Genomic DNA, 54668 nt, shown 5'->3' with positions numbered 1-54668 from the left:
TGACCGTCCACCGGGCCGCCAAGATCACGCTGGAGGCCGCCGGGATCACCGCCTACGCGGACGGGGAGCCGCTGGGACCGCTGCCGGTGACCGCCGACTGCGTTCCGGGGGCCCTGCGGCTGCTGTCGTAGCACCGTCCCGGCGGTGGCCGGGCGGTCCGTATAAATGATCGCGACTGTTGTCAGGGGCGGCGGGTAGGCTCGAAGACAAGATGACCGAAGAACTCTCACCGGCGGAGCGGTACGCCGCTGCCCGGATCCGCGCCGCCGAAGAGGCCACCGCCCTGGCCCCCTTCCGCGAGATGTACGAATTCGACCTGGACGCGTACCAGGTGGACGCCTGCAAGGCACTGGAGGCCGGCAAGGGCGTCCTCGTCGCCGCCCCGACCGGCTCGGGCAAGACGATCGTCGGCGAGTTCGCCGTGCACCTCGCTCTCGGCCAGGGCCGCAAGTGCTTCTACACGACGCCCATCAAGGCCCTGTCGAACCAGAAGTACGCCGACCTCGTCAAGCGCTACGGCGCCGACAAGGTGGGCCTGCTGACCGGTGACAACAGCGTCAACTCCGAGGCGCCCGTGGTCGTGATGACCACCGAGGTGCTCCGCAACATGCTGTACGCGGGCTCGCAGTCGCTGCGCGGCCTCGGCTACGTCGTGATGGACGAGGTGCACTACCTCTCCGACCGGTTCCGCGGCGCCGTCTGGGAGGAAGTGATCATCCACCTCCCCGAGTCGGTCACGCTGGTGTCCCTGTCGGCCACGGTGTCCAACGCCGAGGAGTTCGGCGACTGGCTGGACACCGTGCGCGGCGACACCGAGGTGATCGTCTCCGAGGAGCGGCCCGTCCCGCTGTGGCAGCACGTCATGGCCGGCCGCAGGATCTACGACCTCTTCGAGGAGGAGTCCGACCACGGGGGCCGCGGCTCCGCGCGCCGCGAGGTCAATCCCGACCTGCTGCGCATGGCGCGCGAGGAGAACACCCGCACGTACAGTCCGAAGGACCGGCGGCGCGGCAAGATGGTCCGCGAGGCCGACCGCGAGCGCGAGCGGCGCTCCCGCGGCCGGATCTGGACCCCGAGCCGCCCCGAGGTCATCGCCCGCCTCGACGGCGACGGGCTGCTTCCCGCCATCAACTTCATCTTCAGCCGGGCCGGCTGCGAGGCCGCCGTCCAGCAGTGCCTCTTCGCGGGCCTGCGGCTCAACGACGACACCGCCCGCCTGAGGGTGCGTGAGATCGTCGAGGAGCGGACCGCCTCCATCCCCGCCGAGGACCTTCACGTCCTGGGGTACTACGAGTGGCTCGAAGGACTGGAGCGGGGTATCGCCGCGCACCACGCCGGCATGCTGCCCACCTTCAAGGAGGTCGTGGAGGAGCTGTTCGTCCGAGGCCTCGTCAAGGCCGTCTTCGCCACCGAGACGCTGGCGCTGGGCATCAACATGCCCGCGCGCACGGTGATCCTGGAGAAGCTGGTCAAGTGGAACGGCGAGCAGCACGCCGACATCACCCCCGGCGAGTACACGCAGCTCACCGGCCGGGCCGGGCGGCGCGGCATCGACGTCGAGGGCCACGCCGTGGTGCTGTGGCAGCGGGGCATGGACCCGGCGGGGCTCGCCGGGCTCGCCGGTACCCGGACGTATCCGCTGCGCTCCAGCTTCAAGCCGTCGTACAACATGGCCGTGAACCTGGTCCAGCAGTTCGGGCGGCACCGCTCGCGCGAGCTGCTGGAGACCTCGTTCGCGCAGTTCCAGGCCGACCGCTCGGTCGTCGGGATCTCCCGGCAGGTGCAGCGCAACGAGGAGGGCCTGGAGGGCTACCGGGAGGGCATGACCTGCCACCTCGGAAACTTCGAGGAGTACGCCCAGCTGCGCCGCGACCTCAAGGACCGCGAGACGGACCTGGCCAAGCAGGGCGCGGCCCAGCGGCGGGTCCAGGCGGCCAGCTCGCTGGAGAAGCTGAAGCCGGGCGACATCATCCACGTGCCGACCGGCAAGTTCGCCGGGCTCGCGCTGGTCCTGGACCCGGGCGTGCCGGCCGGGCGGGTCAACGGGCACCGGGGGTACGAGTACGCCGAGGGACCGCGGCCTCTGGTGCTGACGGCGGAGCGGCAGGTCAAGCGGCTCGCCGCGATCGACTTCCCGGTCCCGGTCGAGGCCGTCGAGCGGATGCGGATCCCCAAGACGTTCAACGCTCGCTCGCCGCAGTCCCGTCGGGACCTGGCCTCCCAACTGCGGGCCAAGGCCGGGCACATCGCGCCGGAGCGGCGCGGGCGCGGCAGGGCCGCCGCGGCCGACGACCGCGAGATCGCTCGGCTGCGCGCCGAGCTGCGGGCGCACCCCTGCCACGGCTGCGACGAGCGCGAGGACCACGCCCGCTGGGCGGAGCGCTACCACCGGCTCAAGCGGGACACCCAGCAGCTGGAGCGGCGCATCGAGGGCCGGACGAACACGATCGCCCGCACCTTCGACCGGATCCACGCGCTGCTCACCGAGCTGGACTACCTGCGCGAGGACGAGGTCACCGTGCACGGCAGGCGGCTCGCCCGGCTGTACGGGGAGCTGGACCTGCTGGCGTCGGAATGCCTGCGCGAGGGCGTCTGGGAGGGGTTGTCCCCGGCGGAACTGGCCGCCTGCGTCTCGGCGTTGGTGTTCGAGGCACGGCAGTCCGACGACGCGGTGGCGCCGAAGGTGCCGGGCGGCGCGGCGAAGGCCGCGCTGGGAGAGATGGTCCGCATCTGGGGCCGGCTCGACGCGCTGGAGGAGGAGCACCGCATCAACCAGGCGGAGGGCGTGGGCCAGCGCGAGCCGGACCTGGGCTTCGCGTGGGCTGCGTACCAGTGGGCCTCCGACAAGAGCCTGGACGAGGTGCTGCGGGAGGCGGAGATGCCGGCCGGCGACTTCGTGCGCTGGTGCAAGCAGGTCATCGACGTGCTGGGACAGGTCGCGGCGGCGGCCCCCTCGTCCTCCGCGCCGCCGTCCTCGCAGGGCGGCAGCACGGTGGCGCGCAATGCCCGCAAGGCCGTGGACGTGCTCCTTCGGGGCGTGGTGGCCTACAGCTCGGTCGGCTAGACGGGTTCGGGGCTGTCGGGGCCTCGCCAGCCGGCGGGGTCCTGCCAGGCCCGAAGGCCCAGACCGCTCTCGAAGCGGCGCGGGGTGCCGGTGACCGGGTCGGTGAACGACACCGTACGGGCCAGGAGTTGGAGCGGCCTGCGGTAGTCGTCCGGGGCCGGGTCGGTGACCTCCGGGTACAGCGGGTCGCCGAGGATCGGCAGGCCGAGGCCGTTCATGTGCACCCGCAGCTGGTGGGTGCGCCCGGTGTGCGGGGTCAGCCGGTAGCGGCCCAGCTCCCCCTTGGTGGCGAGGAGTTCGACCAGGGTCTCGGCGTTCGGCTCCGCGCCCGGGATCTCGGCCGCCGCCATGACCCCGCGGGTCTTCTCGATGTGGCTGCGGACCGTGCGGGGGAGCGTGAGCGCCGGGTCGTGGCGGGCGAGGGCCTCGTACTGCTTGACGACCCGCCGCTCCTGGAACAGCAGCTGGTACGCGCCGCGGTCCTCGGGGCGGATGCTGAACATCACCAGTCCGGCGGTCAGCCGGTCCAGCCGGTGCGCCGGGCTGAGCTCGGGCAGGTCGAGCTCGGTGCGCAGCCGGGCCAGGGCGGTCTGCGTGATGTGGCTGCCGCGCGGGGTGGTCGCCAGGAAGTGCGGCTTGTCCACGACCAGCAGGTGGGCGTCCCGGTGGACGACGCGGATCGGGAACGGCACCACGGGCTCCGGCTCCATGTCCCGGTGGAACCACAGGTAGGCGCCCGGCTCGTACGGGTCCTGGGGACGCAGCACCCGCCCGCCGGGGCCGAGCACCCGCCCGGCGCGCAGCAGGCGCACGATGGACTCGGCGCCGCGGGTGCCGGCGTACCGCTCGGCGAGGTAGCCGCCGAGGTCGGGCCAGCGCCCGTCGGGGTCGGCGGGCAGCCGCAGCCGGACCGGGTCGATGCCGGCGACCTGGGGGAGGGGCGAGGGGGGTGCCTGGGTTCTGCGTCTCATCGGGTCCAGGCTATGCGGCTACTGCTTGGTGAAGGTGCCCAGGTGGTTGGCGTCCAGGTACTCGATGCGGACCGTGCCGTCCTTGAAGACCACTCCGGTGCGGCCGACGGCGTTCTCGCCGGCGGTCACGTAGCTGAAGGTGTCCCCGTCGTAGTGGGTGAGCGGGAAGCGCATCGGCTTGGGGCCGAGGGAGAGGGTGAGACCGCCCTTGCCGCCCGTGTCCGCCGTCACGGTCAGCTTTCCGTAGTACGGGCTCACGTAGGTGCCGGTGTACGCGCTGTCGGCGCGGGCCGGCTTCGCGCCGGCGGGCGGGTGCGCGTAGTCGGTGGCGGAGGGGCCGGGGCCGAGCTGCTGGGCGTACAGCTCGGCGAAGAGGGGCAGCCAGTCGGTGGTCGGCGCGCCGTGCTCGGCGGTGTCGAAGAAGTCCATCGCGATGGCGTCGGCCATGCCGACCGGGGCGCCGTTGGTGAGGACGACGATGCCGAGCTTCTCCAGCGGGAGCAGCGTGACGTTGGTGTTGGCGCCGAGTTCGAAGCCGCCGGAGTGGCTCAGGCGCAGCCGGCCCGCGGCGTCGTACGAGACGTTCCAGCCGAGCCCGTAGAAGCCGGTGTGGTCCAGGGGCGGGGTCGGTGCCTGCGACACGATGTGCGGCAGGCGGGTGGCCGCCAGGGTGTCGGCGGGAATGATCCGCTTCCCGTCGAGGGTGCCGCCGGCGAGCTGGAGGCGCAGCCAGCGGGCCATGTCGGTGACGGTGGAGCTCACGCCGCCGGCCGGTGCCTGGGCGTCGGGGTCGCGCACGAAGCGGGGCGACCAGGTTCCGTTCGGGTTCTTGACGTGGGTGGCCGCGTGGTCGGGGGCGTTGATGAAGGCCGAGAACTCGGTGCTGGTGTGCGTCATCCCGGCGGGCTTGAACAGGGTGTCCTGGCTGAGCTTCTCCCAGGTGGTGCCCTTCTGCCGGGCGACGGCCTCGGCGGCGGCGGTGAGGCCGAAGTTGGTGTAGTTGTAGCTCGCGCGGAAGGGGGTGAGCGGCTCCAGGCGGAGGTGGTCGAGGATGTACGCCTGGTCGTAGCCGAGGTCTTCGAGGAGGTCCCCGGCGTGGTCGGGGAGGCCGCTGCGGTGCGAGAAGAGGTCGGCGGTGGTGACGTGGCCGGTGACCCAGGGGTCCTTCAGTGCGAAGCCGGGGAGTTCGGTGCGGCCGTTCCAGTCGGCGGGGTCCTTGAGGGCGCCGGCCACCACCGTGGAGGAAATCGGTTTGGAGACGGACGCGACCTGGAAGACGGTGTCGGGGCCGATGGCGCCGGGGGCGTCGGTGCGGCGGACGCCGAAGCCCTTGAGGTAGACGACCTTGTCGTCGTGGACGACGGCGACGGCGGCCCCGGGGACCCCGGTGCCGCGCATGGTGTCGGTGACGAACCCGGGCAGGCGCGCGAGCGCCTTGTCCACTTCCGCGTCGGTGATCTGCGGCTTGGGCGCGGGCGGCGGGCTGGGCGCGGCGTGCGCGCCGGCCACCGCCGTTGCCGTCAGGACGGTGGCGGCTCCGGCTGCGCCGAACATGCGGAGCGTGCGCATGCCCATATTGTCGCGCCGAACGGGTGATTCCGCGCCGCGGGGCGGGGCCGGGCCCCGGCCGGGTCAGGCCGCGGACTCCTGTTCGGCCATGACCCGGGCGTTCCAGTCGCGCTTGATGGCCCGCCATCCCTCGTCCGTCTCGCCGAGGCGCCAGTAGCCGGAGATCGACAGGCGTTCCTTGGGGATGCCCCGCTCCAGGCGCAGGTGGCGGCGGAGGTCCTTCACGAAGCCCGCCTCGCCGTGGACGAAGGCGTGGACGTCGCGGGAGGGGAACTCCAGGGCCTTGACCGCCTCCACGAGCATCTCGCCGACGGGGCCGGAGCCGCGGTGCAGCCAGACCGGGACGATGCCGTCCGGGGTGGCGATCTTCTGCTCGTCGTCCGGGCCCTCGACCTCCACGAGGGCGCGCACCCGCGCGCCCGCCGGCATGCGCTCCATCGCTGCGGCGATCGCCGGCAGCGCGCTCTCGTCGCCCACCAGCAGGTGCCAGTCGGCCGCCGGGTCCGGGGCGTACGCGCCGCCGGGGCCGAGGAAGCGGACGAGTTCGCCCGGCTGGACGCGGGCCGCCCAGGGGCCTGCCAGCCCCTCGTCGCCGTGGACGACGAAGTCCAGCGTCAGTTCCAGGTGCGCCGGGTCCCACGCGCGGATCGTGTACGCCCGCTGGCGCGGCCAGGCCTCCCGCGCGTACTCGGCACGGATCCGGTCCAGGTCCCACGGCGAGGGGTAGGTGACGCCTTCGGGGGCGAAGAGGAGCTTGATGTAGTGGTCCGTGAACTCGCCCGCACTGAACCGGACCAGTCCGGCCCCGCCCAGTACCACGCGCACCATGTGCGGCGTCAGCCGCTCTGTGCGCACGACGACTGCGGTGCCGATCTTGCGGGCGCGTCCTTCTGCCACGGCGTCTCCCCTTGCTCCCCTGACACTTAGGATTACCTAAGTTAGCATCTCAAGGGCGCAGTGCGCTGCCCAGGCGCGACACCGCTCCGCCCAGACCCCACCGGCGCGCCAGCGCGTCGACGAGTTCCGGCTGCGCGGGCACCGCGGGCAGCGCCGGGTCGAACTCCGGAAGCGGGACGTCCGAGGCCACCCGGACCACCTTCGGAGCCACCGCCAGGTACGGCCGGGACTCGTCCAGCCGCTTGCGCTGCGTGGGCGTCAGCTTGGACTTCGGGTCGTCGATCGCCGCGATGATCCCGGCCAGCGAGCCGTACGCGTCCAGCAGCTTCGCCGCCGTCTTCTCGCCGATCCCCGGGACCCCCGGCAGCCCGTCGCTCGGGTCGCCGCGCAGCAGCGCCAGGTCCGCGTACCCCGCCCCGTCCACCCCGTACTTCCCGCGCAGCCACGCCTCGTCCGTCACCTGGAGCGTGCCGACCCCCTTCAGCGGGTACAGCACGCGCCGCTGCCGGGCGTCGTCGACCAGCTGGTACAGGTCCCGGTCGCCGGTGACGATGTCCACCGGCCCCGTGGCGCGCGCCGTGAGCGTGCCGATCACGTCGTCCGCCTCGTACCCGGCGACACCCACCCGGGCGATCCCGAACGCGTCCAGCGCCGCCTCGATGATCGGCACCTGCGGGGACAGGGTGTCGGGGATCTCCTCCACGTCCGGACCGGTCTCGGTCTCCTCGGCGACCCGGTGCGCCTTGTACGAGGGGATCAGCTCCACCCGCCAGGCCGGACGCCAGTCGGCGTCCATGCACGCCACCAGGTCGTCGGGCCGGTGGTCCTGGACGAGGCGCCCGATGAAGTCGAGCAGCCCGCGCACCGCGTTCACGGGGGTGCCGTCCGGGGCCTTCACGGAGTCCGGCACGCCGAAGTACGCGCGGAAGTAGAGGGAGGCGGTGTCCAGCAGCATCAGGCGTCGAGTCGTCGTCACGGTGACGATGATGCCCCACCCCGCCCACAGTCGACGGTTGCGCCCGGGGGCACGGAAGGTGGCCGCAAGAGAGCTCGAAAACGGCACGGGAGTTTCACCCGGGGCGTACCCTGGTCGGCTCTTGCACGCGAAACCGGAGGCGGTTGCTGCGTAAGGTGCTTACAGCACACCGATGTGAGACGGACGCCGACGTACGCCGACGGACCAGACAAGGGGAGGGCAGCCCCGCCATGGACGACAGGGACGGCTCGGACGACAAGGAACGGGACAAGGACGCCAAGGAACCGCTCCGGGTGGGCGTGGCCGTGCGCAAGCGCCGCCGGGCACTGCACCTCACCCTCGCCGCCGTATCGGCGCGCAGCGGTCTGTCGGTGCCTTTCCTCAGCCAGATAGAGAACGAGCGGGCCCGGCCCAGCATGCGGTCCCTTGAGCGGGTCGCGGACGCACTCGAGACCACGGCCGTCGAGCTGCTGGCCGCCTCCGACACCGCGCGCACGGTCGATCTCGTACGGGCCGGGGACGACTCCGGGCTCACCCCCGTTCCGGGCGTGCGCCCCCTCGTGCGCGGACACCACCAGCTGCACGCGCTGGAGTTCACCGGGGACCAGGACGCCGGCCGCGAGTACCAGCACCGCAACGACGAGCTGATGTACGTGGTCTCGGGCGCCTGCCAGGTGGAGGCCGAGGGGCGGGCGTACCGGCTGGAGAGCGGGGACGCACTGTTCCTGTCCGGCGGCGTACGGCACCGCTGGCGGGCCGTCTCCGAGGACACCCGGCTCCTGGTCGTGGCGGTGGGCGAGCACATCCACGCGACCTCCGAGCCCCCCTCGCCCGGGCAGTGAGCCGCAGCCGGACGCGGGTCGTCTCGCTCGTGCCCTCACTGACCGAGGCGGTGGCGGTCAGCGCTCCCGGGCTGCTCGTCGGGGTGACCGACTGGTGCACGCATCCGGCGGACCTGGCCGAGCGGGGCGCGGCGCGCATCGGCGGGACGAAGAACCCCGACGTGGAGCGGATCACGGCGCTGCGCCCGGACCTGGTGATCGCCAACGAGGAGGAGAACCGGGCCCCGGACCTGGCGGAGCTGCGGGCGGCCGGGGTGGAGGTGCTGGTCACCGAGGTCCGGGAGCTGCCGCAGGCGCTGACCGAGCTGGACCGGGTGCTGGTGGGGGCTCTGGGGCTGGCGAGGCCGCAGTGGCTGGACGAGGCCGAGGAGGCCTGGGCGGCCGTGGAGCCCCTCGGCCCCCTGAGGGCGTTCGTGCCGATCTGGCGGCGGCCCTGGATGGTGCTCGGCCGGGACACCTTCGCGGGCGATCTGCTGGCCCGGCTCGGCGTGCACAACGTCTACGCCGGGGACGCCGAGCGGTATCCGCGGGTGCCGGTGGAGGAGCTGGCCGCCGCCGACTGCGATCTGGTGGTGCTCCCCGACGAGCCGTACCGCTTCACGCGCGAGGACGGTCCGGAAGCCTTCCCGGACCGTCCTTCCGCGCTGGTCAGCGGCCGCCACCTCACCTGGTACGGGCCCTCGCTGGCCGAGGCCCCGGCGGTCCTGTCGGCGGCGATCAGGAAGTCTTCGGCAGCAGCCGGCCGCTGAACAGCCCGCGCAGGGTGTGGGCAGCGGCCAGCAGCCAGGCGGTGACCAGCCCGAGGAAGAGGGCGGCGGCCAGCCAGGCGAAGGCGTCCAGACCGGTGTGACGGGCCAGGCCCGCGGCTCCGGTGACGCAGGTGCCGACGGGAAAGGTCAGTGCCCACCAGGTCATCGCGAAGCCCATGCCGCCCCGGGCGGCCCGCACCAGCATCGCGGCCGCGAGGGCCAGCCACAGCAGGGCGAAGCCCATCACGGGCACTCCGTAGACGACCGCGAAGGCGCCGAGGGCGTGGGCGTAGGAAGCGTCGACGGCGCCGGGCGCCACGTCGGCCAGCTGGTTGACGGCGGTGGTGGACTGCCCGAGGGGGCCCAGCACCAGGAACAGGGCCGGGGTCAGGGCCAGGGGCAGGGGGCCGCTCAGGATCAGCCGCCCGAAGATCAGGGGCAGGATCAGCAGGGTGGCCAGCAGGCTGACGCCGAACATGGCGTAGCAGGCCAGCAGCAGCGCCTCGCGGGGCTGCCCGGCGGGCAGGTGGGGCACCAGCAGGGGGCCCACGGCGGCGGAGACCATCGGGGCGACCAGGGGCAGCAGCCACACGGGGGTGGCCTGGGAGGCCACGACCTTGTGCCGGACCACCATCAGGTAGGGCACCACCACCGCCATGACCAGGCCTATCGCGGTGCCGGCGGTGAAGAGGACGCTGTCCACGGCCACGGCCGCTCCGGTCCCGATCAGGTCCCTGCCGACGACCAGGGTGCCGCCGCCGACGGCCAGCAGGGCCATCGCGAGGCAGCCGTAGAAGGGGGCCACGGCGGGGTCGAGGAGGTGGGCGCGGGCCTGGTCGCGGTGGTGCAGCCAGTGCCCGGCGCGGGCGGCCAGCAGGACGGCGAGGGCCACGGCGGACAGCGCCCAGACGATCTGGCAGGCCACCCGCTGACCGGGCACCTGGTACGGGAGGGTGGCGCCGGCGTTGGCGATGATCGCCGTGCCCATGACGCAGGCGTACCAGTTGGGGCCGAGGTGACGCAGCGCGGGGGCCTTGTGGGTCCGGGGTGCGAGGGGGATCACGGTGCGGGGTCGCACGAGGGTGGTGGCCATGGGTCCAGCCTGTCGGCGGCCCCGGCCGGACGGCAGAGGCCATGTTCCTATGAGGCCATAAACTGACTTTATGGGTAACGAGGAGTGGGTTCCGCTGGCACACCGGGTACCGGACCTGGGGGCGCTGGAGCTGCTGCTCGCGGTCGCCCGGGTCGGCAGCCTGAGCGCCGCCGCCAAGCACATGGGGATCACCCAGCCCGCCGCGAGCAGCCGGATCCGGGCGATGGAGGCCCGGCTCGGGGTGGCGCTGGTGGACCGCTCGCCACGGGGGTCGACCCTGACGGCGGAAGGGGCCCTGGTGACGGACTGGGCCCGCCAGGTGGTGGAGGCGGCCGAGGCCTTCGACGCGGGGGCGCAGGCGCTGCGCGGGCGGCGCGACTCGCGGCTGCGCGTGGCCGCCAGCATGACCATCGCGGAGTACCTGCTGCCGGGATGGCTGATCGCGCTGCGCGCGGACCGGCCGGACACGGCGGTGTCGCTGCACGCGGGGAATTCCGCCGACGTGGCCCAGCGGGTCCTCGCGCACCAGGCGGACCTCGGTTTCGTGGAGGGCCTGAGGGTGCCGGACGGCTTGGACTCGGCGGTCATCGCGCAGGACCGCCTGGTGGTGGCGGTGGCCCCGACGCACCCCTGGGCGCGGCGCTCGAAGGGCATCGATGCGGCGGAGCTGGCGGGGAGCCCGCTGATCCTGCGGGAGCGGGGCTCGGGCACCCGCCAGGTCCTGGACGCCGCCCTCGCGGCGGCCGGTGGCCTGGCGGCGCCGCTGCTGGAGCTCGCGTCCACCACCGCGGTGAAGTCGGCGGCGGTCAGCGGCGCCGGCCCGTGCGTCCTGTCGGAGCTGGCGCTGGGGGACGAACTGGCGGCCCGCCGCCTCGTGGAGGTCCCGGTGCCGGACGCCGGCCTCGGCCGGGCCCTGCGGGCGGTCTGGCCGGCGGGCGCCCGCCCGGCGGGCCCGGCGCGGGACCTGCTGTCGCTGACCCGGCGCCGGGCGTAGGCCGTTCGGGCGAGGAGGGATCGATTCGCCGCGGGGCGGACGGTGACCCGGGGCGGCTCCCGCCGGAAGGGTGGTGCCTGCACGTTGTTGCTCTGCCGAAGGGAAACCCGATGCGTCTCCGCAATGCCGCCGTCGCCGCTTTCGGCGCGTTCACCCTGCTCCTGGCCGTCCCGACGTCAGCCTCGGCCGCGACGGGGCAGTTCGAATACAGTGTCGTCGGCCTCGACGGCCAGCCGCTGAAGACGTCCCTGGAGAACCCGGTCGGCGAGGAGTGCATCACGCTGCCCGAGGTGGCCGACCCGAACGCCAGCGAACCGGCGTTCTCGCCCCGCAACCGGACCGACGCGGTGGCGACGGTGTTCACCGAACCCGGCTGCGAGGGCGACTACTTCACGCTGCGGGCGCACACCGGCCACGGCTCGGCGCGGCTGAAGCTCCGGTCGGTCGTCTTCGCTAGCTGACCTGCGACAGGAACGCCTGCCAGGCCGAGGACGGGACGGCGAACGCCGGCCCGTCCTCACCCAACTTGGAGTCCCGGACGTGGAAGATTGTGCCGTCACCGTAGCTGCACGTGTCGAGGGCGACTTCGACGCAGGCTGAGCCATCACCATCGCTGTAGCTGGACTTGAACCACGCCAGATGGTTGGTCATAGCTCCTCCGCGACCTTCTTGATGAACTCGGCTGATTCAGCTGCGCCGAGCGCGTTCATTCGGATCATGCCATGAGCTTGGGCCAACTCGCCCACCCGCTCCGGTACCGAGTACATGGCGCTCGTCTTCTGGCCTTCACACCACGCCCATTGCTGGTGGTCCGGGGTTTCGATCAGAATGAGCGGCCCACTGAGCGCCACGCCTGGTACCCGACCCCTGGGCAGGACTTGGAGACCGATGTTGCGGCGGGTGGACAGCTCCAACATGTGGTGAAGTTGCTCGCGCATCACTTCCGGCCCGCCGGTGCCGGTATGCAGCGCTCCCTCGTGGACGATGAAGCTGTACAAGGTCCCCACCCGGCGGATCATGGTTGCCTGGCGTTCGAGGCGGCCCCGAAGTCGTTCTGCGATGGTCTCATCATCCGGTGGCGGGTAGCTCTCCTGCATGAGCTCCCTCATGTACGCCTCGGTCTGCAAGAGGCCCGGGATGAACAGTGGTTCGTACCAACTGATCCCGTAGGCCTCGGCCTCCGCGTCCATGAACTCCTCGGACCGCTTCGGGAACGGCTCCGGCTTCATGTACTCCGCGGCAGCGGTCAGCTTTCCTCCGGCTCCGAACATCGCGTCCGCGATCCGCAGCAGGTGCAGGGTCGGGCGGCGGCGGCCCTGTTCCATCGACTTCACGTACTCGGGGGCGTAGCCGGCCTCTTCGCCGAGCTCCTCGCGGGTCTTGCCCGCCTCCGTGCGCCATAGCTTGATCTGGTTGCCGCCGTACCGCCACGCCTCGCTCATCGTGCCCCGCCCCCTGCCCGTACCGCTGTCCGCCCGGCCCTTACCCCCCGGCGGGCCCGGCACACCGCGGGTCACTCCGACGAGTGCGTTCCTGGCCGGTACCGGACGGGTACAACCGGCGCTGCCCACCGGGCCGTTCCTCGCCGCCGGGGCGAGCCCGGCGGGAGGGTGCGGATCATGGAAGACCAGACCATGGAGTGCCACTTCGTCCGCAGCCCGCGCAGCGTCCGTCTCGCGCGGGCGCTGTTCGCCGTGCAGGCCCGGGAGTGGAAACTGCCCGACGACGCCGCGGAGACGGCGCTGCTCCTGCTCAGCGAGCTGATGACCAACGCCTGCCGGCACGCCCGGGTACCGGCCGGCCGCGAGGTGTGGATGCGGGCCGAGTGGGCGGGCGACCGGCTGCGGGTGGAGGTGCTCGACGCGAGCCGGGATCTGCCGGCGCCGCGCGATGCCGGTCCCGACGACGAGGCCGGGCGGGGGCTGGCCATCGTGGCGGCGCTGGCCGCGGACTGGGGTGCGTACCCGCGGGGCTGCGGCGTGGGGAAGGTGGTGTGGTTCGAGCTGCGGACCGGGGCTCGGCGGCCGCGCCCGGTCGGGTCCTCGGCGTCCTAGGGTCGGCCGTAGCCGGTGCGCGGCAGGCGGGGGGCCTCGCCGAGTGCGACGAGGTCCCGGTCGGCGGCGCGGGAGAGCCGGCCGGCGTGGTCGCGCACGGGCCGGCCGGCCGCGAGCTCGTCACCGATCGCGGCGACCTCCAGCTCCTCGGGGTCGCAGCGGGCCGAGTCGCACCCGGCCGGCTGCCCCGTGCCCGTGCCCGTGCCCGTGTCCGACACGGCCCGCGCCCCGGGTGGTGCCGCCCTCCTCGGTCGGGGAGACCCCGATCGAGGAGGGCGGCACCCCGTCATTCGGCGATCTCGGTCCGTTCCCACCACTCGAACACGCGCAGCGAGCCCAGCGGGCCGTCCTGGACCCGCGCCGTGGGCCGGTAGTGCTCGTACCCGCCGCGGTACGGGATCTTCAGGTCCTCGCCGGTGGACGGGGCGTCGACCATCCGCCCGGGCAGGTCGCCCGGTCCGCCCTCCAGTACGGCTTTGTCCCTCATGCCTCCAGTCTTCCGACCCGGAGGACGGCCCGCACGTCGGAGCCGTCAGACCCGCACGGCCGGGGCCATCGCGGCGGCCTCGACCAGGGCCGCCATGACACGGGTGTCCTTGTCGCGCTCCGGGTGCCACTGGACGCCGAGGACCCAGCGCGCCGGGTCGGGGAGTTCGATGGCCTCCACCGTGCCGTCGACCGCGTGGGCCGAGGCGATCAGGCCCGCGCCCAGGCGGTCGACGGCCTGGTGGTGGTAGGTCGGCACCTCCGCCTCCTCCGGGACCAGGGCCGCGTACCGGGTGCCCTCGACCGGGCGGACCGGGTGCCAGGACATGACGCCCGGGGCCGCCGCATGGCCGTCGATGTGCTGGACCAGCGTGCCGCCCAGGGCCACGTTCAGCGCCTGCATGCCCCGGCAGATGCCCAGCACCGGCAGGCCCGCCGCCAGGGCCGCCTCGATCAGGGAGAGTTCCCACTCGTCCCGCTTGGTGGCGGGAGCGCCCGTACGGGGGTCCCGCTCGGCCCCGTAGCGGACCGGGTCCACATCGGGGCCGCCCGCGACGACCAGGCCGTCCAGCCGGCTCAGCACCTCCGCCGCGGAAGCGGGTTCGTCCGGCGGGAGCAGCACGGCCGCGCCGCCCGCTGCCTGGACGAGCTCGTAGTACCCGGCGGGCACGAGGGACGTCGGGACGTCCCACACCGCGTAGCGGGTGGATTCCTCCACGTAGGTCGTGATGCCGATGAGCGGCCTGGGCACGGTTTCTACCTCCAGGGAGTCGAAGAGCGGTGGTCAGTCGCGGGTGAGTTCGGCCTCGGCCTGCGCCAGCGCCGCGAACTCCTCCTCCGGTGCGGAGGCCACGAGGTGGTGCCGACTGTAGAACGCGAAATAGGCCAGGGCGACCGCGTACACACCCAGTGCGATGAACGCCGCGTCCTTGTCCACCAGGAAGGTGGCGACGAGCGCCGAGAGGGCGAGGACGAAGGCCACCGAGGAGGTGGCGATGCCTCCGGGCGTGCGGTACGGGCGCTCCAGCCCCGGCTCCCGCTTGCGGAGCACGATGTGGGAGAGGGCCATCAGCGCGTACGAGATGGTCGCGCCGAACACCGCGATGTTGAGCATGCGCGGGCCGTTGCCGGTGGCCGCGGCGAGCGCGAAGCCGATCGCGCCGGGGATGAGCAGGCCCAGGTACGGGGCCTTGCGCTTCGAGGTGAGGGAGAGGAAGCGCGGCAGGTAGCCGGCCCGGGAAAGGGCGAAGAGCTGGCGGGAGCCGGCGTAGATGAGGGAGAAGAAGGAGGCCACGAGGCCCGCGAGACCGGCGTAGTTGACGAAGGTCTTCAGCCAGGAGAGGCCGGGGTTGCCTTCGAGGGCGACGACCAGCGGGTTCCCGGCGTCCTTGATGGCGTCGGCGCCGCGGGCGCCGGTCGAGGCCAGGAAGGTGAGCAGGGCGAGCAGGACGAGGATGCCCATGGAGATCGACAGGGCCCGGGGCATGGAGCGCACCGGGTCCTTGGCCTCCTCGGCGGCCAGCGGCACGCCCTCGACGCCGAGGAAGAACCACATTCCGAAGGGGAAGGCGGCCCAGATGCCGAGGAAGCCGAGCGGCAGCCAGGAGCTCGATCCGGCGGCCGTGCCGTCCACGGCGATGTTGTCGAGGTGGGAGGGGTCGAACTCGGTGAAGGCGCCGAGAGCGAAGACGATCAGCGCGAGCACGGCGACGGCGGTGACGACGAGGGAGAAGCGCAGGGCCTCGCCGACGCCCCACAGGTGGATGCCGATGAAGACGGCGAAGCAGGCGAGGTAGACCGGCCAGCCGGAGGTGAGGCCGAAGAGGTTCAGGGATTCGACGTAGTCGCCGATGAAGATGGCGATCGCCGCCGGGGCCAGTATGTACTCGATCAGGATCGCGGTGCCGGTGAGGAAGCCGCCCCAGGTGCCGAGAGCGCGGCGGGCGAAGCCGTAGCCGCCGCCCGCCGTCGGCAGGATCGCGGACAGTTCCGCGAGGGAGAAGACGAGGCAGGCGTACATCGCGCCCATCAGGACGGTGGCGATGGCGAGCCCGCCGAAGCCGCCCTGGGCGAGGCCGACGTTCCAGCCGGAGAAGTCGCCGGAGACGACGTACGCGACGCCGAGGCCGGTCAGCAGCAGCCAGCCGGCGCTGCCGCGGCGCAGCGTGCGCCGCTCCAGGTAGCCGTCGGAGCTGTCGCCGCCCCCGGGGGAGGTGGTGGGTTCGGGTACGGCTGCCAGCCGTGCCTCGGTGTCGTCGGCCATGTGCGCTCCTGCCTAGGGCAATGGTTGTGGGGCGTACCTTTGCCGTAGCGGGGTGGAGTGCGCAAGACCCCTGCGTTAAACAGGGGTTACGAAAACCTCTCGGGCCGCATCCGCCGCACCCGTTTCTAGGCCAGGAATCCCCGCAGCAGGGCCGCCGTTCCGCAGCAGTGTTCGCGCATCACCTCGCGCGCCGCGTCCGGGTGGCGCTCCAGCACCGACTCCACGAGCGCGCTGTGCTGCTGCTGGGAGTGCTCCAGGTTCCGCACGAGCAGCGGGATGCAGTCCAGCAGGTCGTTCACCGTGGCCCGCACGGCGGCGTACTGGGCCGTGAGGGTGGCCGATCCGGCGAGCTCGCACAGGGTGAGGTGGAAGAGGGTGTCCTGGCGCCGGTAGTCCGCCAGCGGTGCGTCGTGGGTGGCGGCCAGGGCTCCGAGCAGCCGCTCGGAGCCCTCCTCGGTGAGTCCCTGGGAGGCGCACAGTCCGGCCGCGCCCACCTCCAGGACCTCGCGGAACCGCAGGACGTCCTCGATGTCCACGCCCACCACGCGCCGGCGCAGCTCGTCCTCGGTGCCGCCGACCGGGGTGTCGGGGCGGGGGAGCACGAACGTTCCGCCGTACCGCCCGCGCCGGGCCTCCACCAGGCCCTGGTCCTGGAGCACCTTCAGCACCTCGCGCAGGGTGACCCGGCTGATGCCCATCCGCTCCGCCAGCTCCCGCTCGGGCGGCAGCCGTTCGCCGCCCGGCACCAGGCCCAGCCGGACCACCTGGAGGATCTGCTCCAGGGCCTCCTCGAAACCGTTGCCCGCCCGCACCTGCCGCAGCACCGGATTCAGCCGCGCGATCGCGCCGCCTTCGCTCGCCGTGTCGGTCATCTCGGCTCCTCCCCTTCCCAAGCAATGGTTCTGTTCAATACCTTAGGCCTTCTCGGCTCACCGAAGGAGAGATTCCAGTGGTAGACCGCAAGCCGCCGCTCGCGCCCGAGGAGCTCCGCGCTCTCGTGGCGAGCGGCGAGATCGACACCGTGGTCCTGGCCTTCCCCGACATGCAGGGGCGGCTCCAGGGCAAGCGGTTCGCCGCACAGTTCTTCCTCGACGAGGTCCTCGCCCACGGCACCGAGGGATGCAATTACCTCCTCGCCGTCGACACGGACATGAACACCGTCGACGGATACGAGATGTCCTCCTGGGACCGCGGCTACGGGGACTTCGCCATGCACCCCGACCTCGCGACCCTGCGCCGGATCCCCTGGAACCCGGGCAGCGCCTTCCTCCTCGCGGACCTCGCCTGGAACGACGGCTCGCCCGTGGTCGCCGCGCCCCGGCAGATCCTGCGCCGCCAGCTGGAGCGCCTCGCCGGGCACGGGTACACGGCCATGGTCGGCACCGAGCTGGAGTTCATGGTCTTCCAGGACACGTACGAGCAGGCCTGGAACGCGGGCTACCGCGGGCTGACCCCGGCCAACCAGTACAACATCGACTACTCGGTCCTCGGGACCGGCCGCATCGAGCCCCTGCTGCGCCGGATCCGCAACGAGATGCAGGCCGCGGGCCTGATCGTCGAGTCCGCGAAGGGGGAGTGCAACCTCGGCCAGCACGAGATCGCCTTCCGCTACGACGAGGCGCTCACCACCTGCGACCAGCACGCCGTCTACAAGACGGGCGCCAAGGAGATCGCCTCCCAGGAAGGGGTCTCGCTCACGTTCATGGCCAAGTTCGACGAGCGCGAGGGCAACTCCTGCCATATCCACCTCTCGCTGGGCGACGCCGACGGGCACAACGCGATGGCCGGGGACGGCCCGGGCGGAATGTCACCGGTGATGCGACACTTCCTGGCCGGCCAGCTGGCCGCGCTGCGCGACTTCTCCCTTCTCTACGCCCCGAACATCAACTCGTACAAGCGTTTCCGGCCGGGATCCTTCGCGCCGACCGCCGTCGCCTGGGGCGTGGACAACCGGACCTGCGCGCTCCGAGTCGTCGGCCACGGCCGCTCCATGCGCTTCGAGAACCGCCTCCCGGGCGGGGACGTGAACCCGTACCTCGCCGTCGCCGGCCTGGTCGCGGCCGGGCTGTACGGCATCGAGAACCGCCTCGAACTGCCGGAGGCCTGCGCGGGCAACGCGTACACCGCCGACTTCGCGCACGTTCCCACCACCCTGCGCGAGGCCGCGGAGCTCTGGGAGAACAGCGAGATCGCCAAGGCCGCCTTCGGGCCCGAAGTGGTGGCCCACTACCGCAACATGGCCCGCGTCGAACTGGACGCGTACGACTCCGCCGTCACCGACTGGGAACTGCGTCGCTCCTTCGAGCGCCTGTAGTCACCTGGTAGCCCAGTCACCGTCAACTCTGCCCCCGAACCTCTGTGAGGCAACGCGTGTCCGATGTGCTGGCCCCCGACAAACTGACAGTGTTGAATCCGGCCACCGAGGAAATCGTCGCCATCGTCCCGGCCGCCACACGGGACGATGTCGACGCCGCCGTCGCGCGGGCCGCCGCGGCCCAGCGCGGCTGGGCGGCGGCCGCCCCCGCCGACCGGGCCCGGCTGCTGCGCCGCTTCGCCGCCGTCGTCGACGGGCACATCGAGGAACTGGCCCAGCTGGAGGTCCGCGAGGCCGGGCACACCATCGGCAACGCCCGCTGGGAAGCCGGCAACGTCCGAGACCTGCTCGAATTCGCCGCCGGCGGGGTGGAACGGCTCTCCGGCCGGCAGATCCCCGTCGCCGGCGGCATCGACGTCACCTTCCTCGAACCCCTCGGCGTCATCGGCGTGATCGCCCCGTGGAACTTCCCCATGCCGATCGCGGCCTGGGGCCTCGCCCCGGCCCTGGCCGCCGGCAACGCCGTCCTCCTCAAGCCCGCCGAGACCACCCCGCTCACCGCGCTGCGCCTCGCCGAACTCGCCCTCGAAGCCGGGATCCCCGAGCACCTCTTCCAGGTGCTCCCCGGCCACGGGAGCGTCGCCGGAGACGCGCTCGTCGAGCACCCGGGAGTCGCGAAGATCGTCTTCACCGGGTCCACCCCGGTCGGCAAGCAGATCATGGCCAAGTGCGCCGACCGGGTGAAGCGGGTCACCCTCGAACTCGGCGGCAAGAGCCCCAACATCGTCTTCGCCGACGCGGACCTGGAGGCCGCCGCCGCCGCGGCGCCGATGGCCTTCCTCGACAACACCGGCCAGGACTGCTGCGCCCGCACGCGGATCCTCGTCCAGCGCTCCGCCTACGACCGGTTCCTGGAACTGCTCGCCCCCGGCATCGAAGGCGTCGTGGTCGGCGACCCCGCCGATGAGAAGACCCAGATGGGGCCGCTGATCTCCCGCGTGCAACTGGAGCGCGTACGGTCGTACGTCCCCGACGACCTCACCGCGATCCGCGGCACCGCCCCCGAAGGCCCCGGCTTCTGGTACCCGCCGACCCTCGTCACGGACGTCGCCCCCACCGCGCCCGTGGCCACCGCGGAGGTCTTCGGCCCCGTCGCCGTCGTCCTCCCCTTCGAGGACGAAGAGGACGCCGTGCGCCTGGCCAACGCGACCGAGTACGGGCTCTCCGGCTCCCTCTGGACCCGCGACATCGGCCGCGCGCTGCGCGTCTCGCGCGCCGTCGCCGCGGGCAACCTGTCCGTCAACTCCCACAGCAGCGTCCGCTACTGGACCCCCTTCGGCGGCTACAAGCAGTCCGGACTCGGCCGCGAGCTCGGACCCGACGCCCTCACCGCATTCACCGAGACCAAGAACGTCTTCATCAGCACGGAGGCCTGACCCCATCATGACCACTTCTGACACCGAGATCGTCTGCCGCCGCCTGGTCGGCCGTACCGCCGTCATCACCGGAGCCGGCAGCGGCATCGGCCTCGCCACCGCCCGCCGCCTGGCCTCCGAGGGCGCCGACGTGGTCTGCGCCGACATCGACGAGAGCGCCGGCAAGGCCGCGGCCGAGGAGGTCGGCGGCCTGTTCGTGAAGGTCGACGTCACCAGCCCCGAGGAGGTCGAGGCCCTCTTCAAGACCGCCTTCGACACCTACGGCTCCGTCGACATCGCCTTCAACAACGCGGGCATCTCGCCCCCCGACGACGACTCGATCCTCACCACCGGCCTGGAGGCCTGGAAGCGGGTCCAGGACGTCAACCTCACCTCCGTCTACCTGTGCTGCAAGGCCGCCCTGCCGTACATGCAGCGCCAGGGCCGCGGCTCCATCATCAACACCGCGTCCTTCGTGGCCATCATGGGCGCCGCCACCTCGCAGATCTCGTACACCGCCTCCAAGGGCGGCGTGCTCGCCATGTCGCGCGAGCTCGGCGTGCAGTTCGCCCGTGAGGGCATCCGCGTCAACGCCCTGTGCCCGGGCCCGGTCAACACCCCTCTGCTGCAGGAGCTGTTCGCGAAGGACCCGGAACGGGCGGCCCGACGCCTCGTGCACATCCCGCTGGGCCGGTTCGCGGAGCCCACCGAGATCGCCGCCGCCGTCGCCTTCCTCGCGAGCGACGACTCCTCGTTCATCAACGCCACCGACTTCCTGGTCGACGGCGGCATCTCCGGCGCGTACGTGACGCCCCTGTAGGCAGGCCCCGCGGGCGGACGCTCCCAGCGTTCACCCGCCCTCCATCCCCCCGACAGCCGGGCGTCGCACGACGCCCGGCTGTCGTGTTCTACCGTCCGAGACGATCTTCGTAAGAAAGAGGAGTGTTCACCTCAGTGACCCCACGCAGCACCGTACGACGGTTCCAGGCCGTCGGCGCCGCCGTCGCGATGGCCGCAGGCACCCTCGCCGCCACCGCACCCGCCGCCCAGGCCGGCACCGACGCCCACTGCACCACCCCGCGGCTCGCGGCCGGCTGGTACGGGGACAACCAGGCCCGGCTCCAGCAGCTGATCGACCAGTACGGGAAGTGCAACCCCTACCGGCCCGGCCGCGCCAAGCCCGTCGCCGTCTTCGACTGGGACAACACCGTCGTCAAGAACGACGTCGGCGACGCCCAGATGTACTGGCTGCTGCGGAACGGCAAGATCCGCCAGCCCGCCGCCGGGGACTGGACCGCCACCAGCCGCTACCTCACCCCGGCCGCCGCCCGGGCCCTCGCCGACGCCTGCGGCTCCCTCGCCCGCCCCGGCTCCCCGCTGCCCACCGGCACGCCCTCGGGCGCGGGCTGCGCCGACGAACTCGCCGCCGTCTACGGCGCCGCCGCGACCCGCTCCGGCGCCGCCGCCTTCGCCGGCTGGGGCCACCGCACCATCGAGCCCGCGTACGCCTGGCTGCCCCAGCTGATGCAGGGCTGGACGGCCCGCGAGGTCCGCGGCTTCGCGGCGGCCGCTCGGGCCGAGAACCTGGCCGCGCCCGTCGGCGCCGCGCAGCAGGTCGGCACCGGCACCTTCACCGGCTGGGTCCGCTACTACGACCAGCAGAAGGACCTCATCGGCGGCCTGCAGAAGGCCGGCTTCGACGTCTGGATCAGCTCGGCCTCGCCGCAACCGGTCGTCGAGGTCTGGGCCGAGGGGGTGGGTGTCGCCGCGGACCACGTCATCGGCATCCGCAACACGACCACGTCCGGCGGCAAGCTCACCGCGCACCTGCAGGGCTGCGGCTCGGTGAGGGACGGCGCCGACACGATGATCACGTACATCGACGGCAAGCGCTGCTGGATCAACAAGGAGGTCTTCGGCGTGCGCGGCGCGGCCGCCGAGAAGGTGCAGCCGGCCGCCCGCCGCCAGGTGTTCGCCGCGGGCGACTCCGACACCGACGTCTCGTTCCTGCGGGACGCGACCGCACTGCGGCTCGTGCTGAACCGGAACAAGAACGAGCTGATGTGCCGCGCGTACGACGACAGCGACGGCAAGTGGATCGTGAACCCGATGTTCATCGAGCCGAAGAAGCAGAAGGCCGCCCCGTACCCGTGCTCGACCACGGGCTACGTCGACCACGACGGTACGGCGGGCCCCGTCCGCCGGGGCGACGCGAGCGTCGTCCCGGACCAGACGGACTCGGTGTTCCCGCAGGACACCCCCTAGAGGAAGGTGCGGCCCTCGCCCCGGTAGGTCGGGACGGTGGCCGTCACCCGGTCGCCCTCGACGAGGTGCAACGCGTCGAAGCGCTCGCACAGCTCGCCCGCCTTGGCGTGGCGGAACCAGACCCGGTCGCCGATCAGCAGATCGTCGGCCGGGCTGCCGAGCAGCGGCGTCTGCACCTCGCCGGCCCCCTCCTGGGGGTCGTAGCGCAGGCCCTGCGGGAGGTACGGGACCGGGAGCCGGTCCGGCCCGGCCGCCCCGGAGGCGGGGTACCCGCCGCCCAGGACGGTGACCACGCCGACGCCGGGCCTGCGGACCACCGGCTGGGCGAAGAGCGCCGCCGGACGGCCGCGGAAGGACGTGTAGTTGTCGAACAGCCGCGGTACGTAGAGCCCCGAGCCGGCGGCGATCTCCGTGACCGCGTCCTCGGCGGCGGTCTGCTGGACGCTGCCGGTGCCGCCGCCGTTGACGAACTCCAGGTCCGGGACGACCGCGCGGACGGCCCGTACGGCTTCGGCGCGGCGGGCCGCGAGCTCCTTGAGGGCGGCGGCCTGCATGAGCCGGATGGCGCGGGAGCGCAGCGGGCGCCCGGCGAGGGAGTCCCCGACGCCGGCGACGTGGCCCTCGTAGCCCATGATCCCGACGACGCGGAAGCCGGGGCGGGCGGCGACGGTACGCGCGAGGCCGGCGAGCTGTGAGGGCTCGCGCAGCGGCGAACGGCGGGCCCCCACCCGGATCTTGCCGCCGAGGAGGTGGAACGCGGTGTCGAGTTCGAGGCAGACCCGGATCTCCTGCGTTCCGCCGTCGCGAGCCCCGTCGATCAGCTCCAGCTGGGCGGGGTCGTCGACCATGACGGTGACGGCCGCGGCCAGCTTGGGGTCGCCGGCGAGCTCGGCGAAGCCGGTGCGGTCGGCGGAGGGGTAGGCGAGGAGCACGTCCTCGAACCCCGAGCGGGCCAGCCAGACCGACTCGGCGAGGGTGTACGACATGATGCCGGCGAACCCGGGCCGGGCGAGGACCCGTTCGAGGAGCGAACGGCAGCGGACGGACTTGCTGGCGACGCGGATCGGCTTGCCGGCCGCGCGGCGGACGAGGTCGTCGGCGTTGGCGTCGAACGCGGCGAGATCGACGATGGCCAGGGGCGCGTCGAGGTGCGCGGTGGCCCGGTCGTAACGGGCCCTGTCTCCACTGGCGGGAAGATTCATGGGCGGCAGCCTGCCAGATGGTTCTACCGGTGGGTAGGGGTCTGCGGCCGGGCGGGCGCGGCCGTACCGCGCCCGGGGCGCCGGCGGCCCGGGGGGCACCCCGCCGGGTCCGGGCCCGCGGTCGGGGCGGTACGGGCGCGTAGAGTACGGGGTGGCAGCCGGACGGAACGGGGGGCGGAGCCGCCGGATGAGTGCGTCTACACCGCAGACCGCGGTCCTGGCCGAGCCCGTCGCCGAATCCGGATCAGGGCGGCGCGGGGCCGGGCGCGGCATCGCCGTCGTGGTGTGCGCGGTGCTCGGGGTCGCTCTCCTCGGCGGGGCCGGGGTCAGCGGATGGGCCGAACAGCGCGACGCCCACCGGCCCTTGGCCGCCGAAGCCGCCTACCGCAGGGCCGGATCGATCTGGCGCGCCACCCCGGTGGACGGACTGTTCCCGCCCGTCCTCGACGGCGCCGACTCCGGGCCCGGAGGGGCGGACCGGACCTGGACCCGGGTCGCGCTCGCGCCCGACTCCGACTGCGGACCCGCGCTCGCCGCCGACTGGCAGGCGGCCCTCGCCGCGACGGGCTGCACCCGGGTCCTGCGCGCCACGTACACCGACTCCACCCGCAGCTCCCTCGTCACCGTCGGCATGGTCTTCACCCCGGCCGACGCGGCGGGGATGGAGGCGCTGCGGGGACGCCTCCCGGCCCCGCCCGGCTACGGCTTCGCCGACGGCCGGCGCGCCGCCTGGACCGCGTCCGTGGTTCCGCAGGCCCCCGTCGTCGTCTACACCGTCTCCGCCTTCACCGACGGCCGCACGCTCGACGCCCCCCGCCCCGCCGAGGACATGATGCGCAAGGGTGCCACCGGAGCCGTCGCCCAAGCCGGCCTCGGCCACGAGGCCAAGGCCGTCGCCGACCGGATGGAGCGCACCGTACGCACCCTGGCCGCGCCCCCCGCCCCCTCGGGCGCCCCCCGGTGAGCCGGGGCAGGGTCGGCGCCGTCCTCGTGCTCGGGGCGCTGCTCGTCGGTGCCGGTGCGGCCCCGGCCGGGGCCGACGGCATCCGGGACCGGCAGTGGGGGCTCACCGCGCTGCGGGCCGAGGAGGCCTGGGGGACCACGCGGGGCGCCGGGGTCACCGTCGCCGTCCTGGACACCGGGGTCGACGCCACCCACCCCGACCTGGCCGGGCAGGTCCTCGACGGGACCGATCTGATCGGGATGGGCGCCGGGCGCGGCGACCGCGCCTGGGCCCGGCACGGGACCGCCATGGCCGGGATCATCGCCGGGCACGGCCACGGCGGCAACCGCCGCCAAGGCGTGCTCGGCATCGCCCCGCAGGCCAGGATCCTCCCCGTCCGCGTGATCCTCGAAGAGGGCGACCCCGGCCGGGCCAAGGCCCGCGAGAGCAAGGGCGGCGCGCTCGCCGAGGGCATTCGCTGGGCCGCCGACCACGGCGCGGACGTGATCAACCTCTCCCTCGGTGACGACAGCGAATCGGCCCACCACGAGGCCGCCGAGGACGAGGCCGTCCAGTACGCCCTCGGCAAGGGCGTGGTCGTCGTCGCTTCCGCGGGCAACGGCGGCCGGCAGGGCGACCACGCCTCCTACCCGGCCGCCTACCCGGGGGTGATCGCCGTCGCCGCCGTCGACCGCGGCGGCCGGAAGGCCGCCTTCTCCACCAGCAACTGGTACGCCACCGTCAGCGCCCCCGGCGTCGACGTGGTCATCGCCGACCCCGACCGCTCCTACTACGAGGGCTGGGGCACCAGCGCCGCCTCGGCCTTCGTCTCCGGCGCCGTGGCCCTCGTCAAGGCCTCCCACCCGGGCCTGTCCCCGGCACAGATCAAGCGGCTGCTGGAGGACACCGCCTCGGACGCCCCGCCCGGCGGCCGCGACGACTCCCGCGGCCACGGGCTCGTGGACCCCGTCGCCGCCCTCCAGGCCGCCGACGCGCTGCGCGCCGAGCCGCCGCTCCCCACCCCCGTCGCGGCCGAGCGGCCGTACTTCGGCCCCGGCCCCGAGCCGGTCCGGGCCGCCGGGCACGGCGCCCGCCTCGGGGCCCCGGCGGCCGCGGCCGCCGGGCTGGTCCTGCTCGTCCTGGCCGCCGTACTGGCCCGGCGCCCGCGAGGTGCCCGGCGGGACCGGGACAGCGACCGGGATAGGGTCGGGTAACTGTGGCGAACAAAAGCATTCCCGACCCCGGCTTCTCCGACGACGACGGCTCCGCCGACCCCCGGCTGAGCGCGGCCCTGGCCGCCTGGTCCGCGGACCGGACGCAGGAGCCACAGGTCCTGGCCGCCCTCAAGGGCGCCCGGCTGCTGGTCCCGGTCGTCGCCGTGCTCGGCGAGGTCGAGACCGACCCGGAGACCGGCCTCAAGCGCGAGAAGACCAGCGACATGGCCGTCCCGACCCTGCGGGCGGGGGACCGGCGGGCCCTGCCCGCGTTCACCTCGATCGCCTCGCTGGCCCGCTGGGACCCGGCCGCCCGCCCGGTCTCCGTACCGCTGCACCAGGCCCTGGCCGCAGCCGCGCACGAGAAGGCCGACACCGTGGTCCTGGACCTGGCCGGCCCCGTCACCTACCAGCTCACCGGCCCCGCGCTGCTCGCGCTGGCCGAGGGCCGCACCGACGCCGGCCCGCTGGCCGACCCCGCGGTGCGCGAGGCCGTACGGGCCGCCGTGTCCGCGGAGCCGGCCGTGCTCCGCGCCCACCTCGGGCCGGGCGGGGCGGACGCCGACGGCACGCTCGCGATCGTGCTCGCCCCGGGGGCGCAGGCCCACACCACGGCCCGCCGCGTCGCCGAGGCCCTGGCCGCCGACGAGACCCTGCGGGCCCGCCTCGTCCACGGGCTGGACCTGGCCCTGCTCCCCGAGGAGGCCCCGGCCCCGCCCGGCGAGCCGCTCTTCACCCGCTGAGCGCCGATACGCGGAAGGGCCGGGGCAGCGCCCCGGCCCTTCGCCGTACGCGTACGGGCGGCTCAGCCGAAGACCGGGCCCGTGAACTTCTCGCCCGGGCCCTGGCCCGGCTCGTCGGGCACGATCGAGGCCTCGCGGAAGGCGAGCTGCAGCGACTTCAGGCCGTCGCGCAGCGGGGCCGCGTGGAAGGAGCTGATCTCGGTGGCGCTCGCGGTGACCAGGCCGGCCAGGGCCGTGATCAGCTTGCGGGCCTCGTCGAGGTCCTTGTGCTCGGAGTCCGGCTTGTCCAGGCCCAGGTTGACCGCCGCGGCGCTCAGCAGGTGCACGGCCACCGTGGTGATCACCTCGACGGCGGGCACGTCCGCGATGTCGCGGGTCATGGCGTCGTAGTCGGGGGCGTCCGGCGTGCTGCCGGCCTCGGTGGCGGGGGTGGGGGTCGCGTCAGTCATGCCTCACACGATAAGCCGGGCCGCGCACGCCGCCGACCGGGCCCCGGGCGGGGCCCCGGCCGGCCCCGGGCGGACGCCTCCGGGTGAGCGGACCCGGCGCGGAATGCTATATTGGGCTGACGACCGGCCGGAGACGCATGTCCCCGGCCCACAAGTGGAGGCTCCGCTCTCCCACCCGACCACCCTCCGGGGCGGCGGGTCACCGGTCAGGTGGCATCCATCGTTCCGTACGGACGATGGAAAGCTGCCCGAGTCTGCGCCCCGCGATCGCACGCGGCGGTGCTCCGGTTGTATTGGAGCCCCTGCCTGTGCCCGGCGGGGCATTTTTCATGTTCCGCCGCGGTTGGTCTGACGACATCAGACGTCAGCGGCTGTCTGCCAGGCAGCCGTGTGGTGCTACCGAGGAGGATCCATCAGCACCGAGCCCCGCATCAACGACCGGATTCGCGTTCCCGAGGTACGACTCGTCGGTCCCAGCGGCGAGCAGGTCGGCATCGTGCCGCTTGCCAAGGCCCTTGAGCTGGCGCAGGAGTACGACCTCGACCTGGTCGAGGTCGCGGCGTCCGCACGCCCGCCGGTCTGCAAGCTCATGGACTACGGCAAGTTCAAGTACGAGTCGGCCATGAAGGCCCGTGAGGCGCGCAAGAACCAGGCGCACACGGTCATCAAGGAAATGAAGCTCCGGCCGAAGATCGACCCGCACGACTATGACACCAAGAAGGGTCACGTCGTTCGGTTCCTCAAGCAGGGCGACAAGGTCAAGATCACGATCATGTTCCGTGGTCGCGAGCAGTCCAGGCCGGAACTCGGCTACCGACTGCTGCAGCGTCTCGCTTCGGACGTCGAGGACCTCGGGTTCATCGAGTCGAACCCGAAGCAGGACGGCCGCAACATGATCATGGTCCTCGGTCCGCACAAGAAGAAGACCGAGGCGATGGCCGAAGCCCGCGAGGCGCAGGCCGCCCGCAAGGCCGAGCGCCAGGGTGTCGCCGCCGACGAGGCTCCTTCCGAGGAAGCCCCCGTCGAGGAGGGCACCGAGGTCGCCTCTGCCGAGGCCGAGGCCGAGGCCGGGGCCGAAGCCGACGTCACCGAGGCCGCCTCGCCCGAGGCACCGGCCGAGGCCTGATTCCGAGGCAGCCTGTCTCGGATCACCGACACAACATGACGCTCCCGGGCGCCGGTCCCCAGCCGGACCGCCGGGAGCGCCACCGACGAGGAGATAACGGCGCTATGCCGAAGAACAAGACGCACAGCGGTACCAAGAAGCGCTTCAAGATCACCGGCTCCGGCAAGGTGCTCCGTGAGCGTGCCGGTAAGCGCCACCTGCTCGAGCACAAGTCGTCCCGTCTGACCCGCCGCCTCACCGGCACCGCGGAGATGGCCCCCGGCGACGCCGCGAAGATCAAGAAGCTTCTCGGCAAGTGACGCCCCTCCGCTCCCCTGCCGGGAGCGGACGGCGTCGAGACCGGGACCCCATCGAATTCGGGCCGTGTGAAGACACCCACGGCCCCGCTACAAGGAGTTAAAAAGTGGCACGCGTCAAGCGGGCAGTAAACGCCCACAAGAAGCGCCGGGCGATCCTCGAAGCGGCCTCCGGCTACCGCGGTCAGCGTTCGCGCCTGTACCGCAAGGCCAAGGAGCAGGTCACCCACTCGCTGGTCTACAACTTCAACGACCGCAAGAAGCGCAAGGGCGACTTCCGTCAGCTGTGGATCCAGCGCATCAACGCCGCTGCCCGCCAGAACGGCATGACGTACAACCGCCTCATCCAGGGTCTGAAGGCCGCCAACATCGAGGTGGACCGCAAGATCCTCGCGGAGCTGGCCGTCAACGACGCCAACGCCTTCGCCGCGCTCGTCGAGGTTGCGCAGAAGGCGCTTCCGGCCGACGTGAACGCCCCGAAGGCCGCTGCCGCCGCCTAAGCAGCGCGCAGCAAGCCCTTCACAGGCTTCAGCCCGGACCCGCAGGCCCCGTGCCTGCGGGTCCGGTGCGTTGTGGCCGATCCACCTGTCGATCCACCTGTTTCGACCCGCAGTACGTACGGAAGCGAGCCGACCGCCATGGGTACCCCCGCCCCCGCCGAGCTGATCTCCCCCCGATCCCCGCGGGTGGCCGCCGCCAGGCGACTGGCGCGCCGCAACTTCCGCACCAAGGAGCGCCGTTTCATCGCCGAGGGCCCGCAGGCCGTCCGCGAGGCCGTCGAGCACCGCGGCGCGGGCGGCGCGTCGACCCTGATCGAGCTGTTCGCGACCGTGGAGGCCGCCGAGCGCCACACCGGGATCATCGAGGCCGCCCTGGCCGCAGGGGCGCGCGTCCACTACGCATCCGACGAGGTGCTCGCCGAGGTCTCGCAGACCATCACCCCGCAGGGGATCGTCGGCGTCTGCCACTTCCTCGACTCGCCCTTCGAGGACATCCTCAGGGCCGAGCCCAAGCTGGTCGCCGTCCTCGCCCACGTCCGCGACCCCGGGAACGCCGGCACGGTGCTCCGCTGCGCCGACGCCGCCGGAGCGGACGCGGTCGTGCTGACCGACGCCTCGGTGGACCTGTACAACCCGAAGTCCGTACGGGCCTCCGTGGGCTCCCTCTTCCACCTGCCGGTGGCGGTCGGCGTCCCCGTGGAGCAGGCCGTCGAGGGGCTCCGGGCGGCCGGCGTGCGGATCCTGGCCGCCGACGGGGCCGGCGAGGACGACCTGGACGCCGAGCTCGACGCGGGCACCATGGGCACCCCCTCGGCCTGGGTCTTCGGCAACGAGGCGTGGGGCCTGCCGGAGGAGACCCGGGCGCTCGCCGACGCCGTCGTACGCGTCCCGATCCACGGCAAGGCCGAGAGTCTGAACCTCGCCACGGCCGCCGCGGTGTGCCTCTACGCGTCCGCGCGTGCACAGCGGGCTCCCGGAGGGTGCCGCTCCGTGACCCCCAGCTAGTAATGTGGCGGCCCGGGGGCCCACTGCGCTACTCGGAGATGTGGGGTACGGGGACATGACCGTCGGTACGAACAGCTCGCCAGGGGCCGCGACGGCGTCCGGGACGCCCTCCCTGGCGGCCGTGCCCCCGCAAGGTGGGGGCCGCGCCGCTCCGGCCGCAGCCGAGCCGCATGAATCCCGCGAATCCTGCGAATCCTGCGAATCCCGCGCATCCCGCGAACCGTGTGACCCGGCTGAAATCCCGGAGTTCGCGGCGCTCGGGATCGACCCCGACGACCTCCCCGACGGGCTCGTCGTCGCCGACGACACCGGCCGGGTGATCTGCTTCAACTCCGCCGCCGCCCGGATCACCGCGCTGGCCCCCGGCGAGGCGCTCGGTGTGCGCATCGACCGGGCGCTGCCGCTGGAGGACCTCGACGGCCGCCGCTGGTGGACGCTGACCGATCCGTACGGGGGCCTCGCGACCCGGCGCGGCCAGCCCGAGCGCAACCTCCTGCTGCCAGGGGGCCGCGAGGTGCTCGTCTCCGCCCGGTACGTGCGCACCCACCCCACCGGCCCGCTGCGCCGCCTCGTCGTCACCCTGCGCGGCACCGAGGCCCGCCGGCGCACCGAGCGCAGCCACGCCGAGCTGATCGCCACCGTCGCGCACGAGCTGCGCTCTCCGCTGACCTCCGTCAAGGGGTTCACCGCGACCCTGCTGGCCAAGTGGGAGCGGTTCACCGACGACCAGAAGCGGCTGATGCTGGAGACCGTCGACGCCGACGCGAACCGCGTCACCCGCCTCATCGCCGAGCTCCTCGACATCTCCCGCATCGATTCCGGCCGCCTGGAGGTGCGCCGCCAGCCGGTGGACGTCGCCACCGCCGTGGGCCGCCACGTCCAGGCGCTCACCGCGAACGGCCAGTCGCCCGACCGGTTCCTCGTACGGGTCAGCTGCGCGCTCCCCGATCTCTGGGCCGATCCGGACAAGATCGACCAGATCCTCGGCAACCTCCTCGAAAATGCGGTGCGGCACGGCGAGGGAACGGTCACCATCGACGTATCGCCGACCAGCCTGACGAACGCAGCGGGCAAGACCGAGAAGGGCACCGCCGTCACCGTGACCGATGAGGGCCCGGGGATCCCCGAGGAGTCGATGGGCCGCGTCTTCACCCGCTTCTGGCGGGGCAGCAAGCGCGGCGGCACCGGCCTGGGCCTGTACATCGTCAAGGGCATCGTCGAGGCCCACGGCGGCACCATCACGGTCGGCCGCGGCCCCGGCGGCGGCGCCGAGTTCCGATTTATCCTGCCCGTGGGCGCGCCGGCCTACCTCACGCAGTAGCCCTGCGGAGGTCTCGCCAGGCGGCCCACGGGCTCCTTCACCCCCCGCGACCTTTAGACTCGTCCTTTGGCACCTTTGGGTTCTTGTCCGAGTCGGTCGATCGAGACTGTCGAGCGGATCGCGCGGGGCTCCACCAGCCAGCCATCGGAAGTACGGGAAGAGATGTCGGCACCGAACAAGTCGTACGACCCTGTCGAGGTCGAGGCACTGAAACCGGAAGAGATCGAGCGCATGCGGGACGAGGCGCTCGCCGCCTTCGCGACCGCCGGCGACCTCGACGCGCTGCGTGAGGCGAAGACCGCGCACATGGGCGACCGCTCGCCCCTGGCGCTCGCCAACCGCGAGATCGGCGCCCTGCCGCCGCAGGCCAAGGCCGAGGCGGGCAAGCGCATGGGCCAGGCCCGCGGCGCCGTGAACAAGGCCTTCGGGGCCCGCACGGTCGAGCTCGAAGCCGAGCGCGACGAGCGGGTGCTGGTCGAGGAGGCGGTGGACGTCACGCTGCCCTACGACCGCGTCCCCGCCGGTGCCCGGCACCCCCTGACCACGCTGATGGACCGCATCGCGGACGTCTTCACGGCCATGGGCTACGAGGTGGCCGAGGGCCCCGAGGTCGAGGCGGAGTGGTTCAACTTCGACGCCCTCAACTTCACGCCCGACCACCCGGCGCGCCAGATGCAGGACACCTTCTTCGTCCAGGGCCCCGAGGGCACCGAGGGCGACGAGTCCGGCGTCGTGCTGCGCACCCACACCTCCCCGGTGCAGGCGCGCTCGCTGCTCGACCGGGAGCCGCCCGTGTACGTGGTGTGCCCGGGCCGGGTGTTCCGCACCGACGAGCTCGACGCGACGCACACCCCGGTCTTCCACCAGGTCGAGCTGCTCGCCGTGGACGAGGGCCTGACCATGGCCGACCTCAAGGGCACCCTGGACCACATGGTCCAGGCGCTCTTCGGCAAGGACATGACCACGCGGCTGCGCCCGAACTTCTTCCCGTTCACCGAGCCGTCCGCCGAGATGGACATGCAGTGCTACGTGTGCCGCGGCGAGTCGGTGGGCAACCCCGACCGCCCGTGCCGCACCTGCTCCAGCGAGGGCTGGATCGAGCTCGGCGGCTGCGGAATGGTCAACCCCAAGGTGCTCATCGCCTGCGGTGTGGACCCCGAGAAGTACAGCGGGTTCGCCTTCGGGTTCGGCATCGAGCGGATGCTGATGTTCCGCCACAACGTCGAAGACATGCGAGACATGGTCGAGGGTGACGTCCGGTTCACCCGGCCGTTCGGGATGGAGATCTGATGCGGGTCCCGCTTTCTTGGCTGCGGGAGTACGTCGACCTGCCTGCGGGCGAGACCGGTCGTGACGTACAGGCCAAGCTCGTAGACGCAGGCCTTGAGGTCGAGAGGGTCGAGCAGCTCGGCGCCGGCCTCAAGGGTCCGCTGGTCGTCGGCCAGGTGCTGACCATCGAGGAGCTCGAGGGCTTCCGCAAGCCGATCCGTTTCTGCACGGTCGACGTCGGCCAGGCCAACGGCACCGGCGAGCCGCAGGAGATCGTCTGCGGCGCCCGGAACTTCTCCGTCGGCGACAAGGTCGTCGTGGTCCTGCCCGGCGCGGTGCTGCCCGGCGACTTCGCGATCGCCTCGCGCAAGACGTACGGCAAGACCTCGCACGGCATGATCTGCTCCGGTGACGAGCTGGGCATGGGCGACGACGGCACCCACGGCATCATCGTGCTCCCCCCGGAGCACGAGGTCGGCACCGACGCGATCGAGCTGCTCCAGCTCGTCGACGAGGTCCTCGACATCGCCGTCACCCCGGACCGCGGCTACTGCCTGTCGATGCGCGGTGTGGCCCGTGAGACCGCCACCGCGTACGGCCTGCCGCTGCGCGACCCGGCGCTGCTCGACGTGCCCGCGCCGAACTCGTACGGCTACCTGGTCAAGATCGACGACCCGGCCGGCTGCGACCGCTTCACCGCCCGTACGGTGACCGGCCTCGACCCCGAGGCGAAGTCCCCGATCTGGCTCACCCGGCGCCTGCAGAAGGCCGGCATGCGCCCGATCTCGCTCGCCGTCGACGTCACCAACTACGTGATGCTCGAACTGGGCCAGCCGCTGCACGCCTACGACCGCTCCCGCCTGGACGGCGCCATCGGCGTGCGCCGCGCCGAGCAGGGCGAGAAGTTCACCACCCTCGACGGGGTCAAGCGCACGCTCGACGCCGAGGACCTGGTGATCACCGACAACAGCGGGCCGATCGGCCTCGCCGGCGTCATGGGCGGAGCCAACACCGAGATCGCCGACTCCGTGACCGACCCCGAGACCGGTGCCGTCACCGGCACCACGGACGTCGTCATCGAGGCCGCGCACTTCGACGCCCTGACGATCTCGCGCAGCGCCCGCCGCCACAAGCTCGCCTCCGAGGCCTCCAAGCGCTTCGAGCGCGGCGTCGACCCGCAGGCGGCCTCCGCGGCCGCGCAGCGGACCGTCGACCTGCTCGTGCTGCTCGCGGGCGGCACCGCCGAGGCCGGGGTCACCGAGCTCACCGCCCCGGGCGCCCCGCGCACCATCGCGATGCGCGCGGACCACCCGGACCGGGTCGCGGGCATGGACTACGGCCGCGAGACCGTCGTCCGCCGCCTCCAGGAGGTCGGCTGCGACGTCTACGGCCAGGACGAGCTCGTCGTGACCGTCCCCTCGTGGCGTCCCGACCTCGCCGAGCCCAACGACCTCGCCGAAGAGGTCATCCGGCTGGAGGGCTACGGGAACCTCCCGTCGACCCTGCCGAAGCTGCCCTCCGGCCGCGGTCTGACCGCCCGGCAGCAGCTGCACCGCCGGGTCGGCCGCGCGCTGGCCGGCGCGGGCTACGTCGAGGCGCTCAACTACCCCTTCGTCGGCGAGGGCGTCTTCGACCAGCTCCAGCTGCCCGTGCACGACGCGGCCCGCCAGGTCGTCAAGCTGGTCAACCCGCTCTCCGACGAGGAGCCGGCGCTGCGCACCACGCTGCTGCCGGGTCTGCTGGGCGCGCTGCGCCGCAACGACAGCCGGGGCAGCCACGACCTCGCCCTCTTCGAGACGGGCTCGGTCTTCCGGGCCGGCCGGCAGCCGGGCGTCGCCGTACGACTGCCCGTCGACCGGCGTCCCACGGCCGAGGAGATCGCCACGCTGAACGCCGCCCTGCCGGCCCAGCCGCGGTACGCCGCGGTCGTGCTGGCCGGTGCGCGCGAGCAGGCCGGCTGGTGGGGCAAGGGCCGTCCGGCCGACTGGGCGGACGCGGTGCAGGCCGCGCGCTCGCTGGCCGCCGAGGCCGGCGTGGAGCTCGTCGTGCGCCAGGGCCAGTACGGGCCGTGGCACCCGGGCCGGTGCGCCGAGCTGATCGTCACCCTGAACGGGGTGGAGACGGTCATCGGCCACGCCGGTGAGCTGCACCCGCGCGTCGTCAAGGCGATGGGCCTGCCGGCCCGTACCAGCGCCATGGAGCTCGACCTGGACCGCCTCGCGGCGGCCGGGGGCGGGGTCGTGGAGGCGCCCCGGATCTCCACCTTCCCGGTGGCGACCCAGGACGTCGCGCTGATCGTCGACGCGTCGGTCCCGGCGGCCGACGTCGAGGCCGCGCTGCGCAAGGGCGCCGGCGAACTGCTGGAGTCCCTGCGGCTGTTCGACGTGTTCACCGGCGAGCAGGTCGGCGAGGGCAAGAAGTCCCTGGCGTACGCGCTGCGCTTCCGCGCGGCCGACCGCACGCTGACCGCGGAGGAGTCCACGGCCGCGCGCGACGCGGCGGTGGCGCTCGCGGGCGAGCGCACGGGCGCGGTGCTGCGCGGGGCGTGACGGTGTAACCGCCCCGCCGCCGCGGCGGATCGAGGCACTGAGGGGCATATCCGGACCTGCGGATATGCCCCTCACTCATTTGGGTGAGAACGCCGGTGACCCGTGTCCACGGATGCGGCGGGTCGACAGAATCGTTGCGGCCGAGGGGAGGCCGTAACGATGATCACGTGTCGGGAGATGCCCCAGGTGCGTCGGGCGTGCGTCCTCGCATGGGGCGGCGCCGCAGTGTCCTGGGAGCTGACCACCCCGGGGCCGCTGGGCGCCAGCCTGGCCAGCTGCGCGGCGTTCCTGTTACTGGCCACCGGATGTGCGCTGCACGTCCGGCACGGGCTGATGGCCGAGCTGCGGCGCTCGCAGGAGATCGCGGGCGCGGCGCAGCGGGCCCTCCTGCGGCCGCTGCCGGGCCGGATCGAAGGCCTGACGCTGGCGGCGGCGCAGCTGTCGGCGAGCCGGGGCGCCGCGGTGGGCGGCGACCTGTACGAGGCGGTCCCGACGGCGTACGGAGTGCGGGCGGTGATCGGGGACGTACGGGGGCACGGGCTGCCGGCGCTGGGAGCGGCGGCGGCGGTGCTCGGTGCCTTCCGGGAGGCGGCGTACGACGAACCCGCGCTGGGCGGGGTGCTGGTGCGGATGGAACGGGCCCTGGCCCGGCACGTCCGCGACGCGGAGGGGGCGTCGCCGGAGGAGTTCGTGACGGTGCTGCTGCTCCAGATCGCGCAGGACGGCTCCGTGCTGGCCCTGAACTGCGGCCATCCCTGGCCGTACCTCCTGCGCGAGCCGCAGCCGCTCGAGCCCTGCGGGGCCCCGCCCCGCCCCGTCCCCGCTCCGTTTCCCGGGGCGCAGCCCCGGACCCCGCGCCGGTGCGGGGCCGTTGCCGGAGGCCGGCCCCCGGACCCGCGGGTCCGGGCGGAGCCCGGGAAGCGGAACAGGGACGGGACGGGGAAACGCTCCGCGCGGCGGGGCTCGGACGTACGGACCCTCGACGGGGGTGACACCTTGCCACCGCTCGGTGTGGTGCCCGTGCGGCCGGACCTCCAGCCGCAGGACTGCGGGCAGTTGTGGCCCGGCGACGTCCTGTTCCTGCACACCGACGGCGCCGAGGACGCCCGCGACGCCGCAGGGCGGTTCTTCCCCCTGCGCAGCGTGCTCGCAGGGCAGCCCGCGGACACGCCCGCGCGGCTGGTCGCGGGCGTGCACGCCGCCCTGCTGCGCCACACCGGCGGGCAACTCACCGACGACGTCGCCCTGCTGGTGCTGCGCAGCGACCACGGCGATCGCGGCTGCTGACGAGGGGACCGCACACCGGGCCCGGTGGGAGGGCCCGGCGCGCGGTCCACGACCCCTGCCGGGGCCCGGCGACCAACCGGGCGCCGGCGGAGCCGGAGCGCGCCGCCCGCCTGCCATGGAGTGTCGGGCAGACAGCAAGGCGGGCGGCGCGGTGCGGGTCGTCGCACTGTACGAGGGGGAGCCGACGACCCGAGCTGCCTCTTTGGTGAGGCTCTTAAGTGAACCGCTCCCAGGGCTCGTTGCGGCAGAGTGCGTATCGCATTTATGCGCGTTCTTGGTTCACACCCCGTGTGAATCAAAAGGAAGTGCACCCCGGGTGAACCGCGCACCCACTAGCCTGAGACCGAAGAGCCCTTGGAGGGGCCCATGCAGCCCAATGCCCTTCTCGACGCCCTCCTCGCCGAGGCGGGCATGTCACACGCCGGACTCGCGGCGCACGTCAACCAGGCGGGCCGCACCCGCGGGCTCGCCCTGCGCTACGAACACACCGCCGTCACCCGGTGGTTGAGGGGCCAGCGGCCGCGCGGCCAGGTGCCCGACCTGATCTGCGAGGTGCTGGGCGGCCGGCTCCGCCGCCCGGTGTCGCTGGACGACGTCGGGCTCGGCGTGCCGGGCCAGCCCGTCTCCCCGCACGGCTCCCCGCTCAGCGGCTTCGTCGACCGGGCCGCCGCCCTGTGGCGCTCCGACGAACAGGGCCGCGTCCAGCTGCTCGACGCCGAGGCCGTCACCGGGACGCCCGCCGTGATCCCGGTCTGGGAGTGGGAGAACCCGCCCGAGGACGCCGACGTCTCCCGCGACGGCCCGAACCGGATCGGCCCGGAGCACATCGAGATCCTGCGGGCCGCCCGCGCGCACTACGAGCTGATGTACCGCCGGGCGGGCGGGGTGGCCACCCGGGCCCGGATCGTGCGCTTCCTCGGCAGCGAGACCGCCCCGATGCTGCGCGGCAGCTACCCCGACGGGCTCGGCCGCCAGCTGCACCGGGCCACCGGGTCCCTCGTGGCGGTGGCCGGGATCTGCGCGTACGACTCGGACGCCCACGGGCTCGCCCAGCGCTACTTCCACCAGGCGCTGCGGCTCGCCAAGGCCAGCGGCGACCGGGGGCTCGGCGCCTACGTCATCGCGCTGATCGTCAACCAGTCGCTGCACCTGCGGGAGCACCGCCAGGCCGTTGCCTTCGCCGAGGCCGCGCTGCGTGCCGCGGGCCGGCACACCACCCCCGCCCTGGCCGCCGACCTCTACGCCATGCAGGCCAAGGCGTACGCCCAACTCGGTGACACGGACGCCGCGTTGGCCTGCATCCGGAATGCCGAGGCGGCCGCCGAGCGGATCCGGCCCGGGACCGAGCCGGACGAGACGGGGTACGTACAGCCCGGGCTGGTCAACGTACAGGTGGCCGAGGCGCTGCTCAGCCTCGGTGACCTGCACGCCGCGCACGAGCAGGCGACGGCGGCGGTCGGGACGCCGGCGCACGACCGCGGGCGGGTCCACCGGCTGGCGATGCTGTGTGAGATCCAGCTGCGCCAGGGCGAGGCGGACCGGGCGGTGGCGGCCGCAGCCGAGATGGCCGAGCGGGCCAAGGGCATGGAGTCGCTGCGACTGCGGGACCGGCTGCGGGCGGTCCGGGAGCAACTGCTGACCAGCGGATGTTCCGGAGCGGAAGAGACCGCGCAGCTGATCGACGGGGCGCTGCGCGTTCCCCTGTGAGCCCGCGAACTGCTGCCATGTTGCCACCTACTCGAACGGAAGGTGGCACGACCGTGCAGTGGACGAACCTGAGTGAGCAGACCGTGTACAAGAACCGCTGGTTCGATGTGAACCTCGCCGATGTGGAACTTCCCGACGGCCGGCACCTGGACCACTTCGTGATCCGGCTGCGGCCGGTCGCCGTCGCCACGGCCGTCAACGAGGCCAACGAGGTGCTGCTGCTGTGGCGGCACCGGTTCATCACCGACAGCTGGGGCTGGGAACTGCCCGCCGGCGTGGTCGAGGACGGAGAGGACATCGCGGCGGCCGCTGCCCGGGAGATGGAGGAGGAGTCGGGCTGGCGGCCCGGGCCCCTCCACCCCCTGATGACCGTCGAGCCGGCCAACGGGCTGACCGATGCCCGCCACCACCTCTACTGGGCGGACGGGGCGACGTACATCGGACACCCCGAGGACGACTTCGAGTCCTCACGCCGCGAGTGGGTGCCGCTCAAACTGGTGCCGGACATGATCGCGCGCGGCGAGGTCCCGGCCGCCAACATGGCGGCCGGGCTGCTGCTCCTGCACCATCTGCGGCTCGGCTGACCCCGCCGGCCGCGGGTCCCGGTCGTCCGGGGTCAGCCGTACGGGTAGAAGCCCGAGCCGGTCTTGCGGCCGAGGCGGCCGGCGTCGACCATCCGCTGGAGCAGCGGGGGAGCGGCGTAGAGGGGCTCCTTGTACTCCGCGTACATCGAGTCGGCGATCGAGGCGATCGTGTCCAGGCCGATCAGGTCGGACAGCTTGAGCGGACCCATCGGGTGGGCGCAGCCCAGCTCCATGCCGTTGTCGATGTCCTCGCGGCTCGCGATGCCGGACTCGAACATCCGGATGGCCGACAGCAGGTACGGGACCAGGAGCGCGTTGACGACGAAGCCCGACCGGTCCTGGGCGCGGATCGCGTGCTTGCCCAGGACCTTCCCCACCAGGGCCTCGGCCCGCTTGATGGTCTCCTCGCTCGTGGTCAGCGCCGGGATCAGCTCGACGAGCTGCTGCACCGGGGCCGGGTTGAAGAAGTGGATGCCGATGACCTGGTCGGGCCGCGAGGTCGTGACGGCCAGCTTGACCAGCGGGATCGAGGAGGTGTTGGAGGCGAGGATCGCGTCCGGGCGGGTGATCACCTGGTCGAGGACCTGGAAGATCTCCGTCTTGACCTGCTCGTTCTCGACGACGGCCTCGATGACGAGGTCGCGGTCGGCGAACTCGCCGAGATCGGTGGTGAAGGTGAGGCGGGCCAGGGTGGCGTCCCGCTCCTCCTCGCTGATCTTGCCGCGTTCGGCGGCCTTGGTCAGGGAGTTGTGCAGCCGGGTGCGCCCGATCTCCAGGGCCTCGCCGGTGGTCTCGGCGACCTTCACCTCAAGGCCGCTGCGGGCGCACACCTCGGCGATGCCCGCGCCCATCTGGCCACAGCCCACTACGCCGACTCGGGTGATGTCGGAAGGGAGGTCAGTCACTTCGTGCCTTTCGCTGCTCATCCGTCGGCGGGTCCCCCGTGCTGCCCAGTGTCACTGCGCTCCGGCGCCCGCCACGCCCCACGACGTTACCCCCGACCTTGACCTTGGCGGGGGGCCGGGGCGGGCATGCTGTCAGATGCAGGGCACTGTCACGCAACGGAACGGAGTCGTCACATGGCGTACATCGGGCGTCGGGGGCTGCTGGCGGGGGCCGCCGGGCTGCTGGCCGCGGTGGGCGGGACGGCCCCCGCGCGGGCGGCGCGGGGGCGCGGGCCGCGCGGGAAGGCCGCCGCCGAGTTCCGCGCGATGTGGATCGCCTCTGTGGAGAACGTCGACTGGCCCTCCGAGAGCGGACTGGACGCCGGGGACCAGCGGGAGGAGCTGGTCCGCCTCTTCGACGCCGCCGTCGCCCGCCGCCTCAACGCCGTGGTCCTCCAGGTCCGGCCCGCCGCCGACGCCATGTGGCCCGGGGCCCGGGAGCCCTGGTCGCAGTGGCTGACCGGGGTGCAGGGCGAGGACCCGGGCTGGGACCCGCTCGGCACCGCGGTCGCCGAAGCCCATGCCCGGGGGCTGGAACTGCACGCCTGGTTCAACCCGTACCGGGTGGCCAACCACACCGACCCCGACCGCCTGGCCGAGGACCATCCGGCCCGGCGCAACCCCGACTGGACGGTCCCCTACAACAACAAGCTGTACTACAACCCGGGGCTGCCCGAGGTGCGCGCCTTCGTGCAGGAGGCCATGCTCGACGCCGTCTCCCGCTACGAGGTGGACGGGGTGCACTGGGACGACTACTTCTACCCGTACCCCGTCGAGGGGGAGGAGTTCGACGACGGCGACGCGTACGCCCGCCACGGCGGCGGCTTCGACTCCCGCGCGGACTGGCGGCGCGGCAACACCGACGCGCTGGTCCGCGAGATGTCCGAGCGGGTGCGCACGGTCCGCCCGGCGGCGCGCTTCGGCATCAGCCCCTTCGCGGTCTGGCGCAACAGCGAGCGGGACCCGCTGGGTTCGCCGACGCAGGCCGGCGTCGAAACGTACGACGACCTCTACGCGGACACCCGCAAGTGGGTCCGGGAGGGCTGGATCGACTACATCGTGCCGCAGGTGTACTGGCCGATCGGCCACCCGACCGCCGACTACGCCAAGCTCGTCCCCTGGTGGGCGGAGACCGTCGCCGGCACCGGTGTGGCGCTCTACGTGGGCGAGGCCCTGTACCGCTGCGACGCCGACAGCGCCACCGCGGCGTGGCGCGATCCGAAGGAGCTGTCCAAGCACCTCACCTTCGCCCGCGACTACCCCGAGGTCCGCGGCCACGTCTACTTCTCGGCGAAGCAGGTGGTCGCGGACCCCAACGGTGCGATGGCCAGGGTCGTTGCCGACCATTATCCGACGGCCGTGCCGCCGAGGTGACGCGTTGGCCGAGTCGGCCGCGTCGGGTGGGTGCAGTCAGGGCGTGGGCTCCGTCGGGTGCTTCACGACGCAGTCGGGGCCCGGAGACATGACTGCCTCGTGACCGTCGGAGAAACGGACCCGGTAGGGAGGGGTGCCGTTCTCGCCGAGTACCTGAGTGATTTCACCGACCTTGTCGTGCTGGCCCACGATCCTGCCGTGCTGCACCAGCTGGTCGCCCTCGGTCGCGCGCATCTCTGACCTCCTCGGAGGCGGTCTGAATCCGGTGACAGCAGTTTACGGCGATTCGCAGGGATTAGGCCCGCTGGGTCACGGCGATGCAGACCAGGACCGCGCAGGCGGCGGCCGGGGCGGCGGGGGAGAGGTGCTCCCCGAGCAGCGCCACCGACCAGACCAGGGTCAGCAGCGGCTGGGCGAGCTGGAGCTGGCTGGCCCGCGGTGCGCCGATCTCCGCCATCCCGCGGTACCAGACGTACAGGCCGAGGAAGGTGGAGCCGGCCGCCGCCCAGACCAGGCCGGCCAGCCCGTGGCCCGTCAGGTGCACCGGCTCGTACGCGAGCCCCAGCGCGGAGCCGGCCAGGCTGAGCGGCAGGCACAGCACCAGCGCCCAGCCGATGACCTGCCAGCCGGGCAGGACGCGGGCCAGGCGCCCGCCCTCGGTGTACCCGGCCGCGCAGACCAGCAGGGCCCCGAAGAGGTAGCCGTCGCCCGCCGAGAGGGCGCCGCCGCTCTGCGCCAGGGTGAAGCCGAGCACGACCGCGGCTCCGGCGACGGCCGCGCCCCAGAACCGGCGCGAGGGGCGGGCGCCGGTGCGCAGCGCGGACACGGCGGCCGTGGTGAGCGGGAGCAGGCCGACCACGACGGCGGCGTGCGAGGTGGTGGAGGTGGTCAGTGCCAGGGTGGTGAGCAGCGGGAAGCCGACGACGACCCCGGCGGCGACGACGGCGAGGCCCGCCCAGTGCGCGCGGGCGGGCGGCGGCACCCGCCCGGCCAGCAGGAAGCCCCCCGCGATGAGCGCGGCGAGGAGGCTGCGTACGGCGACGAAGGACCAGGGGCCGAAGCTCTCCAGGCCCCAGGCGGTGGCGGGGAAGGTCAGCGAGAAGGCGATGACGCCGAGCGCGGCGAGGGCGGTGCCGCCGGTGGCCCGGCCGTGGAGGCCGCGGCCGCGGTGAGGGCCGCGGTGAGGGCCGCGGAGGCCGGAGGGGCGGGCGGGGTGCTCGACCGCTATCGCCGTGTGGAGAGTAGCGCTATTCTCTGCTGTCATGTACGAGCGTAGCAGCGTGGCGGAGTTGGCAGAATTCCTGCGGTCGGAGCTCGACCGCTACTCGGTAGGTGGAAAACTCCCGTCGAGCCGTGCTCTGGTGGAGCGCTTCCGGGTCAGCCCGGTCACCGTCTCCCGCGCCCTCGCGCAGCTGGCCGCCGAGGGGCTGGTCGTCACCCGGCCCGGCGCCGGGGTGTTCCGGGCCCGGCCGCGCACGGCGGAGCCCGCGCCCGGGGACACCTCCTGGCAGGAGGTCGCCCTGAGTGCGGAGGGTGCGGGCGAGGTGGTCCCGCGTTCGGTGGACGCCTCCGGCGTGCTGGCGTGTCTGGCCGCGCCGCCCGCCGGGGTGATCGGGCTCAACAGCGGCTACCTGCACCCCTCCATCCAGCCAGAGCGGGCCATGGCCGCCGCGCTGGCCCGGGCCGGGCGGCGGCCCGGGGCCTGGGAGCGGCCGCCCATGGAGGGGCTGCCCGAGCTGCGCGACTGGTTCGCCCGGGAGATCGGCGGCGCGGCCGGGGCCGTCGGGGCCGCCGATGTGCTGGTCACCGCGGGCGGGCAGAGCGCGCTCACCACCGCCCTGCGGGCGCTGGCCCCGCCCGGGGCGCCGGTCCTCGTGGAGTCCCCGACCTACCCCGGGCTGCTGGCCATCGCCCGAGCCTCCGGCTGCCGGCCGGTGCCCGTCCCGGTGGACGCGGAGGGCGTTCGGCCGGAGCTGCTGGCCGCCGCCTTCGAGGCGACCGGCGCGCGGGTCTTCGTGTGCCAGCCGCTGTTCCAGAACCCGACCGGTGCGGTGCTGGCCCCCGGGCGGCGGCCCGAGGTGCTGCGGATCGCGCGGGCCGCCGGGGCCTTCGTGGTGGAGGACGACTACGCCCGGGCCCTCGGCCACGACGACGCCGGTCCACTGCCCCCGACGCTGGCCGCCGAGGACCGCGACGGGGTGGTCGTGCACGTCCGGTCCCTGACCAAGGCCACCTCGCCCAGCCTGCGGGTGGGCGCGCTCGCCGCGCGCGGCCCGGTGCTGGACCGGCTGCGGGCCATCCAGATCGTGGACTCCTTCTTCGTGTCCCGCCCGCTCCAGGAGGCCGCCCTGGAACTGGTCGGCGCCCCCGCCTGGCCCCGCCACCTGCGGTCCGTCGCCACCGAACTGCGCCACCGGCGGGACCTGCTCGCGGGCGCGCTGCGCCGCGAGCTGCCCGGGCTGACCCTGCCCCACCTGCCCTCGGGCGGGTACCAGTTGTGGGCCCGGATGGCCGAGGGCGACGACGACGCGGCCTTCGCGGCGGCGGCCCTGCGCGCCGGGGTCGCGGTCGCCGCGGGCCGCCCGTACTTCTGCGCGGAACCGCCGGGTCCGTACGTACGGCTCAGTTTCGCCGGGGTCTCGGGCGCGGCGGAGCTGAACGAGGGCGTCCGCCGGCTGCGCTCACTTCGCATCCCGTAAACGGGTGGAGCCGCGCCGCTCCACCGCCTTACCCTGCGGCCATGGACGGCACCAAGATCACCACCCTCGCGCAGCGCCCCGAACTGGCCGAGCGGCTCTGGGACATGAAGGACACCTGGCCGGAGTTCGCCCAGCACGACTCGCTCGCATGGCTCCTGTACCCGCGGATGACCAAGGAGCTGGCCGACTACGTGCTGGTCGCCACCGACGGCGACACGGTGGTCGCCCGCGGGTTCAGCGTGCCCTTCGCCCAGCACGCGCCCGGTCGGGACGGGGTGCTGCCCGCGCGGGGCTGGGACCAGGTCCTCATGTGGGCCTTCTCCGACCTGCGGCGCGGGGTCGCCCCCGACACGGTGAGCGCCATCGAGATCACCGTGGCCGCCGACCGGCTCGGGGAGGGCCTGTCCGGGCGGATGCTGGCCGCGATGCGGGAGAACGCCCGCGCCCGCGGCTTCGCCGAGGTGGTGGCCCCCGTCCGGCCCAGCGGGAAGCCGGCCGAGCCGGACACCCCGATCGAGGAGTACGCGTACCGCACGCGCGAGGACGGTCTGCCGTACGACCCGTGGCTGCGGGTCCACGTCCGCGCGGGGGCGGTGATCGACTCGGTGGCCCCGCTGTCGATGACGATCACCGGCTCGCTCGCCGAATGGCGGGAGTGGACCGGGCTGGCCTTCGACACGACGGGCCCGGTGCGGGTGCCGGGAGCACTGGCCCCGGTCCGCTGCGAGGCCGAACAGGGCTACGCGGTGTACGTGGAGCCGAACGTCTGGGTCCGGCACCCGCTGGACACCCCCTGAGGAAGTCCGTCAGGGCGTGACGATCGCGAAGTCGGGGTCGGGGTCGGTGAGGTGGCCGGTCAGCTCGGCGAGCCGGGCCGGATCGCCACTGACCTCGGCCCGGCCCTGGGCGAGCAGGTCGGCGAGCGCGGTCCGGCCGAGCAGGAGGGCGCGCAGGGACCGCTCGTCCAGGGTGATCTCGACGTCCGGCTCGCCGGCCGCCGGGCCGAGGCCCCGGACGTGGGTGAGCACGCCGTTCCTCAGGCGCAGGGTGCTGGGCTCGCGGCCGTCGGTGAGCCGCCAGCGGACGGTGACGTCCGCGTCCCAGCTGCGCGGCCCGTCGACGCGGATGGCCAGGGAGTCGAAGAGCTGGTCGAGCGTCAGGGTGTTGACCAGGTCCTCGGAGGCGGTGGCGGCGGACGTGCCGACCGGGCCGTGGCGCAGTTCGTGGGCGCCGGTGAGGTAGAAGTTGCGCCAGGTGGCGTTCTCGCTGCCGTAGCCGAGCTGCTCCAGGGCGTCCGCCTGCAGGGCGCGGGCCTCGGCGTTGTCGGGGTCGGCGAACACGACGTGGCCGACGACCTCGGCGACCCAGCGGAAATCGCCCTGCGCGTAGGACTGGTGGGCGCGGCGCAGCACCTCGCCGGCGCCGCCCATGAAGTCCACGTACCGGGTGGCGGCCTCGGTGGGCGGATGGGCCCACAGGTGGGCCGGGTTGCCGTCGAACCAGCCCATGTACCGCTGGTAGACGGCCTTGGCGTTGTGGCTGACGGAGCCGTGGTAGCCGTGGGTGTGCCAGGCGCGCTCCAGCGCGGGCGGCAGCTGCATCCGCTCGGCGATCTCCAGCCCGGTGAACCCCTGGTTGATCATGCGCAGCGTCTGGTCGTGCAGGTAGGCGTACAGGTCGCGCTGCTCGCTGAGGAAGGCGAGGACCTCCTCGCGGCCCCAGACCGGCCAGTGGTGCGAGGCGAACACGACGTCGGTGGCGGCGCCGAAGAGCTGGACGGTCTCGGTCAGGTACCGGGCCCAGCCGTGCGGGTCGCGGACCTGGGCGCCGCGCAGCGCGAGCAGGTCGTGCAGGGTGTGGGTGGCGTTCTCGGCGGTGCACAGGGCGGCGTGTTCGGGGAAGTGGATGTTGAGTTCGGCCGGGGCCTCGGTGCCCGGGGTCATCTGGAACACCATGCGGATGCCGTCGACGGTCTCGCTCTGCCCGGTGCGGGTGACGGCGAGGGTCGGCGGGATGAGGGTGACCGTGCCCGTCGACGTCGTGGGGCCCAGTCCCGAGCCGATCTGCCCGCGGGGGCCCTTGGGCAGGGCGGCCCCGTACATGTACGCGGCGCGGCGGCTCATGGCGGTGCCGGCGTAGACGTTCTCGCTGACGGCGTGCTCCAGGAAGCCCTCGGGGGCGAGCACCGGCACCCCGGCCGCGACCTCCTCGACGCTGATCACGCCCTTGACGCCGCCGAAGTGGTCGGCATGGCCGTGCGTATGGAGGACGCCGGTGACGGGGCGCTCGCCGCGGTGGCGCCGGTAGAGCGCCAGTGCGGCGGCGGCGGTCTCCGTGGAGACCAGCGGGTCGATGACGAGGATGCCGTGCTCGCCCTCGACCACGGTCATGTTGGAGAGGTCGAAGCCGCGCACCTGGTAGATCCCGGGGACCACCTCGAACAGGCCGTGCCCGGCGACGAGCCTGCTCTGGCGCCACAGGCTCGGATGGGCGGTGGGCGGGCAGTCCGCGTCGAGGAAGCCGTAGGCGTCCAGGTCCCACACCACGCGGCCGTCCGCGTCCCGGATGGCGCTCTCCCCGATGGTGCCGAGGAATCCGCGGCGCTCGTCCGCCAGGTCGCGGGTGTCGTCGAACGCCGGGCCCCGGCGTGCGGCACCGTTGGCCTCCGCGACGACGGCTTCAGCATCTCCGGAAGAGCCCTTCATGCGCCCTCCTCGGTGCTGGTCGGGTGCGGGCCGCAGAACTCCCTGCTCATCCTCCCGTGCTCCGGCGGGGCCCGCAGAGCGATCACCGCGAAGCTTTGCATAAAACTGCGGCGATACGTATAGTCATGCCATCGAGGAGGAGGGTCCGATGGTGGTACGTGTAGCGGTGGCCGGAGCGAGCGGATACGCGGGCGGAGAAGTCCTGCGCCTGCTGCTCTCCCACCCCGAGGTGGAGATCGGCGCGCTGACCGGCAACTCCAACGCCGGACAGCTCTTCGGCAGCCTCCAGCCGCACCTGGTGCCGCTCGCCGGCCGGACCCTGGAGGCGACCACGCCCGAGGTCCTCGCCGGCCACGATGTGGTCTTCCTCGCGCTGCCGCACGGGCAGTCCGCCGCCGTTGCCGCCGAGCTCGGCGAGGACGTCCTCGTCGTCGACATGGGCGCAGACCACCGGCTCAAGGACTCCGCCGACTGGGACGCGTTCTACGGGGCCCCGCACGCCGGCACCTGGCCGTACGGGCTCCCCGAGCTGCCCGGTGGCCGCGCCGCGCTGGAGGGGTCCAAGCGCATCGCGGTTCCCGGGTGCTTCCCCACCGCCGTGACCCTCGCCCTGTTCCCGGCGTACGCCGCGCAGCTGGCCGAGCCGGAGGCCGTGATCGTCGCCGCCACCGGCACCTCCGGCGCCGGCAAGGCGCTCAAGCCGCACCTGCTCGGCTCCGAGGTCATGGGATCCGTCAGCCCCTACGGGGTGGGCGGCGGGCACCGGCACACCCCCGAAATGGTGCAGAACCTGAGCCCGCTCGCCGGGCAGAGGGTCTCCGTCTCCTTCACGCCGACCCTCGTGCCGATGTCGCGCGGCATCCTGGCCACCTGCTCCGCCAAGGCCCTCCCCGGCACCACCGCCGACGCGGTGCGCGCCGCGTACGAGAAGGCGTACGCGGACGAGCCCTTCGTACACCTGCTGCCCGAGGGGCAGTGGCCGGCGACCTCGTCCGTGCACGGTTCCAACGCCGTTCAGATCCAGGTCGCGTACGACGGGTCCGCACAGCGGATCATCGCGATCAGCGCCATCGACAACCTCACCAAGGGCACCGCCGGCGGCGCGGTGCAGAGCATGAACATCGCCCTCGGCCTCCACGAGGGCCTGGGTCTTTCTTCGATCGGAGTGGCACCGTGAGCGTCACGGCAGCACAGGGATTCACGGCCTCGGGCATCGCGGCCGGGATCAAGGCGAACGGCAACCCGGACCTGGCCCTCGTCGTCAACAACGGTCCGCGGCTGGCCGCGGCGGGCGTCTTCACCTCCAACCGCGTCAAGGCCGCACCCGTGCTCTGGTCCGAGCAGGTCCTGCGCGGCTCCGTCGTCAGCGCGGTCGTCCTCAACTCCGGCGGAGCCAACGCCTGCACCGGTCCCAAGGGCTTCCAGGACACCCACGCCACCGCCGAGAAGGCCGCCGAGGCGCTGGGGGGCGGGCACAACGCCGGCGAGGTCGCCGTCGCGTCCACCGGCCTGATCGGCGTCCTGCTCCCCATGGACAAGCTGCTCCCCGGCATCGACACCGCCGTCGCGGCCCTCTCCGCCGACGGCGGCGAGGACGCCGCCATCGCCATCAAGACCACCGACACCGTGCACAAGACGGCCGCCGTGGCGCAGGACGGCTGGACCGTCGGCGGCATGGCCAAGGGCGCGGGCATGCTCGCCCCGGGCCTGGCCACCATGCTCGTCGTCCTCACCACCGACGCCGACGTGGACAGCGCCACCCTCGACAAGGCGCTGCGCTCCGCCACCCGCACCACCTTCGACCGGGTCGACTCCGACGGCTGCATGTCCACCAACGACACGGTGCTGCTGCTCGCCTCCGGGGCCTCCGGCCAGGTGCCCGCGTACGAGGCCTTCGCGGAGGCCGTACGGACCGTCTGCGACGACCTCGCCCGCCAGCTGATCGGCGACGCCGAGGGCGCCAGCAAGGACATCCGCATCGAGGTCGTCGGCGCGCTCACCGAGGGCGACGCGGTCGAGGTCGGCCGGTCCATCGCCCGCAACAACCTGCTCAAGTGCGCCATCCACGGCGAGGACCCCAACTGGGGCCGGGTGCTCTCCGCCATCGGCACCACCCGGGCCGCCTTCGACCCGGACCGGCTGAACGTGGCCATCAACGGCGTCTGGGTCTGCAAGAACGGCTCGGTCGGCGAGGACCGCGACCTCGTCTCCATGAAGGACCGCGAGGTCCGCATCACCGCCGACCTGGCCACCGGCTCCGAGTCCGCCGTGATCTGGGCCAACGACCTGACCGCCGAGTACGTCCACGAGAACAGCGCGTACAGCTCATGAGCGACGAGAAGGCCGGGCAGCCCGGCGCCGGCACCGCGCGCAAGCACACCGCGCTGCCCAAGGCGCAGATCCTCATCGAGGCCCTGCCCTGGCTCACCCGGCACAACGGCAAGGTCGTCGTCGTCAAGTTCGGCGGCAACGCCATGATCGACGAGGACCTGAAGGCCGCCTTCGCCCAGGACGTGGTCTTCCTGCGCCAGGCCGGCCTCAAGCCGGTCGTGGTGCACGGCGGCGGCCCCCAGATCAACGCGCAGCTCGACAAGCAGGGCCTGGTCAGCGAGTTCAAGGCGGGCCTGCGCGTCACGACCCCCGAGGCCATGGACGTCGTACGGATGGTCCTGGCGGGCCAGGTCCAGCGCGAGCTGGTCGGGCTGCTCAACCAGCACGGGCCGCTGGCCGTCGGCATGACCGGCGAGGACGCCCACACCATCACCGCCGCCCGGCACACCCCGGAGATCGACGGCGAGCTCGTCGACATCGGCCGGGTCGGCGAGATCACCGCCATCGACACGGGTGCGATCGAGGCGCTGCTGGCGGACGGCCGGATCCCGGTCATCTCCTCCATCGCGCGCAGCGCCGACGACCACCACGTGTACAACGTGAACGCCGACACGGCGGCCGCCGCGCTCGCCGCCGCGCTGGGCGCCGAGACGCTGATGGTGCTCACGGACGTCGAGGGCCTCTACGCGGACTGGCCGAGCAGCGACGAGGTCATCAGCCGCCTCACCGTCAGCGAGCTGGAGAAGCTGCTGCCCGAACTGTCCAGCGGGATGGTGCCCAAGATGGAGGGCTGCCTGCACGCCGTCCGCGGCGGGGTGAGCACGGCCCGCGTGATCGACGGGCGGGTGCCGCACTCGATCCTGCTGGAGATCTTCACCGACGAGGGAATCGGCACGATGGTCGTGCCCGACGCACAGCCCGAGGCACAGGGAGGGGAACCCGCGTGACCGGCAACCAGGAGTACGCCGCCCGCTGGCAGGGGGCGCTGACCAACAACTACGGAACGCCCGCCCTGGCCCTCGTACGCGGCGAAGGCGCCCAGGTCTGGGACGCTGACGGCAAGCAGTACACCGACTTCGTCGGCGGCATCGCGGTCAACGCCCTCGGCCACGCCCACCCGGCGATCGTCGAGGCCGTGACCCGCCAGGTCTCCACCCTCGGCCACGTCTCCAACCTCTACGCCTCCAAGCCGGTCCTCGCGCTCGGCGAGCGGCTGCTCCAGCTCTTCGGCCGCCCCGGCCGGATTTTCTTCTGCAACTCCGGCGCCGAGGCCGTCGAAGCCGCCTTCAAGATCGGCCGGCTGACCGGGCGGACCCACATGGTGGCCACCGACGGCGGCTTCCACGGCCGGACCATGGGCGCCCTCGCGCTCACCGGCCAGCCGAACAAGCAGGGCCCGTTCCTGCCGCTGCCCGGCGATGTCACGCACGTCCCGTACGGCGACGTCGAGGCCCTGCGGGCCGCCGTCACCGAGGAGACCGCGCTCGTCGTCATCGAGCCGATCCAGGGTGAGAACGGCGTCGTCGTGCCTCCGGCCGGTTATCTGACGGCCGCCCGGGAGATCACCCGGGCCACCGGCACCCTGCTCGTCCTGGACGAGGTGCAGACCGGGATCGGGCGCTGCGGCCACTGGTTCGAGCACCAGGCCCACGAGGGCGTGGAGCCCGATCTCGTCACTCTCGCGAAGGGTCTCGGCGGCGGACTGCCGATCGGCGCCGTGGCCGCCTTCGGGCCGGCGGCGGAGCTGCTCCAGCCCGGCCAGCACGGCACCACCTTCGGCGGGAACCCCGTCGCCTGCGCCGCCGGCCTCGCCGTCATCGACACCATCGCCGCCGAGGGACTGCTCGACCGGGTCAAGGCGCGCGGGGAGCGGCTGCGCTCCGGAATCGAAGGCCTCCGCGAGGGGAACGGCCACCCGCTGGTCTCCCATGTCCGTGGTGAAGGCCTTCTCCTGGGTATCGTGCTGACCGGGCCGCTCGCACCGCAGGTGCAGCAGGCGGCCCAGGATGCCGGCTTCCTGGTCAACGCGCCCGCCCCCGACGTCGTACGGCTCATGCCCCCGTACGTACTCTCCGAGGCCGAGGCGGACGCGTTCGTCCGGGCCCTGCCCGGCATCCTCGACGCAGCCAACGGGGACGGACACACCGGGGAATGAGACGACGATGAGCCACGCGCAGGACCACGAGGACTGGGGCTCCCCCCGGACCGAGTCCGGGGGCGGCCCGTCCGTTCCGCAGACCCGCACCGCCCGCCACCGCCGGATCGTGGACATCCTCAACCGGCAGCCGGTCCGTTCGCAGAGCCAGCTCGCCAAGCTGCTCGCCGACGACGGGCTGAGCGTCACCCAGGCGACGCTCTCCCGCGACCTCGACGAGCTGGGCGCGGTGAAGATCCGCAACACCGGCGGCGAGCTGATCTACGCGGTGCCAAGCGAGGGCGGTTTCCGCACCCCGCAGGCACCGCTCGGCGAGTCGGCCAAGGAGGAGCGCATGCGGCGCCTCTCCGGCGAGCTGCTGATCTCGGCGGAGGCCTCCGCGAACCTCGTCGTCCTGCGCACCCCGCCGGGCGCGGCCCAGTTCCTCGCGTCCGCGATCGACCAGGCCGAACTCCGCGAGATCCTCGGCACGATCGCCGGCGACGACACGCTGATGCTGATCAGCCGTGACCCGTCGGGCGGCCAGGCGCTGGCGGACCACCTGCTGAGGCTGGCCCAGAAGGAGGGCTGACCGCCCCCCGGGGCCGGCTCCACGGGCCGTCAGGTCCGGTGCGGCGGGGCGGATATCCGCTGTACCGCCCGCCGCCGCGCCGCCGTGCGACACCGCCGCGCCCTCGACCGGTGGGCCGTCGTCCTGGCCGACCCGTACCAGGCGGCCCTGGAACGCTGGTGGCCGAAGGACGCGGTCCAGGCGGCCGCCGCCCAACTGGTCCTGGACGGGCTCGTCACCGTCAACCGCCGCGGCAACCTGAGCCCCGCCCCGGCCGCCGCGGACCCCGCCCGTACCCCCGGCCATCCGCTGCCCGAGGCCGTGCTGGCCGCCCTGCGGCGCCGCAGCGCACCCGCCACCCTCGGCAGCCTCGTGCTGCGGGACGAGGAGTTCGAGACCGCCCTCCGGGAGTTCCGCCGGGCCCGCCCGGAACTCCTCACGGTCGGCGAACCCGCCGGCGCGCCGAAACCGGGGCTCTACCTGGTCCTGGCCGAGATGCTCTTCTGCGTCTTCGGCCTGATGTCGCTGCAGCCCGACGGCGACGCCGAATGGACGGCCGCCTGGGCCGCGTGGACCGGGCTGATCGCCCAGGTGATCTGGTTCCCCGTATACAACCGGGCCCGGGGGTCCGGCTGGAAGAAGGACGCCGACGCTCTGGAGGCCGCGCGCCTCGGGCCGCCGCATCCGGCGCTCCAGGCCCTGGACGTCCGTGATCCGGAGGCCATCCGCCGACTGAGGGTGAGCCGCCTGCGGACCCGGCGCGGCCGCAACCGGGGCCGCCCGCGCCGCCGCCGGACCCCGGCCGCGACCGGCGCGCACCTCAGTAGCGGGTGACGGCGAGCGGCCCCTCCCCGGTCCCGATGGCGATGTGCGGGCGGCGCCGCGGATCGGCCCAGCGCAGCACCGCGCGCATCGCCCGCTCCGGCACGGACACGCAACCGGCCGTCGCCCCCTTGCCGTTGACGTGCAGGAAGATGCCCGCGCCGCGGCCGTGCACCGGCTGCCCGTAGTTGAAGCCGATGACCAGCGCGTGCGCGTACTGCTTCTCGTACGTGACCAGGTGCTCCGCCTCGCCGGGCGCGCAGTCGGCGGGCAGCGGCTCGGTCCACCGGTTGTACGCGGCCGACGCGTTGTCCTGGCACCACCAGGAGTCGGGGGTCACCCGCCGGTAGCGGAACTCCGTCCCGGCCGGCGCCCGCCGGATCCCGAAGGCGTACGGGAGCCCATACAGACCCGTCGGCGTGGTGTTCGTCCCCTGGGTGCGGGTCGCGCCCTCGGTCAGGCCGTTCGCGCCGAAGCGCGCCTCGGCGCTGCCTGCCTCGTACCAGCGCCCCGCCCGGCGGTCCCACCAGGTCAGCCGCCCGGTGGTGGATCCGGGTGCGGGCGCCACGGCGGTGATGAGCTGGCTGCCGCCGCCGGTGTCGGCGAGGCGGGCGGGCAGCGGCGCCGACTCGTACGGGCCCTGCGCGAGCAGGCTGGTGACGATCAGTGAGCCGGTGGCGAGAGCGGTACGCAGCACATGTCAGACGGTACGGGGCGGAAGGGGCAGCGGCAGCGCAGGCAGGCCGTCGACACTCGATCCGATGAACTCCTTCTTCTCGCAGTACGCGCCGAACTCCTCGTCCGTCTTGCGGCCGAAGTACTCCGCGTGGAGGGTGCGCTCGCCCTGGTACTCCATGAACGGGACGGCGTACCCGCACACATCGGCGATCCTGCGGGCGTGCACGACGATGATCGCCCGCGCCGAGGGCCCGTCGGCCGCCCCGAACAGGCCGATCAGCTCACCCCAGCGGGGGTCGTCGCGGAAGACGGCCTCGCCCTCGCCGTGGATGCGCACGATGTTGGGCGGGCCGCTGAACGCGCACCACATCAGTGTGATCCGGCCGTTCTCGCGGACGTGTGCGATGGTCTCGGCGCCGCTGCCGCCGAAGTCGAGGTAGGCGAGGGTCTGCTCGTCGATGACGACGAGCGTTCCGGCGCGGCCCTTGGGGGAGAGGTTGACGTGGCCGTCCCCGGCGAGCGGGGCGGTGGCGGTGAAGAAGACCGGCTGCTCCTCGATGAAGGTGCGGAGCCTGCCGTCTATGCGTTCGTAGAGCTTTCCCATGTGGATCATTATCCGGTCGGGCCGGATGCCGTGAGGGCGATTCCGAGCTGTGAGCGCATCCGCTCCATGACGTACGCGCTGAACAGCCCGGTGCAGCGGTCCAGCAGGGCGCCCACCTCCGGATCGTGCCGCGGCAGCGCGGGCGGCCCGTACGGGGACCACAGGCTCTGCACGCGCTGGGCGGCGAGCCGGCGCAGTCCCGGATCGGCGTCCGTCAGCAGATCCACGGAGGCCCGCAGCCCGATGACGCCGCCGCGGGCGTGCAGTACGCGGTAGGCGGCCCGGCGGGTGTGCGCGGGGCGGCCGGGCGCGATCCGCTCCAGCAGCCACTCGGCGGGCAGCCGCGCCGCGACCTCGGCCAGGCTCACGGCGGCCTCCCGGGCGACCGTGGCCGACGGGTCGTCGAGCAGCGGCCGGAGCAGGTCCACGTCGGTGGTGTCCAGCGCGCGCAGTCCGGCGACCGCCGCCGCCCGAACGGCCCCCGCGGGGTGGTCCAGCAGGGCGCGCAGCAGCGGTGCGTCCATCCGCCGGGCGCATTCGGCGAAGCCGGCCACGGCGTACGCGGTCACCCGGGCCGGGTCCTCGACCAGGGCGCGGCAGAGGGCGTACGGGTCGCCGCCGTCCTGTTTGACCAGCCAGCGCGCGCAGGCCCGTACCAGCGCGGAGCGGTCGGCCAGGTGGTGGGGGGCCTCGGCGCAGCGCCCGGCCCGCCGCAGGGCGGTGACCCCGCCGGCCCGGACCGTCGGCATGTGCCCGCGCAGCAGGGAGTCGATCGCCTCGTCGTCGGGCCCGTCGGCGGCGAGCGCGGCCAGCGCCGCGTCCGCCCACAGCCGGGCCGTCGCGGGGTCCTGCTCCTGGCCGGCCCGCCGGGCCAGCTCCCGTACGCCGAACAGCCCGGCGCCGAGCGTGATGCGGGTGGCGAACCGCCGGGTCGGCAGGTCCCCGCTGCGCCGCAGCCAGCCGAGCACGGTGTCGGGCTCCTCGCCGGTCATCGTGCGCGCGGGCCGCGCCGCCCGGCCCCACCGCGCGGGCCGCGCCGGTCGCCAGTAGGGCGCGAGCACCGGCTCCGGCGCGCTCAGCGCGGTCTCGAACAGCTCCAGCGCCCACGCGCCCTGCTCGCGCCCGCCGAGCCGCAGCACGAGGGGCGTCAGGGCGATCAGGGTGTCCGCGGGGCGCGCGGCCAGTGCCTCGGCGAGTACCCGCCGGGCGCGGTCGCGTACCGCCGGAACCCAGTCGGCGCAGCGGATCGCGACGAGGGGCAGCGGCGGCTTCCGGTCGTGGAGCGCGGCCTCGCGGACCCGGCCGTCCGGGTGGCACAGGCGCACCTCGATCCGGGCGGCGCCGCGCGGCCCCGGGCACCGGGGGGATCGGCTGCGCCGGATCTCCGCGTCGAAGGCGATCCAGGAGGCCGGGAGGGCGGGGCGGCCGACGCCGCCGATCCCGAAGCGTCCGCGGTGCAGCAGACCCGCCGCCGCGGCCCGGCCGTCTGCGCTCTGCTGCCGTGCACCGGCTCCCATGTGCCCCTCCCGAAGTGGCCCAGGCCGTCGATCCTAGGCCGGTGCCGGAAGGGGCGCCCCTGATATCCGCGCTGGTCGCGGGGGTGCACCCCCCAGCTCGATTGACGATACATACGGAGCAGTGCATAGTTATGCCTGCAGG

At 73.3% G+C, this 54668-nt stretch carries 54 protein-coding genes (1 of these 54 only partly in view); 33 read left to right on the top strand and 21 right to left on the bottom strand.

Going from position 1 to position 54668, the window contains the following annotated elements; translation table 11 throughout:
• Both ACIBAD_RS21545 and ACIBAD_RS21540 read left to right on the top strand, forming a co-directional pair.
• Positions 1 to 131, top strand: partial view of a diacylglycerol kinase gene (locus ACIBAD_RS21545; protein ID WP_398908067.1) — the 3' portion only. The gene continues 775 nt to the left of window position 1, outside the view; the window shows 131 of its 906 coding nt (coding positions 776-906); its start codon lies beyond the left edge, outside the window; it ends in the stop codon at positions 129 to 131.
• An 80-nt stretch (positions 132 to 211) separates the two neighbouring features.
• Entirely contained in the window at positions 212 to 3064 is a 2853-nt protein-coding gene (locus tag ACIBAD_RS21540; RefSeq protein WP_398908066.1) for a DEAD/DEAH box helicase, read from the top strand.
• Here the strand turns inward: ACIBAD_RS21540 and ACIBAD_RS21535 are convergent.
• The 4 genes from ACIBAD_RS21535 to ACIBAD_RS21520 form a co-directional block, all read right to left on the bottom strand.
• Complete coding sequence (locus ACIBAD_RS21535) at positions 3061 to 4035, bottom strand: RluA family pseudouridine synthase (protein ID WP_398908065.1); 975 nt, start codon at positions 4033 to 4035, stop codon at positions 3061 to 3063. The two genes, ACIBAD_RS21540 and ACIBAD_RS21535, sit on opposite strands and share 4 nt — an antisense overlap.
• 18 nt (positions 4036 to 4053) lie before the next feature.
• Positions 4054 to 5604: a serine hydrolase gene (locus tag ACIBAD_RS21530; RefSeq protein ID WP_398908064.1), complete on the bottom strand. Its 1551-nt coding sequence runs from the start codon at positions 5602 to 5604 to the stop codon at positions 4054 to 4056.
• Between the two features lie 63 nt (positions 5605 to 5667).
• Positions 5668 to 6501 (bottom strand): siderophore-interacting protein, encoded by an 834-nt coding sequence (locus tag ACIBAD_RS21525; protein WP_134074752.1) that lies wholly within the window; start codon positions 6499 to 6501, stop codon positions 5668 to 5670.
• A gap of 49 nt (positions 6502 to 6550) precedes the next feature.
• Positions 6551 to 7456, bottom strand: coding sequence for a 5'-3' exonuclease H3TH domain-containing protein (locus ACIBAD_RS21520; protein ID WP_398908105.1), 906 nt, complete (start codon positions 7454 to 7456; stop codon positions 6551 to 6553).
• Between the two features lie 251 nt (positions 7457 to 7707).
• Between ACIBAD_RS21520 and ACIBAD_RS21515 the strand changes: the two genes are divergently transcribed.
• Both ACIBAD_RS21515 and ACIBAD_RS21510 read left to right on the top strand, forming a co-directional pair.
• The gene (locus tag ACIBAD_RS21515; RefSeq protein WP_048476971.1) at positions 7708 to 8319 is read left to right on the top strand and encodes a helix-turn-helix domain-containing protein; all 612 of its coding nucleotides are present in this window, start codon (positions 7708 to 7710) and stop codon (positions 8317 to 8319) included.
• On the top strand, positions 8316 to 9068 hold the full coding sequence (locus ACIBAD_RS21510; RefSeq protein ID WP_398908062.1) for a helical backbone metal receptor: 753 nt from the start codon (positions 8316 to 8318) through the stop codon (positions 9066 to 9068). Before ACIBAD_RS21515 ends, ACIBAD_RS21510 begins: the two co-directional genes overlap by 4 nt.
• On the opposite strand, the gene ACIBAD_RS21505 is transcribed toward ACIBAD_RS21510, so the two are convergent.
• Positions 9037 to 10161 (bottom strand): TDT family transporter, encoded by a 1125-nt coding sequence (locus tag ACIBAD_RS21505; RefSeq protein WP_398908061.1) that lies wholly within the window; start codon positions 10159 to 10161, stop codon positions 9037 to 9039. The two genes, ACIBAD_RS21510 and ACIBAD_RS21505, sit on opposite strands and share 32 nt — an antisense overlap.
• Before the next feature lie 70 nt (positions 10162 to 10231).
• Between ACIBAD_RS21505 and ACIBAD_RS21500 the strand changes: the two genes are divergently transcribed.
• Positions 10232 to 11155, top strand: a complete 924-nt coding sequence (locus tag ACIBAD_RS21500) for a LysR family transcriptional regulator (protein WP_398908060.1) — start codon at positions 10232 to 10234, stop codon at positions 11153 to 11155.
• Positions 11156 to 11265: 110 nt separating this feature from the next.
• A complete protein-coding gene (locus tag ACIBAD_RS21495) occupies positions 11266 to 11616 on the top strand; it encodes a hypothetical protein (protein WP_398908058.1) in 351 nt (116 codons plus the stop codon).
• Here the strand turns inward: ACIBAD_RS21495 and ACIBAD_RS21490 are convergent.
• Entirely contained in the window at positions 11609 to 11806 is a 198-nt protein-coding gene (locus tag ACIBAD_RS21490; RefSeq protein WP_134074749.1) for a DUF397 domain-containing protein, read from the bottom strand. The genes ACIBAD_RS21495 and ACIBAD_RS21490 overlap by 8 nt on opposite strands.
• The gene (locus ACIBAD_RS21485; protein WP_398908057.1) at positions 11803 to 12597 is read right to left on the bottom strand and encodes a helix-turn-helix domain-containing protein; all 795 of its coding nucleotides are present in this window, start codon (positions 12595 to 12597) and stop codon (positions 11803 to 11805) included. Before ACIBAD_RS21485 ends, ACIBAD_RS21490 begins: the two co-directional genes overlap by 4 nt.
• Positions 12598 to 12774: 177 nt before the next feature.
• Between ACIBAD_RS21485 and ACIBAD_RS21480 the strand changes: the two genes are divergently transcribed.
• Positions 12775 to 13209 (top strand): ATP-binding protein, encoded by a 435-nt coding sequence (locus ACIBAD_RS21480; protein ID WP_398908056.1) that lies wholly within the window; start codon positions 12775 to 12777, stop codon positions 13207 to 13209.
• Here the strand turns inward: ACIBAD_RS21480 and ACIBAD_RS21475 are convergent.
• The 5 genes from ACIBAD_RS21475 to ACIBAD_RS21455 form a co-directional block, all read right to left on the bottom strand.
• Positions 13206 to 13427, bottom strand: coding sequence for a dsRBD fold-containing protein (locus ACIBAD_RS21475; protein ID WP_398908055.1), 222 nt, complete (start codon positions 13425 to 13427; stop codon positions 13206 to 13208). The genes ACIBAD_RS21480 and ACIBAD_RS21475 overlap by 4 nt on opposite strands.
• 68 nt (positions 13428 to 13495) lie before the next feature.
• The gene (locus ACIBAD_RS21470; RefSeq protein ID WP_134074747.1) at positions 13496 to 13696 is read right to left on the bottom strand and encodes a DUF5988 family protein; all 201 of its coding nucleotides are present in this window, start codon (positions 13694 to 13696) and stop codon (positions 13496 to 13498) included.
• A 45-nt stretch (positions 13697 to 13741) separates the two neighbouring features.
• Positions 13742 to 14446 carry a gamma-glutamyl-gamma-aminobutyrate hydrolase family protein gene (locus tag ACIBAD_RS21465; protein WP_134074746.1) on the bottom strand — a complete coding sequence of 235 codons (705 nt, stop codon included), beginning with the start codon at positions 14444 to 14446 and terminating at the stop codon, positions 13742 to 13744.
• Positions 14447 to 14479: 33 nt separating this feature from the next.
• Positions 14480 to 15958 carry an ethanolamine permease gene (eat, locus tag ACIBAD_RS21460; RefSeq protein WP_398908054.1) on the bottom strand — a complete coding sequence of 493 codons (1479 nt, stop codon included), beginning with the start codon at positions 15956 to 15958 and terminating at the stop codon, positions 14480 to 14482.
• Positions 15959 to 16083: 125 nt separating this feature from the next.
• On the bottom strand, positions 16084 to 16830 hold the full coding sequence (locus ACIBAD_RS21455) for a FadR/GntR family transcriptional regulator (protein ID WP_053688763.1): 747 nt from the start codon (positions 16828 to 16830) through the stop codon (positions 16084 to 16086).
• A gap of 77 nt (positions 16831 to 16907) precedes the next feature.
• On the opposite strand from ACIBAD_RS21455, the gene ACIBAD_RS21450 reads away from it, so the two are divergent.
• The 4 genes from ACIBAD_RS21450 (at position 16908) to ACIBAD_RS21435 (ending at position 21952) form a co-directional block, all read left to right on the top strand.
• Positions 16908 to 18272: a glutamine synthetase family protein gene (locus tag ACIBAD_RS21450; protein WP_134074745.1), complete on the top strand. Its 1365-nt coding sequence runs from the start codon at positions 16908 to 16910 to the stop codon at positions 18270 to 18272.
• Positions 18273 to 18361: 89 nt separating this feature from the next.
• Positions 18362 to 19708, top strand: coding sequence for an aldehyde dehydrogenase family protein (locus ACIBAD_RS21445; RefSeq protein WP_398908053.1), 1347 nt, complete (start codon positions 18362 to 18364; stop codon positions 19706 to 19708).
• Positions 19709 to 19715: 7 nt separating this feature from the next.
• A complete protein-coding gene (locus tag ACIBAD_RS21440) occupies positions 19716 to 20507 on the top strand; it encodes a 3-oxoacyl-ACP reductase (protein WP_134074744.1) in 792 nt (263 codons plus the stop codon).
• A 134-nt stretch (positions 20508 to 20641) separates the two neighbouring features.
• Positions 20642 to 21952 carry a haloacid dehalogenase-like hydrolase gene (locus ACIBAD_RS21435; protein WP_398908052.1) on the top strand — a complete coding sequence of 437 codons (1311 nt, stop codon included), beginning with the start codon at positions 20642 to 20644 and terminating at the stop codon, positions 21950 to 21952.
• On the opposite strand, the gene ACIBAD_RS21430 is transcribed toward ACIBAD_RS21435, so the two are convergent.
• Positions 21949 to 23154: an amino acid deaminase/aldolase gene (locus ACIBAD_RS21430; RefSeq protein ID WP_398908051.1), complete on the bottom strand. Its 1206-nt coding sequence runs from the start codon at positions 23152 to 23154 to the stop codon at positions 21949 to 21951. The two genes, ACIBAD_RS21435 and ACIBAD_RS21430, sit on opposite strands and share 4 nt — an antisense overlap.
• Before the next feature lie 187 nt (positions 23155 to 23341).
• Between ACIBAD_RS21430 and ACIBAD_RS21425 the strand changes: the two genes are divergently transcribed.
• From ACIBAD_RS21425 to ACIBAD_RS21415, 3 genes are read left to right on the top strand one after another with little or no spacing between them, the layout of a single operon-like run.
• Positions 23342 to 24118, top strand: a complete 777-nt coding sequence (locus ACIBAD_RS21425; protein ID WP_134074742.1) for a hypothetical protein — start codon at positions 23342 to 23344, stop codon at positions 24116 to 24118.
• On the top strand, positions 24115 to 25311 hold the full coding sequence (gene mycP / locus ACIBAD_RS21420) for a type VII secretion-associated serine protease mycosin (RefSeq protein ID WP_398908050.1): 1197 nt from the start codon (positions 24115 to 24117) through the stop codon (positions 25309 to 25311). The genes ACIBAD_RS21425 and mycP overlap by 4 nt, the downstream gene beginning before the upstream one ends.
• Positions 25312 to 25313: 2 nt before the next feature.
• Complete coding sequence (locus tag ACIBAD_RS21415) at positions 25314 to 26054, top strand: SseB family protein (RefSeq protein WP_398908049.1); 741 nt, start codon at positions 25314 to 25316, stop codon at positions 26052 to 26054.
• Positions 26055 to 26116: 62 nt separating this feature from the next.
• On the opposite strand, the gene ACIBAD_RS21410 is transcribed toward ACIBAD_RS21415, so the two are convergent.
• Positions 26117 to 26503, bottom strand: coding sequence for a DUF1844 domain-containing protein (locus ACIBAD_RS21410; RefSeq protein ID WP_053688768.1), 387 nt, complete (start codon positions 26501 to 26503; stop codon positions 26117 to 26119).
• A gap of 388 nt (positions 26504 to 26891) precedes the next feature.
• Here ACIBAD_RS21410 and infC point away from each other — a divergent pair, with 388 nt between their 5' ends.
• The 10 genes from infC to ACIBAD_RS21360 all read left to right on the top strand — a co-directional run bounded on the left by infC (position 26892) and on the right by ACIBAD_RS21360 (position 38147).
• Positions 26892 to 27629 (top strand): translation initiation factor IF-3, encoded by a 738-nt coding sequence (gene infC / locus ACIBAD_RS21405; RefSeq protein WP_398908048.1) that lies wholly within the window; start codon positions 26892 to 26894, stop codon positions 27627 to 27629.
• 104 nt (positions 27630 to 27733) lie between these two features.
• Positions 27734 to 27928: a 50S ribosomal protein L35 gene (rpmI, locus tag ACIBAD_RS21400; protein WP_030294400.1), complete on the top strand. Its 195-nt coding sequence runs from the start codon at positions 27734 to 27736 to the stop codon at positions 27926 to 27928.
• A gap of 104 nt (positions 27929 to 28032) precedes the next feature.
• Positions 28033 to 28425 carry a 50S ribosomal protein L20 gene (rplT, locus tag ACIBAD_RS21395; protein WP_030860181.1) on the top strand — a complete coding sequence of 131 codons (393 nt, stop codon included), beginning with the start codon at positions 28033 to 28035 and terminating at the stop codon, positions 28423 to 28425.
• Positions 28426 to 28563: 138 nt separating this feature from the next.
• Entirely contained in the window at positions 28564 to 29430 is an 867-nt protein-coding gene (locus ACIBAD_RS21390; protein WP_134074737.1) for an RNA methyltransferase, read from the top strand.
• A 55-nt stretch (positions 29431 to 29485) separates the two neighbouring features.
• The gene (locus tag ACIBAD_RS21385; RefSeq protein WP_398908047.1) at positions 29486 to 30751 is read left to right on the top strand and encodes an ATP-binding protein; all 1266 of its coding nucleotides are present in this window, start codon (positions 29486 to 29488) and stop codon (positions 30749 to 30751) included.
• A gap of 162 nt (positions 30752 to 30913) precedes the next feature.
• Entirely contained in the window at positions 30914 to 32041 is a 1128-nt protein-coding gene (pheS, locus tag ACIBAD_RS21380; protein WP_134074735.1) for a phenylalanine--tRNA ligase subunit alpha, read from the top strand.
• On the top strand, positions 32041 to 34569 hold the full coding sequence (gene pheT, locus ACIBAD_RS21375) for a phenylalanine--tRNA ligase subunit beta (protein WP_398908046.1): 2529 nt from the start codon (positions 32041 to 32043) through the stop codon (positions 34567 to 34569). The genes pheS and pheT overlap by 1 nt, the downstream gene beginning before the upstream one ends.
• A gap of 177 nt (positions 34570 to 34746) precedes the next feature.
• Positions 34747 to 35856 carry a PP2C family protein-serine/threonine phosphatase gene (locus ACIBAD_RS21370; protein ID WP_398908045.1) on the top strand — a complete coding sequence of 370 codons (1110 nt, stop codon included), beginning with the start codon at positions 34747 to 34749 and terminating at the stop codon, positions 35854 to 35856.
• 366 nt (positions 35857 to 36222) lie between these two features.
• Entirely contained in the window at positions 36223 to 37563 is a 1341-nt protein-coding gene (locus ACIBAD_RS21365) for a transcriptional regulator (protein ID WP_134074733.1), read from the top strand.
• Between the two features lie 53 nt (positions 37564 to 37616).
• On the top strand, positions 37617 to 38147 hold the full coding sequence (locus ACIBAD_RS21360; RefSeq protein WP_134074732.1) for an NUDIX domain-containing protein: 531 nt from the start codon (positions 37617 to 37619) through the stop codon (positions 38145 to 38147).
• A 32-nt stretch (positions 38148 to 38179) separates the two neighbouring features.
• Here the strand turns inward: ACIBAD_RS21360 and ACIBAD_RS21355 are convergent, their stop codons facing one another.
• Positions 38180 to 39073, bottom strand: a complete 894-nt coding sequence (locus ACIBAD_RS21355) for a 3-hydroxybutyryl-CoA dehydrogenase (RefSeq protein ID WP_063789474.1) — start codon at positions 39071 to 39073, stop codon at positions 38180 to 38182.
• A gap of 153 nt (positions 39074 to 39226) precedes the next feature.
• Here ACIBAD_RS21355 and ACIBAD_RS21350 point away from each other — a divergent pair, with 153 nt between their 5' ends.
• The gene (locus ACIBAD_RS21350; protein ID WP_398908044.1) at positions 39227 to 40465 is read left to right on the top strand and encodes a glycoside hydrolase family 10 protein; all 1239 of its coding nucleotides are present in this window, start codon (positions 39227 to 39229) and stop codon (positions 40463 to 40465) included.
• A gap of 36 nt (positions 40466 to 40501) precedes the next feature.
• On the opposite strand, the gene ACIBAD_RS21345 is transcribed toward ACIBAD_RS21350, so the two are convergent.
• Both ACIBAD_RS21345 and ACIBAD_RS21340 read right to left on the bottom strand, forming a co-directional pair.
• Positions 40502 to 40699 (bottom strand): DUF1918 domain-containing protein, encoded by a 198-nt coding sequence (locus ACIBAD_RS21345; RefSeq protein WP_134074730.1) that lies wholly within the window; start codon positions 40697 to 40699, stop codon positions 40502 to 40504.
• Between the two features lie 61 nt (positions 40700 to 40760).
• Positions 40761 to 41729 (bottom strand): DMT family transporter, encoded by a 969-nt coding sequence (locus ACIBAD_RS21340; RefSeq protein ID WP_398908043.1) that lies wholly within the window; start codon positions 41727 to 41729, stop codon positions 40761 to 40763.
• On the opposite strand from ACIBAD_RS21340, the gene ACIBAD_RS21335 reads away from it, so the two are divergent.
• Positions 41728 to 43164, top strand: coding sequence for a PLP-dependent aminotransferase family protein (locus tag ACIBAD_RS21335; RefSeq protein ID WP_398908041.1), 1437 nt, complete (start codon positions 41728 to 41730; stop codon positions 43162 to 43164). The two genes, ACIBAD_RS21340 and ACIBAD_RS21335, sit on opposite strands and share 2 nt — an antisense overlap.
• 41 nt (positions 43165 to 43205) lie before the next feature.
• Positions 43206 to 43961 (top strand): N-acetyltransferase, encoded by a 756-nt coding sequence (locus ACIBAD_RS21330; RefSeq protein WP_398908040.1) that lies wholly within the window; start codon positions 43206 to 43208, stop codon positions 43959 to 43961.
• Positions 43962 to 43970: 9 nt separating this feature from the next.
• Here the strand turns inward: ACIBAD_RS21330 and ACIBAD_RS21325 are convergent, their stop codons facing one another.
• Positions 43971 to 45869, bottom strand: a complete 1899-nt coding sequence (locus ACIBAD_RS21325; protein ID WP_134074726.1) for an alkyl sulfatase dimerization domain-containing protein — start codon at positions 45867 to 45869, stop codon at positions 43971 to 43973.
• A gap of 148 nt (positions 45870 to 46017) precedes the next feature.
• On the opposite strand from ACIBAD_RS21325, the gene argC reads away from it, so the two are divergent.
• From argC to ACIBAD_RS21295, 6 genes are all read left to right on the top strand, one after another.
• On the top strand, positions 46018 to 47046 hold the full coding sequence (gene argC, locus ACIBAD_RS21320; RefSeq protein ID WP_134074718.1) for an N-acetyl-gamma-glutamyl-phosphate reductase: 1029 nt from the start codon (positions 46018 to 46020) through the stop codon (positions 47044 to 47046).
• On the top strand, positions 47043 to 48200 hold the full coding sequence (gene argJ / locus ACIBAD_RS21315) for a bifunctional glutamate N-acetyltransferase/amino-acid acetyltransferase ArgJ (protein WP_134074717.1): 1158 nt from the start codon (positions 47043 to 47045) through the stop codon (positions 48198 to 48200). Before argC ends, argJ begins: the two co-directional genes overlap by 4 nt.
• Positions 48197 to 49147, top strand: coding sequence for an acetylglutamate kinase (gene argB, locus ACIBAD_RS21310; RefSeq protein ID WP_134074716.1), 951 nt, complete (start codon positions 48197 to 48199; stop codon positions 49145 to 49147). The genes argJ and argB overlap by 4 nt, the downstream gene beginning before the upstream one ends.
• Complete coding sequence (locus ACIBAD_RS21305; protein WP_398908039.1) at positions 49144 to 50355, top strand: acetylornithine transaminase; 1212 nt, start codon at positions 49144 to 49146, stop codon at positions 50353 to 50355. The genes argB and ACIBAD_RS21305 overlap by 4 nt, the downstream gene beginning before the upstream one ends.
• A 7-nt stretch (positions 50356 to 50362) precedes the next feature.
• Complete coding sequence (locus ACIBAD_RS21300; RefSeq protein WP_134074714.1) at positions 50363 to 50926, top strand: arginine repressor; 564 nt, start codon at positions 50363 to 50365, stop codon at positions 50924 to 50926.
• 84 nt (positions 50927 to 51010) lie between these two features.
• Positions 51011 to 51739, top strand: coding sequence for a hypothetical protein (locus ACIBAD_RS21295; protein WP_398908038.1), 729 nt, complete (start codon positions 51011 to 51013; stop codon positions 51737 to 51739).
• On the opposite strand, the gene ACIBAD_RS21290 is transcribed toward ACIBAD_RS21295, so the two are convergent.
• The 3 genes from ACIBAD_RS21290 to ACIBAD_RS21280 are packed head-to-tail and all read right to left on the bottom strand — an operon-like array spanning position 51726 to position 54526.
• Complete coding sequence (locus ACIBAD_RS21290; RefSeq protein WP_134075724.1) at positions 51726 to 52421, bottom strand: L,D-transpeptidase family protein; 696 nt, start codon at positions 52419 to 52421, stop codon at positions 51726 to 51728. The two genes, ACIBAD_RS21295 and ACIBAD_RS21290, sit on opposite strands and share 14 nt — an antisense overlap.
• A gap of 6 nt (positions 52422 to 52427) precedes the next feature.
• On the bottom strand, positions 52428 to 53009 hold the full coding sequence (locus ACIBAD_RS21285; protein WP_030157286.1) for a pyridoxamine 5'-phosphate oxidase family protein: 582 nt from the start codon (positions 53007 to 53009) through the stop codon (positions 52428 to 52430).
• Between the two features lie 8 nt (positions 53010 to 53017).
• Positions 53018 to 54526, bottom strand: coding sequence for a hypothetical protein (locus ACIBAD_RS21280; RefSeq protein ID WP_398908037.1), 1509 nt, complete (start codon positions 54524 to 54526; stop codon positions 53018 to 53020).
• Positions 54527 to 54668: the final 142 nt, after the last annotated feature.

The organism is Streptomyces sp. NPDC051109 (genome assembly GCF_044455885.1).
Lineage (GTDB): Bacteria > Actinomycetota > Actinomycetes > Streptomycetales > Streptomycetaceae > Streptomyces.
The sequence above is the reverse complement of the archived record's forward strand: the minus strand, read 5'-3'. Positions and strand labels throughout refer to the sequence as shown.

What these genes read in the sequence shown, in the direction of transcription:
- ACIBAD_RS21500 (WP_398908060.1), top strand. Translation starts at nt 10,232, where the DNA reads ATGGGTAACGAGGAGTGGGTTCCGCTGGCACACCGGGTACCGGACCTG.
- ACIBAD_RS21490 (WP_134074749.1), bottom strand. Translation starts at nt 11,806, where the DNA reads ATGACCAACCATCTGGCGTGGTTCAAGTCCAGCTACAGCGATGGTGAT.
- ACIBAD_RS21470 (WP_134074747.1), bottom strand. Translation starts at nt 13,696, where the DNA reads ATGAGGGACAAAGCCGTACTGGAGGGCGGACCGGGCGACCTGCCCGGG.
- ACIBAD_RS21325 (WP_134074726.1), bottom strand. Translation starts at nt 45,869, where the DNA reads ATGAAGGGCTCTTCCGGAGATGCTGAAGCCGTCGTCGCGGAGGCCAAC.
- ACIBAD_RS21480 (WP_398908056.1), top strand. Translation starts at nt 12,775, where the DNA reads ATGGAAGACCAGACCATGGAGTGCCACTTCGTCCGCAGCCCGCGCAGC.
- rpmI (WP_030294400.1), top strand. Translation starts at nt 27,734, where the DNA reads ATGCCGAAGAACAAGACGCACAGCGGTACCAAGAAGCGCTTCAAGATC.
- pheS (WP_134074735.1), top strand. Translation starts at nt 30,914, where the DNA reads ATGTCGGCACCGAACAAGTCGTACGACCCTGTCGAGGTCGAGGCACTG.
- ACIBAD_RS21425 (WP_134074742.1), top strand. Translation starts at nt 23,342, where the DNA reads ATGAGTGCGTCTACACCGCAGACCGCGGTCCTGGCCGAGCCCGTCGCC.
- ACIBAD_RS21495 (WP_398908058.1), top strand. Translation starts at nt 11,266, where the DNA reads ATGCGTCTCCGCAATGCCGCCGTCGCCGCTTTCGGCGCGTTCACCCTG.
- ACIBAD_RS21365 (WP_134074733.1), top strand. Translation starts at nt 36,223, where the DNA reads ATGCAGCCCAATGCCCTTCTCGACGCCCTCCTCGCCGAGGCGGGCATG.
- ACIBAD_RS21330 (WP_398908040.1), top strand. Translation starts at nt 43,206, where the DNA reads ATGGACGGCACCAAGATCACCACCCTCGCGCAGCGCCCCGAACTGGCC.
- ACIBAD_RS21285 (WP_030157286.1), bottom strand. Translation starts at nt 53,009, where the DNA reads ATGGGAAAGCTCTACGAACGCATAGACGGCAGGCTCCGCACCTTCATC.
- ACIBAD_RS21385 (WP_398908047.1), top strand. Translation starts at nt 29,486, where the DNA reads ATGACCGTCGGTACGAACAGCTCGCCAGGGGCCGCGACGGCGTCCGGG.
- ACIBAD_RS21430 (WP_398908051.1), bottom strand. Translation starts at nt 23,154, where the DNA reads ATGAATCTTCCCGCCAGTGGAGACAGGGCCCGTTACGACCGGGCCACC.
- ACIBAD_RS21530 (WP_398908064.1), bottom strand. Translation starts at nt 5,604, where the DNA reads ATGCGCACGCTCCGCATGTTCGGCGCAGCCGGAGCCGCCACCGTCCTG.
- ACIBAD_RS21505 (WP_398908061.1), bottom strand. Translation starts at nt 10,161, where the DNA reads ATGGCCACCACCCTCGTGCGACCCCGCACCGTGATCCCCCTCGCACCC.
- ACIBAD_RS21335 (WP_398908041.1), top strand. Translation starts at nt 41,728, where the DNA reads ATGTACGAGCGTAGCAGCGTGGCGGAGTTGGCAGAATTCCTGCGGTCG.
- ACIBAD_RS21345 (WP_134074730.1), bottom strand. Translation starts at nt 40,699, where the DNA reads ATGCGCGCGACCGAGGGCGACCAGCTGGTGCAGCACGGCAGGATCGTG.
- ACIBAD_RS21370 (WP_398908045.1), top strand. Translation starts at nt 34,747, where the DNA reads ATGCCCCAGGTGCGTCGGGCGTGCGTCCTCGCATGGGGCGGCGCCGCA.
- ACIBAD_RS21535 (WP_398908065.1), bottom strand. Translation starts at nt 4,035, where the DNA reads ATGAGACGCAGAACCCAGGCACCCCCCTCGCCCCTCCCCCAGGTCGCC.
- ACIBAD_RS21455 (WP_053688763.1), bottom strand. Translation starts at nt 16,830, where the DNA reads ATGACCGACACGGCGAGCGAAGGCGGCGCGATCGCGCGGCTGAATCCG.
- argB (WP_134074716.1), top strand. Translation starts at nt 48,197, where the DNA reads ATGAGCGACGAGAAGGCCGGGCAGCCCGGCGCCGGCACCGCGCGCAAG.
- ACIBAD_RS21520 (WP_398908105.1), bottom strand. Translation starts at nt 7,456, where the DNA reads ATGCTGCTGGACACCGCCTCCCTCTACTTCCGCGCGTACTTCGGCGTG.
- ACIBAD_RS21485 (WP_398908057.1), bottom strand. Translation starts at nt 12,597, where the DNA reads ATGAGCGAGGCGTGGCGGTACGGCGGCAACCAGATCAAGCTATGGCGC.
- argC (WP_134074718.1), top strand. Translation starts at nt 46,018, where the DNA reads ATGGTGGTACGTGTAGCGGTGGCCGGAGCGAGCGGATACGCGGGCGGA.
- ACIBAD_RS21410 (WP_053688768.1), bottom strand. Translation starts at nt 26,503, where the DNA reads ATGACTGACGCGACCCCCACCCCCGCCACCGAGGCCGGCAGCACGCCG.
- ACIBAD_RS21280 (WP_398908037.1), bottom strand. Translation starts at nt 54,526, where the DNA reads ATGGGAGCCGGTGCACGGCAGCAGAGCGCAGACGGCCGGGCCGCGGCG.
- ACIBAD_RS21390 (WP_134074737.1), top strand. Translation starts at nt 28,564, where the DNA reads ATGGGTACCCCCGCCCCCGCCGAGCTGATCTCCCCCCGATCCCCGCGG.
- ACIBAD_RS21440 (WP_134074744.1), top strand. Translation starts at nt 19,716, where the DNA reads ATGACCACTTCTGACACCGAGATCGTCTGCCGCCGCCTGGTCGGCCGT.
- ACIBAD_RS21540 (WP_398908066.1), top strand. Translation starts at nt 212, where the DNA reads ATGACCGAAGAACTCTCACCGGCGGAGCGGTACGCCGCTGCCCGGATC.
- ACIBAD_RS21350 (WP_398908044.1), top strand. Translation starts at nt 39,227, where the DNA reads ATGGCGTACATCGGGCGTCGGGGGCTGCTGGCGGGGGCCGCCGGGCTG.
- pheT (WP_398908046.1), top strand. Translation starts at nt 32,041, where the DNA reads ATGCGGGTCCCGCTTTCTTGGCTGCGGGAGTACGTCGACCTGCCTGCG.
- ACIBAD_RS21355 (WP_063789474.1), bottom strand. Translation starts at nt 39,073, where the DNA reads ATGAGCAGCGAAAGGCACGAAGTGACTGACCTCCCTTCCGACATCACC.
- ACIBAD_RS21515 (WP_048476971.1), top strand. Translation starts at nt 7,708, where the DNA reads ATGGACGACAGGGACGGCTCGGACGACAAGGAACGGGACAAGGACGCC.
- eat (WP_398908054.1), bottom strand. Translation starts at nt 15,958, where the DNA reads ATGGCCGACGACACCGAGGCACGGCTGGCAGCCGTACCCGAACCCACC.
- ACIBAD_RS21340 (WP_398908043.1), bottom strand. Translation starts at nt 41,729, where the DNA reads ATGACAGCAGAGAATAGCGCTACTCTCCACACGGCGATAGCGGTCGAG.
- ACIBAD_RS21300 (WP_134074714.1), top strand. Translation starts at nt 50,363, where the DNA reads ATGAGCCACGCGCAGGACCACGAGGACTGGGGCTCCCCCCGGACCGAG.